At 64.2% G+C, this 56,983-nt stretch carries 51 protein-coding genes, 1 tRNA gene and 1 riboswitch (2 of these 53 running past the window's edge); of the genes, 29 read left to right on the forward strand and 23 right to left on the reverse strand.

Annotated features, from left to right (window positions below; genetic code table 11):
- Positions 1-579: the 5' portion of a glycosyltransferase family 4 protein gene (locus ACPTTC_RS03995; RefSeq protein ID WP_423391608.1), read on the reverse strand. 573 nt of this gene lie to the left of the window's left edge; 579 of the gene's 1,152 nt are visible here — the first part of the coding sequence; its start codon is at positions 577-579; its stop codon lies beyond the left edge, outside the window.
- Positions 580-740: 161 nt separating this feature from the next.
- On the opposite strand from ACPTTC_RS03995, the gene ACPTTC_RS04000 reads away from it, so the two are divergent.
- From ACPTTC_RS04000 to rfbC, 5 genes are all read left to right on the forward strand, one after another.
- On the forward strand, positions 741-1,913 hold the full coding sequence (locus ACPTTC_RS04000; protein WP_423391609.1) for a polysaccharide biosynthesis/export family protein: 1,173 nt from the start codon (positions 741-743) through the stop codon (positions 1,911-1,913).
- A 212-nt stretch (positions 1,914-2,125) separates the two neighbouring features.
- The gene (gene rfbB, locus ACPTTC_RS04005; protein WP_423391610.1) at positions 2,126-3,184 is read left to right on the forward strand and encodes a dTDP-glucose 4,6-dehydratase; all 1,059 of its coding nucleotides are present in this window, start codon (positions 2,126-2,128) and stop codon (positions 3,182-3,184) included.
- A gap of 2 nt (positions 3,185-3,186) precedes the next feature.
- A complete protein-coding gene (rfbD, locus tag ACPTTC_RS04010; RefSeq protein WP_423391611.1) occupies positions 3,187-4,077 on the forward strand; it encodes a dTDP-4-dehydrorhamnose reductase in 891 nt (296 codons plus the stop codon).
- 18 nt (positions 4,078-4,095) lie between these two features.
- Positions 4,096-4,977, forward strand: coding sequence for a glucose-1-phosphate thymidylyltransferase RfbA (rfbA, locus tag ACPTTC_RS04015; RefSeq protein ID WP_423391612.1), 882 nt, complete (start codon positions 4,096-4,098; stop codon positions 4,975-4,977).
- Entirely contained in the window at positions 4,974-5,516 is a 543-nt protein-coding gene (rfbC, locus tag ACPTTC_RS04020; protein WP_423391613.1) for a dTDP-4-dehydrorhamnose 3,5-epimerase, read from the forward strand. The genes rfbA and rfbC overlap by 4 nt, the downstream gene beginning before the upstream one ends.
- A gap of 55 nt (positions 5,517-5,571) precedes the next feature.
- Here the strand turns inward: rfbC and ACPTTC_RS04025 are convergent, their stop codons facing one another.
- The 7 genes from ACPTTC_RS04025 to ACPTTC_RS04055 form a co-directional block, all read right to left on the reverse strand.
- Positions 5,572-7,095: a glycosyltransferase family 4 protein gene (locus ACPTTC_RS04025; protein WP_423391614.1), complete on the reverse strand. Its 1,524-nt coding sequence runs from the start codon at positions 7,093-7,095 to the stop codon at positions 5,572-5,574.
- Complete coding sequence (locus ACPTTC_RS04030) at positions 7,092-9,347, reverse strand: glycosyltransferase family 2 protein (RefSeq protein ID WP_423391615.1); 2,256 nt, start codon at positions 9,345-9,347, stop codon at positions 7,092-7,094. Before ACPTTC_RS04030 ends, ACPTTC_RS04025 begins: the two co-directional genes overlap by 4 nt.
- A complete protein-coding gene (locus tag ACPTTC_RS04035; protein WP_423391616.1) occupies positions 9,331-10,326 on the reverse strand; it encodes an NAD-dependent epimerase/dehydratase family protein in 996 nt (331 codons plus the stop codon). Before ACPTTC_RS04035 ends, ACPTTC_RS04030 begins: the two co-directional genes overlap by 17 nt.
- Entirely contained in the window at positions 10,313-13,624 is a 3,312-nt protein-coding gene (locus tag ACPTTC_RS04040) for a glycosyltransferase (RefSeq protein WP_423391617.1), read from the reverse strand. Before ACPTTC_RS04040 ends, ACPTTC_RS04035 begins: the two co-directional genes overlap by 14 nt.
- Positions 13,625-15,159: 1,535 nt before the next feature.
- Entirely contained in the window at positions 15,160-15,813 is a 654-nt protein-coding gene (locus tag ACPTTC_RS04045; protein WP_423391618.1) for an ABC transporter ATP-binding protein, read from the reverse strand.
- The gene (locus tag ACPTTC_RS04050; RefSeq protein WP_423391619.1) at positions 15,810-16,601 is read right to left on the reverse strand and encodes an ABC transporter permease; all 792 of its coding nucleotides are present in this window, start codon (positions 16,599-16,601) and stop codon (positions 15,810-15,812) included. The genes ACPTTC_RS04045 and ACPTTC_RS04050 overlap by 4 nt, the downstream gene beginning before the upstream one ends.
- A 7-nt stretch (positions 16,602-16,608) precedes the next feature.
- A complete protein-coding gene (locus ACPTTC_RS04055; protein ID WP_423391620.1) occupies positions 16,609-17,763 on the reverse strand; it encodes a hypothetical protein in 1,155 nt (384 codons plus the stop codon).
- 478 nt (positions 17,764-18,241) lie between these two features.
- Between ACPTTC_RS04055 and ACPTTC_RS04060 the strand changes: the two genes are divergently transcribed.
- The 7 genes from ACPTTC_RS04060 to ACPTTC_RS04090 all read left to right on the forward strand — a co-directional run bounded on the left by ACPTTC_RS04060 (position 18,242) and on the right by ACPTTC_RS04090 (position 32,370).
- Positions 18,242-19,447 (forward strand): capsule biosynthesis protein, encoded by a 1,206-nt coding sequence (locus tag ACPTTC_RS04060; protein ID WP_423391621.1) that lies wholly within the window; start codon positions 18,242-18,244, stop codon positions 19,445-19,447.
- Between the two features lie 4 nt (positions 19,448-19,451).
- Positions 19,452-20,231 (forward strand): SDR family NAD(P)-dependent oxidoreductase, encoded by a 780-nt coding sequence (locus ACPTTC_RS04065; protein ID WP_423393311.1) that lies wholly within the window; start codon positions 19,452-19,454, stop codon positions 20,229-20,231.
- Complete coding sequence (locus tag ACPTTC_RS04070) at positions 20,228-21,757, forward strand: LTA synthase family protein (protein WP_423391622.1); 1,530 nt, start codon at positions 20,228-20,230, stop codon at positions 21,755-21,757. The genes ACPTTC_RS04065 and ACPTTC_RS04070 overlap by 4 nt, the downstream gene beginning before the upstream one ends.
- A 3-nt stretch (positions 21,758-21,760) precedes the next feature.
- Positions 21,761-29,392: an SDR family NAD(P)-dependent oxidoreductase gene (locus ACPTTC_RS04075; protein WP_423391623.1), complete on the forward strand. Its 7,632-nt coding sequence runs from the start codon at positions 21,761-21,763 to the stop codon at positions 29,390-29,392.
- The gene (locus tag ACPTTC_RS04080; protein WP_423391624.1) at positions 29,389-30,306 is read left to right on the forward strand and encodes a UDP-3-O-acyl N-acetylglycosamine deacetylase; all 918 of its coding nucleotides are present in this window, start codon (positions 29,389-29,391) and stop codon (positions 30,304-30,306) included. The genes ACPTTC_RS04075 and ACPTTC_RS04080 overlap by 4 nt, the downstream gene beginning before the upstream one ends.
- 64 nt (positions 30,307-30,370) lie before the next feature.
- Positions 30,371-31,699, forward strand: a complete 1,329-nt coding sequence (locus ACPTTC_RS04085) for an aminotransferase class I/II-fold pyridoxal phosphate-dependent enzyme (RefSeq protein ID WP_423391625.1) — start codon at positions 30,371-30,373, stop codon at positions 31,697-31,699.
- Complete coding sequence (locus tag ACPTTC_RS04090; protein ID WP_423391626.1) at positions 31,696-32,370, forward strand: GNAT family N-acetyltransferase; 675 nt, start codon at positions 31,696-31,698, stop codon at positions 32,368-32,370. Before ACPTTC_RS04085 ends, ACPTTC_RS04090 begins: the two co-directional genes overlap by 4 nt.
- 24 nt (positions 32,371-32,394) lie before the next feature.
- Here the strand turns inward: ACPTTC_RS04090 and ACPTTC_RS04095 are convergent, their stop codons facing one another.
- Together ACPTTC_RS04095 and ACPTTC_RS04100 are read right to left on the reverse strand one after the other, a co-directional pair.
- Complete coding sequence (locus ACPTTC_RS04095; RefSeq protein ID WP_423393312.1) at positions 32,395-33,228, reverse strand: class II glutamine amidotransferase; 834 nt, start codon at positions 33,226-33,228, stop codon at positions 32,395-32,397.
- A gap of 210 nt (positions 33,229-33,438) precedes the next feature.
- Positions 33,439-33,768: a carboxymuconolactone decarboxylase family protein gene (locus tag ACPTTC_RS04100; RefSeq protein WP_043189451.1), complete on the reverse strand. Its 330-nt coding sequence runs from the start codon at positions 33,766-33,768 to the stop codon at positions 33,439-33,441.
- Between the two features lie 129 nt (positions 33,769-33,897).
- Here ACPTTC_RS04100 and ACPTTC_RS04105 point away from each other — a divergent pair, with 129 nt between their 5' ends.
- From ACPTTC_RS04105 to ACPTTC_RS04145, 9 genes are all read left to right on the forward strand, one after another.
- Positions 33,898-34,845 (forward strand): cupin domain-containing protein, encoded by a 948-nt coding sequence (locus ACPTTC_RS04105; RefSeq protein WP_423391627.1) that lies wholly within the window; start codon positions 33,898-33,900, stop codon positions 34,843-34,845.
- Positions 34,846-34,948: 103 nt separating this feature from the next.
- Positions 34,949-35,392, forward strand: a complete 444-nt coding sequence (yiaA, locus tag ACPTTC_RS04110) for an inner membrane protein YiaA (RefSeq protein WP_226195448.1) — start codon at positions 34,949-34,951, stop codon at positions 35,390-35,392.
- A gap of 145 nt (positions 35,393-35,537) precedes the next feature.
- Positions 35,538-36,602 carry a glycosyltransferase gene (locus ACPTTC_RS04115; RefSeq protein ID WP_423391628.1) on the forward strand — a complete coding sequence of 355 codons (1,065 nt, stop codon included), beginning with the start codon at positions 35,538-35,540 and terminating at the stop codon, positions 36,600-36,602.
- Between the two features lie 66 nt (positions 36,603-36,668).
- Positions 36,669-37,685, forward strand: a complete 1,017-nt coding sequence (locus tag ACPTTC_RS04120) for a hypothetical protein (protein ID WP_423391629.1) — start codon at positions 36,669-36,671, stop codon at positions 37,683-37,685.
- Positions 37,682-38,431: a hypothetical protein gene (locus ACPTTC_RS04125; RefSeq protein ID WP_423391630.1), complete on the forward strand. Its 750-nt coding sequence runs from the start codon at positions 37,682-37,684 to the stop codon at positions 38,429-38,431. Before ACPTTC_RS04120 ends, ACPTTC_RS04125 begins: the two co-directional genes overlap by 4 nt.
- A complete protein-coding gene (locus ACPTTC_RS04130) occupies positions 38,428-39,585 on the forward strand; it encodes a hypothetical protein (protein ID WP_423391631.1) in 1,158 nt (385 codons plus the stop codon). The genes ACPTTC_RS04125 and ACPTTC_RS04130 overlap by 4 nt, the downstream gene beginning before the upstream one ends.
- Positions 39,582-40,199 carry a phosphatase PAP2 family protein gene (locus ACPTTC_RS04135; protein WP_423391632.1) on the forward strand — a complete coding sequence of 206 codons (618 nt, stop codon included), beginning with the start codon at positions 39,582-39,584 and terminating at the stop codon, positions 40,197-40,199. Before ACPTTC_RS04130 ends, ACPTTC_RS04135 begins: the two co-directional genes overlap by 4 nt.
- Positions 40,196-41,143, forward strand: coding sequence for a fatty acid desaturase family protein (locus ACPTTC_RS04140; RefSeq protein WP_423391633.1), 948 nt, complete (start codon positions 40,196-40,198; stop codon positions 41,141-41,143). Before ACPTTC_RS04135 ends, ACPTTC_RS04140 begins: the two co-directional genes overlap by 4 nt.
- Positions 41,144-41,212: 69 nt before the next feature.
- Positions 41,213-41,620, forward strand: a complete 408-nt coding sequence (locus tag ACPTTC_RS04145; protein WP_423391634.1) for a DUF3592 domain-containing protein — start codon at positions 41,213-41,215, stop codon at positions 41,618-41,620.
- A gap of 101 nt (positions 41,621-41,721) precedes the next feature.
- On the opposite strand, the gene ACPTTC_RS04150 is transcribed toward ACPTTC_RS04145, so the two are convergent.
- The 9 genes from ACPTTC_RS04150 to ACPTTC_RS04190 all read right to left on the reverse strand — a co-directional run bounded on the left by ACPTTC_RS04150 (position 41,722) and on the right by ACPTTC_RS04190 (position 48,268).
- Positions 41,722-41,798, reverse strand: a tRNA-Lys gene (locus ACPTTC_RS04150).
- A 108-nt stretch (positions 41,799-41,906) separates the two neighbouring features.
- A complete protein-coding gene (ybgF, locus tag ACPTTC_RS04155; protein ID WP_175966692.1) occupies positions 41,907-42,656 on the reverse strand; it encodes a tol-pal system protein YbgF in 750 nt (249 codons plus the stop codon).
- Between the two features lie 19 nt (positions 42,657-42,675).
- The gene (gene pal, locus ACPTTC_RS04160; RefSeq protein WP_006484980.1) at positions 42,676-43,188 is read right to left on the reverse strand and encodes a peptidoglycan-associated lipoprotein Pal; all 513 of its coding nucleotides are present in this window, start codon (positions 43,186-43,188) and stop codon (positions 42,676-42,678) included.
- Between the two features lie 17 nt (positions 43,189-43,205).
- Positions 43,206-44,501 (reverse strand): Tol-Pal system beta propeller repeat protein TolB, encoded by a 1,296-nt coding sequence (gene tolB / locus ACPTTC_RS04165; RefSeq protein WP_423391635.1) that lies wholly within the window; start codon positions 44,499-44,501, stop codon positions 43,206-43,208.
- A gap of 109 nt (positions 44,502-44,610) precedes the next feature.
- Positions 44,611-45,663, reverse strand: a complete 1,053-nt coding sequence (tolA, locus tag ACPTTC_RS04170; RefSeq protein WP_423391636.1) for a cell envelope integrity protein TolA — start codon at positions 45,661-45,663, stop codon at positions 44,611-44,613.
- The gene (gene tolR / locus ACPTTC_RS04175; protein WP_006484943.1) at positions 45,660-46,109 is read right to left on the reverse strand and encodes a protein TolR; all 450 of its coding nucleotides are present in this window, start codon (positions 46,107-46,109) and stop codon (positions 45,660-45,662) included. Before tolR ends, tolA begins: the two co-directional genes overlap by 4 nt.
- Positions 46,110-46,119: 10 nt before the next feature.
- Complete coding sequence (tolQ, locus tag ACPTTC_RS04180; RefSeq protein WP_021157170.1) at positions 46,120-46,797, reverse strand: protein TolQ; 678 nt, start codon at positions 46,795-46,797, stop codon at positions 46,120-46,122.
- A 130-nt stretch (positions 46,798-46,927) separates the two neighbouring features.
- Entirely contained in the window at positions 46,928-47,413 is a 486-nt protein-coding gene (gene ybgC / locus ACPTTC_RS04185) for a tol-pal system-associated acyl-CoA thioesterase (RefSeq protein ID WP_423391637.1), read from the reverse strand.
- 108 nt (positions 47,414-47,521) lie between these two features.
- Positions 47,522-48,268 carry an SDR family oxidoreductase gene (locus ACPTTC_RS04190; protein ID WP_423391638.1) on the reverse strand — a complete coding sequence of 249 codons (747 nt, stop codon included), beginning with the start codon at positions 48,266-48,268 and terminating at the stop codon, positions 47,522-47,524.
- Positions 48,269-48,449: 181 nt separating this feature from the next.
- A riboswitch (ZMP/ZTP riboswitch) is annotated at positions 48,450-48,550 on the forward strand.
- Positions 48,551-48,687: 137 nt separating this feature from the next.
- Between ACPTTC_RS04190 and glyA the strand changes: the two genes are divergently transcribed.
- From glyA to ACPTTC_RS04225, 7 genes are all read left to right on the forward strand, one after another.
- Positions 48,688-49,935 (forward strand): serine hydroxymethyltransferase, encoded by a 1,248-nt coding sequence (gene glyA / locus ACPTTC_RS04195; RefSeq protein ID WP_069255884.1) that lies wholly within the window; start codon positions 48,688-48,690, stop codon positions 49,933-49,935.
- 6 nt (positions 49,936-49,941) lie between these two features.
- Positions 49,942-50,421, forward strand: coding sequence for a transcriptional regulator NrdR (gene nrdR, locus ACPTTC_RS04200; RefSeq protein WP_006476792.1), 480 nt, complete (start codon positions 49,942-49,944; stop codon positions 50,419-50,421).
- 153 nt (positions 50,422-50,574) lie between these two features.
- Positions 50,575-51,138: a GspH/FimT family pseudopilin gene (locus ACPTTC_RS04205; protein ID WP_423391639.1), complete on the forward strand. Its 564-nt coding sequence runs from the start codon at positions 50,575-50,577 to the stop codon at positions 51,136-51,138.
- Positions 51,135-51,545, forward strand: a complete 411-nt coding sequence (locus ACPTTC_RS04210) for a type IV pilus modification PilV family protein (RefSeq protein ID WP_423391640.1) — start codon at positions 51,135-51,137, stop codon at positions 51,543-51,545. The genes ACPTTC_RS04205 and ACPTTC_RS04210 overlap by 4 nt, the downstream gene beginning before the upstream one ends.
- Positions 51,529-52,368, forward strand: coding sequence for a PilW family protein (locus tag ACPTTC_RS04215; protein ID WP_423391641.1), 840 nt, complete (start codon positions 51,529-51,531; stop codon positions 52,366-52,368). Before ACPTTC_RS04210 ends, ACPTTC_RS04215 begins: the two co-directional genes overlap by 17 nt.
- A 203-nt stretch (positions 52,369-52,571) precedes the next feature.
- Positions 52,572-53,033, forward strand: a complete 462-nt coding sequence (locus tag ACPTTC_RS04220; protein ID WP_423393313.1) for a hypothetical protein — start codon at positions 52,572-52,574, stop codon at positions 53,031-53,033.
- Positions 53,030-53,476 carry a type IV pilin protein gene (locus tag ACPTTC_RS04225; RefSeq protein WP_423391642.1) on the forward strand — a complete coding sequence of 149 codons (447 nt, stop codon included), beginning with the start codon at positions 53,030-53,032 and terminating at the stop codon, positions 53,474-53,476. Before ACPTTC_RS04220 ends, ACPTTC_RS04225 begins: the two co-directional genes overlap by 4 nt.
- Before the next feature lie 57 nt (positions 53,477-53,533).
- Here the strand turns inward: ACPTTC_RS04225 and ACPTTC_RS04230 are convergent, their stop codons facing one another.
- From ACPTTC_RS04230 to ACPTTC_RS04240, 3 genes are all read right to left on the reverse strand, one after another.
- Complete coding sequence (locus tag ACPTTC_RS04230) at positions 53,534-53,977, reverse strand: DUF3318 domain-containing protein (protein ID WP_046545015.1); 444 nt, start codon at positions 53,975-53,977, stop codon at positions 53,534-53,536.
- A 43-nt stretch (positions 53,978-54,020) separates the two neighbouring features.
- Positions 54,021-54,410, reverse strand: coding sequence for a phage holin family protein (locus ACPTTC_RS04235; RefSeq protein WP_175966712.1), 390 nt, complete (start codon positions 54,408-54,410; stop codon positions 54,021-54,023).
- Positions 54,411-54,533: 123 nt separating this feature from the next.
- On the reverse strand, positions 54,534-54,836 hold the full coding sequence (locus ACPTTC_RS04240; protein ID WP_006494044.1) for a DUF883 family protein: 303 nt from the start codon (positions 54,834-54,836) through the stop codon (positions 54,534-54,536).
- 318 nt (positions 54,837-55,154) lie between these two features.
- On the opposite strand from ACPTTC_RS04240, the gene ACPTTC_RS04245 reads away from it, so the two are divergent.
- Positions 55,155-55,793, forward strand: coding sequence for a peroxiredoxin (locus tag ACPTTC_RS04245; protein ID WP_034182833.1), 639 nt, complete (start codon positions 55,155-55,157; stop codon positions 55,791-55,793).
- 145 nt (positions 55,794-55,938) lie between these two features.
- Here the strand turns inward: ACPTTC_RS04245 and ACPTTC_RS04250 are convergent, their stop codons facing one another.
- On the reverse strand, positions 55,939-56,983 hold the 3' portion of the coding sequence (locus tag ACPTTC_RS04250) for an acyl-CoA dehydrogenase (protein ID WP_046545018.1). The gene runs 143 nt beyond the window's last position; only the last 1,045 of its 1,188 coding nucleotides appear in the window; its start codon lies beyond the right edge, outside the window; the stop codon is at positions 55,939-55,941.

Here is a 56,983-nt window from a genome sequence, read left to right on the forward strand (position 1 = left end):
CAGGGTGGCAGGCGCAAGATGCGCGACGACGGTGGGCGGCAAAGGCAAGCCGGCAAGATGCGCTTCGTCGACGAGTGCATCGAGCGTGCCTTGGGAGTTGGCGATCAGGCCGTTTGCATGTCGCAGTGCCGTTCGGATGCGTCCGCGATGCGCGTCGTCGATTCCGGGGCGGCAGTATTCCGCATGGGTCAACGGAATGAGGTCATGCACCATGAAGACCGTACGTGCATTGCGCCTCGTCATGGCGCGATAGTAGCGCGGAAACTCCATGCCGTTATGACTGGTATGCAGAAGCGTAGCACTATGCAACTTGGACGAGGATAGCGGTCTGAGCAGGGTCTGGGCGATGATCCTGCGCAACAGCCCCCTGTCGCGTTTTGTCGACAGAAGCAGTGAGAAGATACGTTGGGAATTCCGTTCCGACATCATTGCAGAGAAGCCCCGCTCGCTCAGAATTGCGCGTGCTTGCTCTCCATATCGCTCAATGTAGGCCAATCCGACTCGATCGACGCCGGTGGGAATCAGGCCATCGTGAAAACGTTTGGCAAGACGCGTGACGTCCAGAAGAATTTGTGTCACTGGGGTGAAATAGAGTTGCGCTACACGGGAGCTGGTCGTCGCTGCCGGACGTTTGTTTGCCGAGGGTAGAAGACTCGTGCAATATATATGGGTGAATTATTCTATGGCATCTCGCACTGTGCGACAATTTGCGCCAGTCTATTCTTAAAAATCTGCACTTCATGTCGCATTTGCTAAGCCGTGTCATAACGCCGGTGCTGCTGCTCGGCGCGCTCGCCGGTTGCTCTATCGTCCCGACGTCCGGGCCCAGTACCGCACAGGTCAATCGTGCAGCGAACTCATCCGCCGCAGGCGAGAACGCGACCGGGATCCAGATTGTCGACATAACCGACGATGTGGCCCGCAAACTCTATGCAGAACGAGGACGTTCGGATTTTGCAACGACGCTGGGCGTCGCGGCGGATTTTCAGCAACAACTCGGGGTCGGCGATACGATCGAGGTGTCGATCTGGGAAGCGCCGCCGGCGATGCTTTTCGGGGCGGCACAGGGTGATGGCAGGAGCGGGCCCAGTAACGCTCGTGTGACGGTGCTCCCGGAGCAGACGATCGACGGCAGTGGCTTCATTAACGTGCCGTTCGTCGGCAATGTCAAGGCGACAGGCCGAACGCCGACGCAATTGGCGCACGATATTACGAATCATCTGAAGAATATCGCCCATGATCCGCAAGTGCTGGTCCGGCTGTCGCGTAATGCCACTTCTTACGTCACCGTCGTCGGTGATGTCGTGAACAGTAATCGTATGCAACTATCCGCGCGTGGCGAGCGGTTGCTGGATGCGCTGGCGAGTGCGGGCGGCGTGCGTCAGCCGATCGACAAGATCACGCTGCAGGTGACCCGCGGCGACAGAGTTGTGGCGCTTCCGCTCGAAACCGTGATTCGTGATCCGAGGCAAAATGTCCCGCTGCGCGCTGGCGACGTCGTCACCGCGCTGTTCCAGCCGTACAGCTTCCTGGCACTGGGGGCGACCGGCAAGAATCAGGAAATCAATTTCGAAGCGCAGGGTATATCGCTCGCGCAAGCGCTCGCGCGCGCCGGCGGTCTCGAGGATGCGCGTTCCGATGCGCGGGGCGTGTTCATATTCCGTATGGAAGGCGCGAATTCGCTCAATTGGCCAAATCAACCGGCTCGCGTGACGGCAGACGGCAAGGTGCCAGTTATTTATCGGCTCGATCTCCACGATCCCAATTCGTTCTTCATTGCGCGTAATTTTATGATGGACAACAAGGATCTGCTGTATGTGTCGAATGCACCAATTACCGATATTCAGAAGGTGTTGAACCTCGTATTTTCGGTCGCATACCCTGTAGTGACGGGCATCCAGGTCACACGATAAGTTGACAATGTTTCAAAGGCCACGCGCACCCGATTTGGAATGATCGGGTGCATTCGTGGAACGGCTGAGCGCCCGGGGGCGCTGCACCTGAGTTGGGTGCGCGATGAATAAGCGGCTGTGTCAATATAAAACGCGATAAATCGAAACATGGTCGCGGCATCTTTGTCGATCATGTTTTGATTTTCTGCTCGATTATTTAACTGGGGGAATCTATGCTGCTCGTTACTGGTGGAGCCGGGTTTATCGGTGCCAATTTTGTGCTGGATTGGTTGGCGGGAAGCGACGAGCACGTACTCAATGTCGATAAGCTGACGTATGCCGGCAACCTCGATACGCTGAAATCGCTGGACGGTGATAGCCGTCATATGTTCGTGCGCGGTGATATCGGTGATCGCGAGCTTATCGGCGCGTTGCTTGAGCGATACAAACCGCGCGCTGTCGTCAATTTCGCAGCCGAATCCCATGTGGACCGATCGATCACGGGTCCTGGGGAGTTCATTCAGACGAATGTGGTGGGTACGTTTAATTTGCTTGAGTCGGTGCGTGTTTTCTGGAGCGCATTGCCGGACGATGAACGCAAGGCATTCCGGTTCCTCCATGTATCCACTGACGAGGTCTTCGGCACGCTTGCTGCGAACGATCCACCTTTCGCGGAAACGAATCCATATGAGCCGAACAGCCCCTATTCGGCCAGCAAGGCCGCGTCCGATCATCTGGTCCGTGCGTGGCATCACACGTACGGCTTACCCGTTGTGACCACGAACTGTTCGAACAACTACGGCCCGTTCCACTTTCCCGAAAAGCTGATTCCACTCGTCATTCTCAATGCGCTGGCGGGCAAGCCGCTGCCTATCTATGGTGACGGGCAGCAGATTCGCGACTGGCTCTATGTGAAGGATCATTGCTCGGCGATTCGAGCGGTACTGAAATCGGGCGCACTCGGAGAGACCTACAACGTAGGCGGTTGGAATGAAAAGGCCAATCTCGATGTAGTACGCACGATCTGTTCGATTCTCGATGAATTGAAGCCACGTACCGATGGTGAATCGTACACAACGCAAATCAATTTCGTCCAGGACCGGCCGGGTCACGATCGCCGATATGCAATCGACGCACGCAAGCTCGAACGCGAACTGGACTGGAGGCCGGCCGAAACATTCGAGACGGGCATCCGCAAGACGGTTGCGTGGTATCTGGACAATCAGGATTGGGTGAAGAACGTCACGAGCGGGCAATATCGTGCGTGGGTCGAAAAGCAATACGGAGCTTGAGGATGCGGCGAATCCTGATTACCGGCGCAAACGGCCAGGTCGGTTTCGAGTTGCGTCGCTCGCTGGCGCCGCTTGGCGCCGTTACCGCGCTCACGCGCCAGGACATGGATATCTGCAATGCTGATAGCATCCTGGCCGTTCTGGAGCGCGAGCGGCCCGATGTGATCGTTAATCCGGCAGCCTATACCGCTGTCGACAAGGCAGAGAGCGAGCCGGACGTCGCACGTGCAATCAACGGCACGGCGCCGGGCATTATGGCCGAGTGGGCTGCCGCGCATGGCGCGATGCTTGTCCACTACTCGACCGACTACGTGTTCTCGGGTTCGGGGACCGCACCCTACCGGGAATCCGATCCCGCCGACCCTCAGTGCGTCTATGGCATGACCAAGTGGGAAGGGGAGCAGGCGGTACGCCATTCCGGATGCCGGCATCTGATCTTGCGGACCAGCTGGGTCGTTGGCGCGCATGGTGCCAATTTCCTGAAAACCATCCTGCGTCTCGCCAGTGAGCGCGAACAGCTCAGGATCATAGCGGATCAGGTGGGGGCGCCGACTTCCGCGTCCCTGATCGCCGATGTGACGGCGCATCTCGTGACGCGTCAGGGCCAACGCCCCGAGCTGTTCGACTATGGGACCTACCATCTGGCCGCAGGCGGCGAAACTACGTGGTACGAATATGCGTGCCACGTGGTTGACGCGGCAGAACGTCGGGGCCTCGCCCTGAAATTGAAGTCGAAGGACATTCAACCCATCGCGACGCATGAATATCCTTTACCAGCCAAGCGTCCTGCAAATTCACGGCTGGATTGTAGCAAGTTGACCGGTGCGTTCGGGCTACATCTGCCTGATTGGCGCCATGGCGTCGATCACGTCTTTTCCGAAGTACACGACTAAGGCAGGAGTAACGACAACATGAAACGAAAAGGCATTATTCTCGCCGGCGGGTCCGGTACCCGGCTTTATCCCGCGACGCAGGCCATCAGCAAACAACTCCTGCCGATTTTCGACAAGCCGATGATCTACTACCCGCTGAGCACCTTGCTACTCGCGGGAATCCGGGACATCCTGATCATTTCGACGCCGCAGGATACGCCGCGCTTCGAGCAACTGCTCGGCGACGGATCGCAGTGGGGCATCAACCTGGAATACAAGGTGCAACCGAGTCCCGACGGGCTCGCGCAAGCGTTCATGCTCGGCGAGTCGTTCATCGGTCGCGATCCGTCAGCGCTGATCCTTGGCGACAACATCTTCTACGGTCATGATTTTGCACCGTTGTTGCAAAAGGCCGCCTCCAAGGTATCCGGGGCCAGTGTGTTCGCCTATCGCGTACATGATCCGGAACGTTACGGGGTCGTGGAGTTCGACGACACCGGCAAGGCCATCAGTATCGAGGAAAAGCCGGCGCAGCCGAAATCACATTTTGCGGTGACAGGCCTCTATTTCTATGACGAGCACGTCGTTGACTTCGCGAAGTCGATCAAGCCGTCGCCGCGTGGTGAACTCGAGATCACCGACCTCAACGCACTCTATCTTAAGGAGGGCACGCTCGACGTGCAGACGATGGGGCGGGGTTATGCGTGGCTCGACACCGGCACGCACGAATCGATGCTCAGCGCATCGCAATTCATCGCTACGATGGAGCATCGCCAGGGCCTGAAGATTGCATGCATCGAGGAAGTGGCGTATCGACTCGGCTATATCGATGCCGAGCAACTGCTTCGCCTGGCGCAGCCGCTGAGCAAGAACGGTTATGGCCAGTATCTCAAGGACATTCTGACGGAAGCGGCGCGATGAACGTTATTGAGACTGCTATCCCCGACGTCAAGATCTTCGAACCGAAGGTATTTGGCGATGCGCGAGGTTTTTTCTTCGAGAGCTTCAATCAGAAGGTTTTCGAAGAGGCCGTTGGGCGATCGGTTTCGTTCGTCCAGGATAATCACTCGAAGTCGGCGAAGCACGTCGTGCGCGGACTGCACTACCAGATTCAACACGCGCAGGGCAAGCTCGTGCGTGTCGTGTCGGGCGAAGTGCTCGACGTTGCTGTCGACATCCGCCGTTCGTCCCCGACGTTTGGCCAGTGGGTTAGCGTCACGTTATCCGCCGAGAACAAGCGGCAGCTGTGGGTGCCGGAGGGATTCGCGCACGGCTTTGTCGTGACGTCGGAGTCGGCCGAATTTTTATACAAAACGACCGACTACTGGTATCCGGATGCCGAACGCGCAATCAAGTGGAACGATCCGGAGCTGGCGATCAAGTGGCCGGTGAAGGACGAGGCACTCGTATCAGCGAAGGATGCGGCCGCATCCACATTTGCTGAAGCCGAGTACTTCTGACGGAGATTGCCTGAATTGCAGGCGAGGAGCGGAGGATACGCTCCTCGTGCTGCGTTCACGCGCGAGAGGGGATTCGCGCGAAAAACTCGCCCCATTGCGGTAAGACATTGCCCGGCAGATATCGCTCCGAGATGTCCGCGCCTCGCTCGATAGCGTCCAGACGCTTGCCGCCTGCATCTGGGGAGTGAAGCATCTGTTCGAGGCAGTCGGTCAGGCTCGCTACACAATGCGGGTCGAAATATTCCGCGGCATCCGAATAGATTTCCCGGTGTACGGCGATATCCGATGCGGCGACGAAGCCTCCGCTGCGCATTGCTTCGACGCCTGAAAAGTCGAACCCCTCCGCGAGACTCGGGCAGACGGTCACGGCTGCATGGCGATAGAGCACTCGCAATTCATCGGCTGGAACCCTTTCCAGTGGATAGAGCACATTCTGCTCTATCCACGGTTGCATGTCCCGGATGATTGGATCTGCGTCCCATCCGATACCGCCCACGATCACGAGTTTCAGTTCCGGATCGACCGTTGCACGCAGTGCCGCGAACGCCGAGATCAGGATCGAATGATTCTTTCGCGGCTCAAGTGTCGATACCATCAGCAGATAGCGGAACGGCGAACCGGGTGCGAGCCTTGAGGGAGCGTTCGTGATATTGACGTTGCGCCTCGTCAGGACGATCGACTCGACGCGGTTCGCGGGTGAGTCTTCCGGAAAGTAGTGGTGCGAGACCATGTTCGGAATGGTCACGGTGCGCGCATCCAGCTCTGGAAAAACCGACAGCAGGTCCTGACGAGTGGACTCCGAGACACACGCAAAATACGCGCCCTGAGCGACGTTATCGGCCAGGGCTCGGAAGTGCGCCGCCTGATGTCGCATTTTGTTCGCGAATACGTGTGGCATGAAGATCGGCAGCGCGTCGTGATAGCGAACGACCAACGTGGTACCCGACGCGACCCGGCCGGGATACGGCGTCTGCGCGATAAAGATGTCGTGCCCGGTCGTGTCGAGCGTCGGATAAATGGTGCGTTTGAGCCATTTGGCAGACAGCATTCCCGCCGACTGCATGATATTCCACGGAATCGTACATACACGGAACGGACGCGACGTGACCCGTGCGAAGTCCTCTGCCGGCAAGGTCTTGCTGAACAGCGCTTGCCACACGTACTCCTCGAAGTGGCGCGGCTCGAAGCGAGTGAGCGGAATTTTGCTGCGCTCGCCAAGCAGTGCGGTCGACAGCATCAAACCGTACGCGACGCGCCGACGTTTCAGATACAGTTCGACTTCGTTCAAAAGCTTGCCGCTCGGCTTTGTATCGAGACTGACGATGGCTCGTGAGTAGCGATTGAACTGCTCGCTGACCGGAGATGTAGCGTTGTCCTCGCTATCTTCGAGCAACGAGGTGCCGGGCTCCAGAAATCGCAGCGATGTCTGCAGCAGTCCGGTAATTTCGATCGAGGGGCTGCTGGCCAGATTGCGAAACAGAAGCCGGGTTTCTTGCGGAATACCTGCGAAGCCGTCGAGGGCAGGGCGCATTTCCAGCAGGACTCGCCGGGGCGTGTCGGATGGGTTCGGATGACTCATGTCGGAATGACGGGCCGTTCGGCGTAGTGACGAGCAAGCGCGATGCGCGCGGTGGGGACGCGGGGCGGCCATGCGTAGCCGAAATCCTCCGCGTCGAGATTGAGGTTCGGATTGTAGGCCGGGTCGTTGAGCAGTTGTTCGCCCCACGCGCGTTGCATGTACGCGACTTCGCGCGCGCTGCGCTCCTTCTTCTCGGGCGCATCGTCGAAACCGCGGCTCGCGGATTCGTGATGGTAGAGCTCAGCATAAGGCGTCCAGACGTTGACATACCCTGCCTCGCGCAGCCGGAGACAGAAATCGACGTCGTTGCACGCGACCGCGAGGTCCACCTCGTTTAGGCCGCCAATTTCCTCGTACAGCGCTTTTCGGACGAACAAGCATGCGCCGGTCACCACCGAGTATGACTGGATCACGCTTGCCCGATCACGTACGCCGCGGTTTCCCCTGGGGAGGAAGCGATGGACATGACCGGCGATACCATGAATACCAAGTACCACGCCGGCGTGCTGGATCGTATCGTCGCCGTACCAAAGCCTCGCGCCGACTGCGCCGACCTCCGGACGCACCGCGTGGCTGACCAGTTCGGTCATCCAGTCTGAGTTGATGACCTCGATGTCGTTGTTGATGAGCCCGAGTACGGCTCCGCGCGCATGTCTGGCCGCAAGATTGTTGAGGCGCGAATAATTGAATTCACGCGGGTCGCCTATAACCCGGACTCGTGGCTCGGCAGCAATGTCGCGCAAATACCGCAAGGCATCGGGATCGTCCGAGCCGTTATCGATGATCAGGATCTCAAAGTCGGGGTATTGAGTCCGGCCGAGAATGGATTCCACGCAGACGCGCAGCAGTTCGACCTGGTTACGAGTCGGGATGAGCAGGCTGACCAGCGGCCGGGCAGACGGGAGCGGGTAGCGTACCCGGTATGCGGAGCCATCCGTATCGACGTGTGCTGCGATGTTCTTCCGCTCGAAGTGACTGTCGAGCGCGCGCTGTCCCGCGGCGAGGGCGTAGGGTTTGGCGCCGGTGTCGGAGGCCGTGCTGCCGCCGTGTACACGCCAGTGATAGAGAATGCGCGGGATGTGATGAATCGATGTTGACGGAAGGTGTTCGATACACCGCAACGCCAGATCGTAATCTTGGGCCCCATCGAACATCGGCCGAAATCCGCCGACCTCGACGACGAGCGCACGCGAATAGGCCGCGAGATGGCAGATCATGTTGTGCGAATAGAACAGGTCCCTGTTCCAATCGCTTTTGAAGTATGGATCCGAGCGTACGCCGATCTCGTCGATTTTGTCTTCGTCCGAATAAATCAGACGAGCATGCGGCAGTTGCCCGATCGCGTCTGCGATCCAGAAGAGCGCGTGCTCGGCAAGCAGGTCATCCTGGTCGAGCAATGCGATCCACGCGCCGGTTGCGAGTTCCAGCGCTGAATTCGACGCTGCCGAAATGCCGCCGTTGGTGGGGCGATATACGACCTTGATTCGTGCGTCATTCGCGCGGAATTCGTCGAGCAGCGCTGTGACGTCCGGATCGGCTGATCCGTCGTCGGCAATGCAGAGTTCCCAGTGAGGATAGGACTGCGTGCGAACCGACTCGAGGGCTTGGCGAAGCCACGCGCAATTCGGGCGGTACACCGGTACGACGACAGAAATGAGCGGCGGGTTCACCCATTGCGCGATCGCGCCGCGGATGGCCGTTTGATCCTCATTATTTGGCGTGTCGAACTCGCGTACCCAATGTGCATACAGTGCGTGTTCACTACGTTGATCGAATGCTGCGCAGTAATGCTGCCAGAGCTCGTGTGTCGCGATTGCGCGGGGCGCGCGCCGAGTCATCACGCGATACGCGGGGTCGGTTGACAGCAACCGCTTGTGCATGCGCGACTTTGCGAAGCCGTGCGATACCCGGATGAGTGCAAACTGGATGATCGAGAATCCGGCTGCTGGCGGGTCGAATTGAAATTGTATCCGCCCGCTTCGCTCGACGAAAATCAACCGCTTGCACAATCGACCGGAGTAAACGAAGAGCGGAAAGGTGGTCTGCTCCCGGTTCGCAACGGCGTGGATCGTGCATCTGCAGCGCACTGCACTTGATGCGACCTCTAGCTCGACCATGTACCAGCCGGGACTAACGGGGCGTGTGAGTGTCGCGATTACGCCGTCCCTGTCAGGCGAGATGCCGATGTCGAGATGTTTCGCCGTCCACCGCCATCGTCCAATCCACCCGGCCCAGTTACGCAGTTGCTGCATACGGGGGCGAACCTTCGACCACATCCAGTGCGCCGCACAACCAGCGGTACGTTGTCACCAGCGCGGACTGCCAATCGGTGCGAGGCGTCCATCCCAGGTAGTCCCGTGCGCGACGGATGTCGAGGACGTTCATCGGAACATCCGCAGCGCGGCCGGGGCTGTATTCCACGCTCGGCAAATCACGATGAATACCGGCGATCGACTGAATGACGTCGTTGACGGATTTTCCTACGCCGCTGCCGATGTTGAAGATGCGCGGCGCGTGCGGCGCGTCCAACATCGTCGATGCGATGATCGCCTCGACGACGTCCTGGATGTACACATAGTCGCGTACGACACTTCCATCCCCCCAGATTCCGATCGGAGCATGGCTCAGTGCCTTGCCGAAGAGATTGGCGATCAATCCCTGTTCATGCGGCATCTGATATTCGCCGAAAGGGTTGGCGATACGCAGCGCGACGTAATCAAGCTGGTGCAAATGGCGGAACAGGTGCAGGTAGCCCTCGACGGCGTGCTTGACGATGCCGTACGAGCAGATCGGACGAGGAATGGCGTCTTCAATGATCGGTACGACGGGTTGGGGGCCGTACACCGTTCCACCGGACGACGCATATATCACCTTCTTGACGCCGTGTGTGCGGCATAGCTCGAGAAGGCGCAGTGTGCCGATCAGATTCTCTTCAACGTCGCGGGCTTTTGCTTCGTTGGAGGGCGCGGGCAGCAGCGTGTTGACGAGATGAAAGACGAAATCGCTGCCTCGGATCGCATCGTCGAGCCCGCTTCCCGTCGCGAGATCGGCACGGTGCCAAGTGACCTTGTTAGCCAGTTCCACTCGAGCAGTCGTGGACCGTCCGGCTCCGATCACCGTAGCACCGGCGCGGTGCAGCGCGAGACACAGATTCGTGCCAATGAAGCCATTGGCACCAAGCACGGTGCAGCGTGCGCCGGCGAGCGATTTCCCGTCGTCAAACTGTTGCATGGTTTTCCCTCGCGTGGGCGTCGGATGCTACGCCACACGCAGTGAAAAAGGAATTTGTAAACGCTTGGACCGAAAATTGATTGTCGAACACTTTCTTGCCGCCAATCGCGATCGCCGGCAGATCATTGGCGCGATCGACGGCCTCGCGCAGCATCTCGGCGATCGCTTGCGGTTCGGGCGACCGCGACACAAAGCCGGAGACGCCGTGTTCGATGTACGAGGACGTGCCAGTCGTATTCGTGCACAAGAGTACCTTGGCAACACCGAGCGCGTCGATTGATACGAGCGGGAGCGTATCGTCCCGGGACGCGATCAGGATCGCATCCGCCGCGGACAATTCCTCGACGTAGCGGTCGTACGGAATCTCTGTCCGGATCGTGATTTCCGGCAGCGTGCGTGCATTGGTCTCGACTGCGCGGAAGAAATGCTCGTCGAGTACCCGCCCGTAAAGATTGAGGCGAAGCTTCGAGCGGTATTCCGGCGGCAGCAGGTCGAATGCCGCAACGGCCAGGTCCTGGCCCTTGCGCGGCTCATACGAGCCCATCAGCGACACGTTCAGCGGCAAGCGCCCCTTTGCGGGGGGCAAGGGCTTGTCGCTGTGAGGCTGTACACCATACTTGATCACTTCGGCGTCGGCACGCAGACGCTTGACGAGCACGGCAGCATGGTCGCTGCCGGCCCACACGCCTTTCGCCACCGAGAATGCCTCCGTGATGTCGGGCTGAATATTCAGTAGATGCTCGAGTAGCGAGATTTCGTGGATGTACCAGTATGTGTCGACGACCGAACTCAATTGCTTGATTGCCGGCCACGTGACAACGGTATTGGCGATCACGAGATCGAAATTGCGAGCGAATCGTTCAACGGAAGGATGCTGGCGCAGCAGGAGCTCGTCGATGATAACCGGCACACCGAGATCGTTGAGCTGCTGACGGAAGACGCCATCCGTCGGTGACGCGACGACGACGAAATGGCCGGCCTCGCGCAGTACCCGAGCCATCTCGAACACAACACGCGGCGCACCGCTACCTGTAAGGTCGTGCGAAACCAGCAGGATGTCCTTACCCCCTTCCGGCGCCTGAGGAACGTCGGCATGGAGTTGCCATGCATCCGGGGAGTCATGGAACAGGATGTCGCGCATCGCCGGCGGGAAATAAGGATCGTACGATGTCTCCTTGCCCCAGCGGCGCAGCAAGAAGATGTCGGACTTGTCCTTTTTGCGTGGAACGTTGTGGACAACTTCTGCTTTCTCCGTTTCGGCGATCGACATGTGGCCGATATGGATGAGCGTTGCATGCGGCGTGTAGAGGCAGGAGTATCCTTTTTCGCGTACTCGGAAGCAGAGATCGACGTCGGAGTGCGAAATCGGTGCATTGATTGCGTCGTAACCGTCGATCTGGTCGAACACGCTCTTGCGCATCGCGAGGCATGCGCCGCAGATCAGCGATACCTCACGCAGCCACATGGCCATGCTGAAATGCGTGTCGGTTTCATGCGGCAGGCAATGGAATGCCGTGCCGACCAGACCGCGCACACCGGTTACCATGCCGGCGTGCTGGATCAGATAGTTCTCGTACAGGAGCTTGGGGCCGACAACGCCGACGTTCGGGTCGACAGCGAAGCCCTCGAGGATCATTTCGATCCAGTCCTTCGACACGACTCGCACATCGTCGTTGTAGAAGATGACGATCTCGCCGGTCGCCAGTGCAGCCCCTTCGTTGCACTTCAACGAGAAATTGAATGGCTTGTCGAACGGAACAAACCGGACACATTCCGGTACCCTGGACTTGTTCAGTTTCTTGATCAGCTTCGAGTTCGTGACGACCAGAATTTCATAGTTGCGATACAACGAGTTGTCGACAATCGATGCAATCGAATCCTGGATATTGTTGAGATTGTCCGATGGAATGACGATCGAGACCTTTTCGGTCATCGACGAGACAGCGATCCGCAAGTGGTTGGCGGCACGCTCTGGGCAGGCTTCTCCCTGCAGATTGCGGCGGGCTGCCGCATCTTGAAGTGCGGCGATGTTGGTTGCACGCGCGTGCGGCTTGTCGCCCTGCGCGGCAGAGCCCGCAATCATTCGCCAGCCGTACAGCACGCGGTCGATGTGATGAATGCGCTCGGTCATCTCGGCGATGCGCAGCGCGAGATCGTAATCCTGGGAGAAATCGTACTCGGACCGGAACCTGCCAGCCTTTTCGACCAGAGACTTCCGATAGATCGACAGATGGCCGGTGTACATGCAGTTGTACAGCATGGCCGGGCTCCAGTCCGGCTTCGTGAACAGCTGGATCGGATTGCCGGCATCGTCGATCTTGCACTCGTCGGAGTAGATCATGTCCAGCGCAGGGTTCTCGTGCAGTGCCGACACGACGTGATGCAATGCATCGAACGTGAGCATGTCGTCGTTGTCGAGCAAGGCGACGAATTCTCCGGACGCCATCGCGAGCGCGATGTTGGTTGCGCCAGCAATGCCACGGTTCGTTTCCTCGATCGAGACCTTGACGCGTGAGTCGCGGGCGGCGGCGTCATTCAGGAATCGCGCGAGATCCGGAAGGTTGGAACCGTCGTCGACGATGCATAGCTCCCAGTTCGTGTAGCTCTGGTATTGCGCCGACTCGATCGCCTTCGCCAGGTACTCGAGCGGTACCTTGTAGACCGGCATCAGGATCGAGATACGGATATCCGTCTTGATGGCCGACGGTTCGGACGCCTGGGCGATGAAGCGCGAACGCAGGGCTACCAGCGCGGCATCATAGCGGCGGGCAATCGGATCGTGAACGGCTGCGGCTTGATAGGCTGATTCCACCGTCGCAACGGGCGCAGGCGCAGGCAGCGCGGTCGAAGCGTCGCCAGCCCTGAGCGATTCCACCAGCGCGGTCAATCGATCCAGCTTGCGATCGAACTCGGCCATCTGCAACTGAATGGCATCACTGAACGCGTTCAGCTTGTTTTCGATCGCTCGAACGGTATGCTCTTGCTCCAGCGCTTCAGGTGCCCATGAACGCCGGAACCACAAGCGTGGCGACAACAGCTTGCGGCGCTTGTGAGCCTGAAGCAGTTTGTCGAGGCCGGGGAGTACGACGCGCGCCGCCTTGCCCTCGGTGCTCAGACACAATTGCGCGATCACCTCGGTCTTGCTGATGCCTGTGCGGAGGCGATTCAAATAGTAGTGCATGCCCTCAGCATCCGGCGCACGCCGCAAAAGCGTTTGATAAGCGACGGTGACGAATCGTTCGTCATGGTAACCGAACAACTCTGAAAGACTGGCTGCAGGGTTATGCATTTGAATCATGGAAACAAGTTCCCCGAGGTGTTTGACCGCCGTGGCGGTGTGAGTAGGTTAGGAATACGCTGAAATCTGTCGAGGACGGACGCGCGCGAACGCGACTGCCCCTGATGGCTCGATAATGGTCCGCTAGCATGTCACCGCGTCACGCGATACGCATTGTATTCTCAATGCTGTGGACGACTCTCGGGACGAGATTGGTGCCGAGTTCACGTCTTGTCCGTTCGTGCGAAGTGCACGCCCGATGTCTGGATCCGATGGTCTGACGAATTCCCGGTTTCGTTATAAATTATCTACTACGGTGACGGACTCATCCGAAATAGCCCCATTTGCCGTCGCCGCAACGATACGATTGTAAAATCAGATGATGATGCCTGACAAAACAGAAGATATTTTCACATCCTGCATGAATTTTCCAGTGTGTTGAGATTGCCGGTCGCGGACGCTCGAATTTTTTAGATGAGGAACTGCCTCTGATGCCTTTCTTATGCGCTCCCGTGGCTCGAAAAAGCGTGGTGGTGGTGATCATCGCCGGGGAAAGGCGTCGAGTTGCTGGATATGAGCGACTCACGACCATCATCACATTCGTGGCGTACCGCGAATGTGATGTACGCTGCGCGGGAGTGGGGCGATCGTCAACCCTACGTCGGTGTTGCAAATCTGTCACAGCGATGCTCTGGTGCGCGTTCGTCGCGATATTCGACATAGGTCGGGAATGCTATTCGGCTGGTTGATCGGCCGGGTCGCAGTATTTGCTCCGATGAGGGGATTGCGCAAACGTTGCACCGTGCCGGGGCGCGATGCGGGGTCGGTGAGAATTGGACTCGCGGATGACGCACAAATGCGCACGACATCTCATGTGATCAAGTTCAGATAATGTCAGAGCCAGATGAAAATCCCGTTTCTCGGTCATTTTTTCAACTTGACATGTGCCATCAGTTCAGATTTCCGGATGTCGTTGCTGGTCCCATTCGTGGGTTGTCGTGACGTAGTGACTATGTTGCCGGTCACGTGTTACCGATTACCGGATTCGGCGGTGAGCATCGGACAACTGCGCAAGCAATGCGTTGACATTTGGTGCAGGGGGATTATCCCTCGAACCACGCACGAATCAATATATTGCAGGTGGCTTTCCTCATGATCCGAGCGGCGAGTTGACGAACTTGAGCGAATGCATCCGAGCCAAGCGAGCATCCGTCGAAACGCGGCTCATGCGCGCATTGGGCGGTACGGCGCGTGTAATCGAGCCTCGGCACGCACTCATGGTTGTCAATGTAGATGGGGTGTTTAAGAAATTCCGTCGACGACCTAGGGTGGGGCAAGCCGCGATCAAAAATTGACCCCAGCTATTGTGATCGGGAAGTCATTGATGGGACGTCGAGCGTTGACTCATCGGAAGCCGGGCACGGACGGGGGCGCAAGGCAGCGACCTGGGTCGATGCCTTGGCCGCAAACCGAAGGAAGGCGGCCGGTATCGAACATTGTCAACGGTTGCTGCCGATGCGTCGCATTGTGCGGATGCTGGTTTGAAGCGACAGCGATTAGCTCGACAACAGATGGTAGTGATGCAGTGCTTCGTCGACGGAGTCGAAGTCGTGCAGTTTGCCGTTGTCGAGTACGGTGGCACGGCTGCAGTGCTCGCGAATGTATTGAGGGCTGTGTGAGACGATGATCATGGCGCGATCTTGTCGCTTCTCGAATAGCTCGACGTGGCATTTTTGATGGAAGCGGCTGTCGCCGACCGCCACGATTTCGTCGATCAGGAAGCAGTCGAACTCGACGCCAAGCGATATGGCAAAGGCCAGCCGGGCTCGCATTCCGGAAGAATAGGTCTTGACCGGTTCCTTCAGGTAGATGCCCAGTTCGGAGAACTCTTCGACAAAATCGATGGCCGGCTGAATCGGCGCGCCGTAGACGCGGCAGATGAAGCGGACGTTGTCGAGTCCGCTCAGGCTGCCCTGAAATGCGCCGCCGAAGGCGAGTGGCCATGAAATGCTGATGCCGCGGTGGATGCTGCCGCTTGTCGGCAATTCGGCGCCACTGATCAGGCGGATCAAGGTCGACTTGCCTGCGCCATTGCGGCCCAGGATGCCCACCTTCTCGCCCTTTGCAACACGCAAATTGACGCCGCCGAGCACATTCCGATTGCCCGAGCGCGTGTGGTACGTCTTTACGATGTCGTTGAGAATGATCATTCGGGTTCCACGCGCCGGCCGGTTTCCCGAACGAGCGCGAGCCCGATCAGCAACAGCACGGCGTTGAACGTTGCGAAATACCAGGGGTCCTCGTGCGTATGCACGGCGGCACCGAAAAATCCGTGCCGGATCATTTCGGTGCCATGCACCATCGGCACCCAAAGCACGAGATGTCGGTAGCTCGGCGGTACCCAGTCCACCATGAATGCTGCGCCGGACAACGGAAACATCAGATAGGTCACGATATGCCAGACCCGCTCGATCGTCTCCGATCTTTCGGAGAGGGCCCCCACGGTGAGGCTGAGCGCGAACGCAAACCAGCACAGCAGGAACCACCCGATCAGAATTGTCAGGATATCGACGGGAAAGCTCATCAGCCCGACGGCCGAGAATGCGATCGTGAGGACGATCAGCGACGACGTCGCGCCGATGATTTCTAGAATGATGCGAGTCGCGATCACATCGAAGGCGCGCACGTTCCGGTGGTAGAGCAACGCCAGGTTGACGTCGATGGCCTTGACCGATCGGTTGCTGCAATTGCGCCACAGTATCAGGGACGAATAGCCTGTCACTGCAAACGCGGTGATCGGCAGCGTGCTTCCGTGCGTCGCCTTGAGTAGCGTCCAGAGTGTCGTGATGCCCAGAGTGAACAGCATCGGCTCCAGGAACAGCCACATGAAGCCGATATTGTGGCGGCCATACCGTGTGATGACCTCGCGCATGATGAGCGCACCCATCACACGCATCTGGATCTTGAATGACCGAGCGAAGGACGATTGTGGTTGCATCGCGGACTCAGTCCTTGTGCTCTTTCACGCCGGCGATGAAGATGGTGAGGATCCCCCACGCAACGATGCCCATTAGAAATGTCGCTGCGATGGATTGCAGTCGCTTTGGTTCAATTGCGACGTCAGGCTTGCCCGGCTGGACAATGCGTTCGAGATACAACTGCTGGCGCTGGGCTTCGGCGCGAGCATTCTCGAGAGACGTCATGGCCGATGCGAGTTCCTTGTTTGCGAATTCCGCGTCCAGTTGGAGTCGTACGTAGCTTGCCGCCTTGTCGGACAGCGAACCGCTTCGGCCAGTGACCGAGCCGGTCATCATCTCGATCTGCTTTTGCAGCGTCGCGATGCGTGTCTTGAGTGGCGCGACCTGGGGGTTCGCAGGCGCGGCAGACTGCAGTTGGACGAGCAGATTCTGAGCGTCGAACTGATCCTTTTGCAGGCTGGCGATCTGCTGCAACTGAAGCGCGGATTGTTTGTCCGGGTCGAAGACTGCCTTCGAGTTTCGGTAGGCCGCCAGCGCGGCAGCGGCGTCCTTGGCCTTGGTTGCGGCCAGGTTTACCTGATCTTGCGAGAATTTGATTGCGTCCCGTGCTGCGCGCGCGTTGATCTGATTGACGAGGCGTTCGCTGTACTGCAGTAGGCGTTCGTTGATGTTTTGCGCGTCTTGCGAAGTAAACGACCGGACCTTGAGCGTCGTGATCGACGCGGAAGAATCGAAATCGACCGTAACAACGTGATTGCCGTAGTACTTCCACAGGGCTTCGAAGCTGTCGTCAAGGCTGTGGTGGAAGCGGCTGACAAAGTCGCCGCGGTCGCCATAGGCCTTCTCGATGTACTTGCCCTGATTGAGTTCCTGCAACGCATCGCGCGAGCGAATGTAGTCGATCACCGGATAGGTGTTGGCGTCTGCGCTGGAGAGGCCCGAACCCTGCAGGAGTGCGCCGACAACGCTGGTTTGCGTGACGCGCTGCGGACTCCGCACCACGAAGCGCGATTCCGACACATAAACGTCGGATGCGATCAAGCCAAAATATAGCGTCGCGATCGCTGTCGGCAAAACCACCGTAATAGCGAGCAACGGATTGATTTTCTTGATGCGCGCGAACAGACCTTTTTGGGGGCTGCGCAGAGGCATAGTGGCGGAGCTGCTTGATACGTGTTCCAAGTCGATTTCCTGGCTAGTGGCTCGTTCCAGTTTGAGGATTCGATACCGGACTTGATCAACGAACGGAAATATCGCCACATTCTGACGCACGTCGCATGATCGATGGGTGCATATCGAATGATTGTGACGGCTTGATGTCGCGGACGCGTTTGCCCAAAGGCAAGGCGGGGCGAGGCTTACGAAATGTCCGGGGATTCGCTCGCCGAGCACCGTGCGGTGCACCAAGGGCACGTAATTATAATGACCTCGCCTCGACTGCGCTACCTAGTCGGTGACGGTTTCCGAGTTGTTATTTTGGGGTGGGGTAGTATTCGTCCGGTCGGCAATGTTGTATATTCCATGCACCTTGCGCGTGTCTATTTTTGCCAACGGAAAATAAAGTTCCTGCCGGCCGCCCCATGATTTGAATTGAGGACTCTGCCGCGGCAGGCTGTCGCTTGGTCGACTTACATCCACTTACTTCCCGTTGCTTTACCGCATGCGACGTTCCTTTTTGCTTTTGCAAGGTACGGCTTCGCCGTTTTTCGGGCGCCTTGCGGTTGCCTTGACCGAGCGCGGGCATGCTGTCCGCCGAGTGAATTTTTGCGGCGGAGATGCCTTGTATGGGGGTGTTTGCGATGCCTGGAATTTTACGTCGTCGTCGGAGCTGTTACCGGACTGGTACTCGAAAATCCTGGCCGGTGGAGAATTTACCGATGTGTTGATGTTCGGGGATTGTCGGCCCATCCACCGGCCGGTGCATGCCGTCGCGAAGCAGGCCGGCGTTGTCGTGCGTGTGTTCGAAGAGGGCTACGTCCGTCCGAACTGGCTCACGTTCGAGCAACATGGTGTCAACGGCCGTTCGCTGCTGCCTCGTGATCCGGCGTGGTATCTGGAGCGTCGGGCTGACATCCCTGCCAGTGCGCCTGGGCGAGAGACCGGCTATAACTTGCGTGAGCGGGCGTTCCACGATATCCGCTACCGTCTTGCGAATGCGCTGTATGCGTTCCGCTTTCCGCACTATCGAAGCCATCGGCCCCAAAACGGATTCGTAGAGTACGCGGGACTTGCCTCGCGTGCGTTGAAATCGCGGTGGCAACACCGACATGCGGACGAGGTGACCCGGGAGCTGCTGGAGTCGAGGCTGCCATATTATCTGTTTCCGCTCCAGCTCAACTCGGATACGCAGATCGTCGTCCACTCCGAGTTCGATGGGGTTCGGCACGCGATCGAGCAGGTCATGCGGTCGTTTGCTTCACACGCGCCGATCGGGAGCTGCCTTGTGATCAAGAATCATCCGCTTGACACGGGGTTGATCGACTATCGCCGCTATGCGCAATCGCTTGCCCGGGAACTCGATATCGGAAACAGGTTGCGCTTCATCGACGCCGGCCATTTGCCGACCCTGCTCGATCACGCGCTGGGCGTCGTCCTGGTCAATAGCACGGTGGGTCTGTCGGCTTTGCATCACCGACGTCCGCTCATCGCATTGGGCGACGCAATTTATGACATCCCGGGGCTCACGTGGCAGCAAGGTCTGCACTCGTTCTGGACCGAGGCGGAACCGCCTGATATGGCACTCTATCAAGCCTTTCTTGACTACGTGATTCACCATACACAGATCAACGGTGACTTCTATACGCGTAGAGGTATCGCCATGGCCGTTTCTGAAACGGTACGTCGACTGGAGGCTTCGCGTGTCTAGTGCGATGACGCAGCGAGTCGTGATCACCGGTGCAAGCGCAGGTTTGGGCCGGGCGCTCGCATACGCCTATGCGCAGCCGGGTTGCGTGCTGGGGCTTGTCGCCCGCAATGCGGCGGAACTTGAAGTGACTGCCGAGGCGTGTCGAGCGCGTGGGGCAGAGGTGTTGACTGGCGTGGCTGACGTTCGTGATGCCGCCGCAATTGGCGCCTGGTTGGTCGAGTTTGATAATCGCTATCCTATCGACCTGTTGATCGCGAATGCGGGGATCGCGAGCACGCTCGCGTCAGCGGGCGACTGGGAAAGGCTGGATCGCACGTGCGCCGTTGTCGACACAAATTTCTACGGCTCAATGCACACGGTGCTGCCGGTACTCGATCGGATGCGTTTGCGCAAGCAGGGGCGCGTCGCGATGGTCAGTTCCTTGGCGTCGCTCCGCGGGATGGCGATTTCGCCCGCATACTGCGCGAGCAAGGCTGCAATCAAGGCATATGGAGATTCGGTGCGGCCACTCCTGGCCCGAGACGGCGTCGGGATGACCGTCATTCTTCCCGGTTTCGTGAGTACTGCGATGAGCGATGTGTTTCCTGGCGACAGGCCATTCATGTGGAGTGCGGCCCGTGCTGCGGCCCACATTCGTCACAAGCTCGACGCCGGGCGCGCTGAAATTGCTTTCCCAAGACTGCTGTCGGTGGGGATGCGCTTGTTGACGATACTCCCGGTCCAAGTGGCCGATGCAATTCTAGATCGCCTGTCTTATCTGCCACGCGAGGAGCGTGTCAATTGAACGGTGGAATCGCGTTGACGCTTGTTGTTGCAGCAGGACTATCGTTCGTGCCGGACAGGATCGCGATGCCGCGAGCAGGTTGGCGTCGTCCGGTAGCAGCGTTGATGCTCCATATTCTTGCGGTATCGTTCGTTTTCGGAATCGTACTGGCCGTCACGTCACGCCCGATCATCTCGGCATGCACTTCGGTTGCGCTCGTCGGTCTTGTCGCTGCAGTTAGCAATGCAAAGTACGAATCGTTGCGTGAACCCTTCGTGTTTACCGATCTCAGTCTTTTCAGTCAGCTGTTTTCGCATCCGCGACTGTATCTGCCGTTTTTGAGCCTGGGCAAGGTCGCCGCCATCGCAGGCGGGATTGTGATCGTGATGGGTGGTTTCATTGCCGAGCGGCCGACTGCATCAGGTTCCAGTTTCGCGGCATGGTGGCTGGTCGCGGCATCGCTGTTCGCCGGACAACTGCTTGCTGCGCGCTTGACGCTGACACTCGAGCCGGCCGCCGATCAGTCCGGGAACGGTTTTTTTGCCGTCTTTGTTGCATATCTGCTGAACGGTTTGCGTCCATCGACACTGGCGCTTTTCAGGCGTTCGCTCGTGACCGGACCCTATGCGACCGGGGGGCCGCGCCGGCACCCGGACGTGATCTTGATCCAGAGCGAATCGTACTTCGACATGCGTCGTATCAGCGGTGCGCTCGAGTCGTCGGCATACGCCCGCCTGGACCGTGCACGCGGCGAATCGGTGTATCACGGAAAGTTGTCTGTGCCGGCCTGGGGGGCAAACACGATGCGCACGGAGTTTGCCGTATTGACAGGGCTGCCGCAGGCAGCGCTAGGATATGCGCGTTTCTATCCTTACGCTTTCGTGCGCAATGCTTGCGCATCTCTTGCGCGCTGGTTTTCGCGTGGAAATTACGAAACCATCGCCATTCACCCGTACTACGCGGATTTCTTCGGTCGGAAGCGCGTATTTCCAATGCTCGGATTCGAACGGTTCCTCGATATCGAACATTTTGCGATGGCGCGCCGTTGCGGCCCGTATATTTCGGATGAGGCTGTCGCGGATACGATCGTTGCCGCGCTTGATGCGTCGCGTGACCGTCCACAGTTTATCTTCGCGATGACGATGGAAAACCACGGCCCCCTGCATCTCGAGCAGGTTTTGCCCGGAGAATCGTCTTCAAGGCATACTCTTGGCGAAGACGCCTCCTGGCGCGACCTGACTGCATATCTGCGGCACATTGAAAATGCAGACGCAATGATCGGGCGCTTGCTCGATTATTTGCGCACCAGCGATCGTGAAACAGTCGTTTGCTTCTACGGCGACCACGTCCCCGCACTGCCTCATGTCTTCGAGAAGCTGGGCGTTATTCCGCAACACAGCGACTACTTCATTTGGCGGAATTACGGCGCAAATGCTCCCGAATGCCGGAATCTGGCGGCCGAGGAACTCGGTTCGGTACTTTTGCGTGTGGTACAAGATCACGGAAATTGCACGAAACAGCCGTGCGCGTCCGAGAAAGCGACATAAAAGATGAACAGTAAGATTGCAATAATTGGGGTGGCTTGTCGGTTTCCCGGGGGCGCAAACAATCTCGGCGACTTCTGGCAACTGCTCCGCGACGAACGCGACGCAGTCACCGAAATCCCCGCCGACCGCTTCGGCACCGATTTCTACCAGCACCCGTCCAAGCGCGAACCGGGCAAGAGCTACACGTTCTCGGCCGGCGTGCTCGACAACGTCGCCGGCTTCGATGCCGCCTTCTTCGGCATTTCCCCGCGCGAAGCGGCGCAGATGGACCCCCAGCAGCGCCTGCTGCTCGAACTCGCATGGGAAGCCTTCGAGGACGCCGGCGTGCGCCCGGCCGACATGCGAGGCAGCAACTGCGGCGTCTACGTCGGCGTCGCCAGCACCGACTACGGCAACCGCAACATGGACGATCTGAACGTGATCGATCCGTATTCGGCGACCGGCAACACCCTGAGCATCGCGTCGAACCGCGTGTCCTACCTGTTCGACCTGCGCGGCCCGAGCATGTCCGTCGACACGGCCTGCTCGTCGTCGCTCGTCGCGCTCCACCAGGCCGTCAAGGCGCTGCAGTCCGGCGAAGCCGACGTGGCGCTCGCCGGCGGCGTCAACCTGCTGCTGCACCCGTTCGGCTTCGTCAGTTTCTCCAAGGCGTCGATGCTGTCGCCGCGTGGCCGTTGTCGCGCGTTCGACGCGACCGGCGACGGCTACGTCCGCTCCGAAGGCGGCGCATTCGTGCTGCTCAAGCCCCTCGATCGCGCGCTCGCCGACGGCGACACGATCCATGCGGTGATCGCCGGCTCCGGCGTGAACTCGGTCGGCCATTCGCCGGGCGGCATCAGCGTGCCGGGCGCGGCCGCGCAAGCATCGCTGCTGCGCAGCGTATACGCGCGCGCGGGCATCGACCCGCAGTCGCTTGCTTATCTCGAAGCGCACGGCACGGGCACCGCGGTCGGCGATCCGATCGAAGCGCGCGCGCTGATCGACGTCGTGTCGGGCGAGCGCCCGGCGGATCGTCCGCTGCTCGTCGGTTCGGTCAAGACCAACATCGGTCATCTCGAGACGGCATCCGGCATGGCCGGGCTGCTGAAGGCCGTGCTGTGCCTGAAGCATCGCGCGGTACCGCGCTCGCTGCACTTCGTTACGCCCAATCCCGGGATCGATTTCGACGGCGGGCGTCTGCGCGTCGTCGATCGCTACATGCCGCTCGACGCGGGCGACGCGCCGCTGACGGTTGGCGTCAACTCGTTCGGCTTCGGTGGAACGAACGCACACGTCGTGCTGACGGAGGCACCGGGTGCAAACGAGGCGTCGACGGCCGCGCCCGAACCGACGCACGCGCAATTGTCTCCGCTCGTCCTGACCGCGCGCAGCGCGAACGCGCTCGGCGCGCTCGCGGGCCGCTATCTGGCGATGCTCGACAACGGCGGCGACTGGCAGGCACTGGCCGCCGCGGCCGCACGTCGGCGCCAGTGGCTGGAACATCGCGCAATTGTTGCCCCGGCCGACCAAGCCGAAGGCCGCGCCGCGCTCGCGGCGCTGGCCCAACCGGCGTCGGAAGGGCTGCCGGCGTGCGTGGCGACCGGCCAGGCTCCGGCCGACGCGGTGCGCACCGCGCTCGTCTTCTCGGGCAACGGTTGCCAGTGGGTCGGGATGGGCAACGAACTCTATTCGGAGAACGCCGTCTTCCGCGCGGCGCTCGACGAAGTCGACGCGCTGTGGTGCGCCGATGGCAGCCCGTCGCTCGTCGACGTGATGCGCGGCGGCCCGAGCGCGGAATGGCTGGCCGGTGCGGGCGCCGAATGGCTGGCCGCGACGGAGAACGCGCAGCCGCTGCTGTTCGCGATCCAGGTCGGCATGATCCGCGTGATCGACGCGCGCGGGATGCGTTACGACGCGGCGATCGGCCATAGCGTCGGCGAGATCGCCGCGGCGTGGGTGACCGGCGCGCTGTCGCTCGCCGACGCGGTGCGCGTGATCAAGATCCGCAGCCGCGCGCAGGCGATGACGCGCGGCAGCGGCCGGATGGCGGCCGTCGGCATCGGCGATGCAGCGGCGCGCGAACTGATCGCGCGCCACGGGCTGGCGCGGCGCGTCGAGGTCGCGGGCATCAACAGCCCCGATGCGGTGACGCTCGCGGGCGAGCTGCAGGGATTGCAGGCGCTGGAAGCCGCGTTGCGCGGCAGCGGCAAGTTCTTCCAGATGCTGGATCTCGACTACGCGTTCCACAGCAGCCACATGGACCGCATCGAACCGGTCGTGCTGGCCGAACTGGCGAGCCTGCGGCCGCAGCCGGGCAACGGCACGTTCGTGTCGACCGTGACCGGCGGCGCGCTGGCCGGCACCGAACTCGATGCCCGCTACTGGTGGCGCAACATTCGCGAGCCGGTGCGCTTCGGCGACGGTATCGCGCATCTGATCGAGCAGGGTGTCCGGCTGTTCGTCGAGGTCTCGCCGCATTCGATCCTGCGCACGTACGTGAAGCAGGCATTCGCGGCGGCCGGCGCGACCGGCGTGGTGCTGCCGACGCTCAAGCGCGATCACGGCAGCGCGGCAATGCTGCGGCAAGCGATCCTCGCGGCGATCGCGCACGGCGCGAGCGTCGATCCCGGCCGCTTCGCGCCGGGCGAATCGCGTGCTGCATTGCCGTCCTATCCGTGGCAGCGCGAGCGCTTCTGGCTGACGCCGACCGTCGAAGGCTACGGTCTCGTCAATCGCCGTCGTGAGCATCCGCTGCTCGGCTATCGCCTGCACGAGCACGCATTCGCGTGGGAAAACCAGCTCGATCCGGCGAAGCTGCCGATGCTGGCCGATCACGTCGTCGACGGCGGCGTGGCGTTCCCGGGGGCCGGGTACGTGGAAATGGCGCTCGCCGCGGCACGCACCTTCTTCGATACGCCGGATGCGGCGCTCGAAAACGTCGAGATCCGCACGCCGGTGGTATTCCAGCCGCAGCAGGCGAAGCTGTTCCGGCTCGTGATCGAGCCGCGCACCGCGACCTTCACGATCGAGACGCGCGACCGGATGTCCGGCGGCGCCTGGACGCTGAACGTGACGGGGCGGATGCTGGAAAGCGGCAACGCGCTCGGCGATGCGAGCGTCGTGCCGTCCGGCGCGCTCGATTGCCTGCTCGCGTTGCCTGCAGCCGACGGCGACACGCTGTACGCAAACACGGCAGCGATCGGCCTCAGCTACGGGCCGGCGTTCCGCTGGGTCCGCACCGTGCGGATTGCCGCGGATGACGGCGCGGCGCTGGCCGACATCGCCGCGCCGGCCGCATGCGGCGACGCGCGGGCGTTGTCCGCTTATCTGCTGCATCCGGCGCTGATGGACAGCGGGTTTCATCCGCTGTTCGCACTGCTTGCGGCGCACGCGCGCGAAGGCGAGCATCCGGCTTACGTGCCGGTGCAGATCGGTCGGGTCGACTATCTGCGCGGCGACACGGTCGAGCGGGTGCTCGTGCGGATCGACCGGCACAGCCCGCATTCGATCGTCGCGCATTTCGAATTCCTCGACGCGCGCGGCGCGATCGTCGCGCGGCTCGGCGCATGCCGGTTCCGCCGCGTCGATCTCGTCGGCCGTCGGCAGAACCTGCCCGCGCGCTTCGTCTACCGCCTTGAAGAAGTGCCGCTGCCGGGCGACGTCGACGCGGCCGGTTTGCCGGCCCCCGATGCGCTGCTCGCGCAGGCCGTCGCGCGGCTCGAAACGACCGGGCACGACGGCCGCCGGACGCAGCATCTGACCGAAATCCTGCCGCTGCTCGATGTGCTGGCGAGCCTCTACGCGCTCCGCGCGTTCGATGCGCTCGGCGCATTCGCCGGCACGTGGCAGCCGGCGGCCGGGCGTGCGGCGTTGGCCACGCGTCTCGCCGACATGCTGGTCGAGGATGGGCTCGCGCATCGCGATGGCGCGCTGCTCGTGCGCGACGACGCGGCGTGCGCGGCGTTGCCGCCGCTCGACGAGCTGTGGCGCGGGCTGCTGGCCGAATCGCCGGGGCACGTGGCCGAGCTGACGCTGCTCGCGCATTGCGGCGCGGCATTGCCGGACGTGCTGGACGGCGCGAAGGACGGTGCACGTCTGCTGTCGCCGACCGGGCACAGCCTGGTCGAGCAACTCCTGGCCGCATCGCCGACGTGGCAGCACGTACATGCGTTGCTGAGCGCAAGCGTCGAGCAGGCGGTCGACGGATGGCAGTCGGCACGCCGGTTGCGCGTGCTCGAACTGGGCGCGACGGACGGCGACGTGCTGCAGACGCTCGGCATGCATCTCGCGACCGCGCACTGCGATCACACGATCGCCGCGCCAGCCGGCCAACTGGCCGGGTTCGACGCGGATGCGGAAGCGGCGGTGCGCACGGTTGCGCTGCAGTCGGGCGAGCGGCTGTCGCTGGCGGCCGACGAAGCCGGTCCGTACGACCTGATCGTCGCGAACCGCGCGTTGAGCGGCCGTCACGATGTGGCCGATGCGTTGAATGCGATGCGGTCATGGCTGGCGCCGGGCGGGTTGCTGCTGCTGGCCGAGTCGCGTCGCGGCCGTTTCTCCGACATCGTATTCGGCGCGCAGGCTGCGTCGACGGAAGCCGACGCGCCGGTGCCGCTGGCGCCGGCGGATCTCGATGCGGCGCTCGCACGCGCGGGCTACGTCGATGTCGTGCGGCACGTCGAGCAATCGCTCGATCTGGACGGCACGCCGACGTTCGTCATCGCGCGCAACCCCGCAAGCGCCGTGGTTGCGCAACGCGGCGACGATCCGAGCGATCTCGATACGCTGGCACGCAGCGAGCAATGGCTCGTGGTGCACGCACCGGATGCCGCCGGCAGTTTCGGCGGGCGGCTGGCCGATGCGCTGGCGCGCGCGGGCTATCCGGCCGATATCGTCGATACCACGCACGCGGCCGATGCGATTGCGTCGTTGCCGGCCGGGCAGCCGGCGCATGTCGTGTTCTGCGCGCCGGAGACGCCGCTCGCGGAATCGGCGACGGGGGATGGCTTGATGGCCGCGCAGCGTAACGGCGTGATCGCCCTTGCGGCACTCGTTCGCACGCTCGGTGCGCAGCCGAACGCGGCTACGCGGCTGACCGTCGTCACGCGTGGCGGCGCGCCATTCGCAGGGGCCGCGAATGCGCATCCGGAACAGGCGACGCTGTGGGGCCTCGGTCGCGTGCTGGCGAACGAGCATCCCGAACTCGCGTGCCGTCTGATCGACGTCGATCGAGCGGCGGACCGGATCCCCGACGCGCTGATCCGCGAGCTGACCGGCGCAGCGCTCGAGGAAGAAGTCGTCCTGGGTGCACACGGGCGGCAGGTGCCGCGCATGCTGACCGCCGCGCAGGCCGCGGCCCGCAACGATGGCGCGATCGCGCGTGCGGCCGTGCTCGCGTTCGATGCGCCGGGCTCATTGCGCAATCTCGAATGGTTTGCGTTGCCGGAAAGCCCGCTGGGCGACGACGAGGTGGAGATCGAGCCCGTTGCCACGGGCCTCAATTTCCGCGACGTGATGTATGCGATGGGGCTGTTGTCCGACGAGGCGGTCGAGACCGGCTTCGCGGGCGCGACGATCGGCATGGAACTGTCCGGCCGCGTCGTCCGGGTGGGCAAGGCCGTGACGGAATTCGCGCCGGGCGATGCGATGCTCGGCTTCGCGCCGGCTTCGTTCGCGACGCGCGTCAGGACGCGTGCGCAGGCGATCGCACGGAAACCCGAGCGGCTGTCGTTCGAGGAAGCGGCGACCGTGCCGACCACGTTCTTCACCGCGTACTACGCACTCGTCGAACTCGCGCGCCTGCGTCGCGGCGAGCGTGTGCTCGTGCACGGCGGCGCGGGTGGCGTCGGGATCGCCGCGATCCAGCTCGCGCGCCATTTCGGCGCGGAAGTGTTCGCGACGGCCGGCAGCGACGAGAAGCGCGAGTTCGTGCGCCTGCTCGGCGCGGACCACGTGCTCGATTCGCGCAGTCTCGCGTTCGCGGACGAGATTCGCGCGCTGACGGGCGGCCAGGGCGTCGACATCGTGCTGAATTCGCTCGCCGGCGAAGCGATGGTGCGCAGCATCGATACGCTGCGGCCGTTCGGTCGTTTCCTCGAGCTCGGCAAGCGCGACTTCTACGAAAACAGCCATATCGGGCTGCGGCCGTTCCGCAACAACATCAGCTATTTCGGTATCGACGCCGACCAGTTGATGGGGGCGCTGCCCGAGCTGACCGCGCGCCTGTTCGGCGAAGTGATGGCGCTGTTCGCGGCCGGCGTGCTGCATCCGCTCCCGTACCGCGCGTTTCCGGCCGAACGGGCGGAAGATGCGTTCCGCTACATGCAGCAGGCGCGGCAGATCGGCAAGGTGCTCGTGACCTATCCGTCCGGCACGCCGGCGCCGACGCGCGGCGTCACGCGCGCGGGCTCGCTCGCGCTCGATCCGCATGGCACGTACCTGGTGGTCGGCGGCACGGGCGGGCTCGGTTTCGCGAGTGCGCGCTGGATGGTCGAGCGCGGCGCACGCCGGCTGACGCTGGCGAGTCGTTCCGGCGAGCTCGCTGCAGCCGCACGCGAGGAAGTCGAGCGCTGGCGCAAGACGCTCGGCGTCACGGTCGATGTCGTGTCGTGCGATGTGACCGACGCAGCGGCGGTCGATGCGATGATCGACGCGATCGGCCGGCGCGACAGCCCGCTCAAGGGCGTGCTGCATTCGGCGATGTCGATCGACGACGGCCTCGTGCGCAATCTCGACGATGCGCGCATGGCCGCGGTGCTCGCACCGAAGGTGGCCGGCGCGTGGAACCTGCATCGCGCGACGCGTGCGTTGCCGCTCGACCTGTTCGTGGTCTATTCGTCGGCGACGACCTATCTCGGCAATCCGGGGCAGTCGAACTACGTCGCGGCCAACAGCTTCCTCGAGGCGCTCGTCGAACATCGCCGCGCGGCGGGCTTGCCGGGCACGTTCATGGCCTGGGGGCCGCTCGAGGACGTCGGCTTCCTCGCGCGCCACGCGGATACGCGCGAGGCGTTGCAATCGCGGATTGGCGGTGCATCGATCACGTCCGACGAGGCGATGGTCGCGCTCGAGCGCGCGCTGGTGGCGGGCGCGGCGGGCGAAGCGGTGGTCCGGCTCGACTGGCATGCCGTGGCGCGTGGGATGCCCGCCGCGAAGGCGCGCCGGTATTCGCTGCTGCAATCGCATGCGAAGGGCGGCGATGCGCGCGACGGCGGCACGCAGCTGCGGGAAGAAGTGCTGGCGTTGCCGCGCGACGAAGCGATCGCGCTGGTTGCCCGGACGCTGCAGGGGCAGATCGCGCGAATCCTGCACATGACGCCGGATCGCATCGCGCTCGACAAGTCGGTGCTCGACATGGGCATGGATTCGCTGATGGGGATGGAGCTCGGCCTCGCGGTCGAGGAAGCATTCGAGGTCAAGCTGTCGGTGATGGCGATTGCCGAGGGCGCGTCGGTGACGACGCTGGCCGGACGTATCGTCGATTCGATCGGCGCGTCGACCGATGCGGACCCCGGTTCCGCGACGGATGCGGCGCAGGACGCCGTCGCGGCGCTCGCTGCGAAGCATGCGATCGACGGCGAAGCGCGCGCGATGCTCGATACGCGGCAGGCGCCCGTGGCGGGCCAGGCGTCATCGACGCTGGAGGTCGCGCGATGAGCGCGCCGGCCGGCTGGGCATCGCGTCAGGGCACGCTGGCACGTCCGCTGGCGATCGACGGTCACGGGCTGCACACGGGGCGCCGGGTGGGCGTGCGGATCCTGCCCGCGCGTCCGGAAGAGGGCGTGACGGGCATCGCGTTCCGTCGCGTCGAGCACGGGCGCACGCTCGCGACGCTGCCGGTCGATCCCGCGCTGCGCCGCGCGCAGCCGCTGTGCACGATGCTGCGCAATGCCGACGGCGTCGGCGTTCGCACGATCGAGCATCTGCTCGCGTCGCTGCTCGCGTGCGAGATCGATCACGCGGTCGTCGAGCTCGACGCCGAGGAAGTGCCGATTCTCGATGGCAGCGCCGCGCCCTGGGTGGATGCCATCCGCGCGTGCGGCCGGGTCGCGCTCGACGCGCCGAAACGCTTCATCCGCGTGCTGCGGCCCGTCGTCGTCACGGACGGCGAGGGTGGCCAGCGGCGCGAAATGCGGATCGAACCGGCGTCGCGTTACGAGCTGAGCGTGCGCAACGACCTGCGCGGCTTCGGCGACATGCACTGGGACGGCGCGCTGACGCCGGCCGCATTTGCGGCCGAGATCGCGCCGTCGCGCTCGTACGGGCGCGTGAAGTGGGCGGTGCCGGCGATCGTCGCCGGCTATCTGCGCGGGGTGCCGATCCTGCGCGGCGCGCGGCCGTCGTGCACCGCGTCGATCGTCGGCAATCGCGTGCTGGGCGGGATGCGGCTGCCGGAGGAGTTCGTCCGGCACCGCGTACTCGACCTGATCGGCGATCTCGCGCTGGCCGGCGCGCCGCTGCTGGCGCGCGTGAGCGCGTTGCGGCCGAGCCACGAGATGAATTTCCGGCTGGTCGATGCGTTGCTGGCCACGCCCGATGCGTGGCAGTGGGCCGAGTTTTCCGAGGCCTGAAACCACGCTTTTTCATATTGCGCGGCGTAACATAGCGTCTTTTCGAGATACAGCGAAGGACGCAATGGCACTGGGAGAACACCTTCGCCAGCAACTGGCGGCGAAAGCGCTGAAACGGCAACTGGAGCGCGCGACCGATGCTGCCGCGGCACCGGGCGTGCCCGGCACGCCGGCCGCGCAGACCGCCTCGGCGCGCAGCCGCTTCGAATCGATGCCGCAGTATCAGCAGGTGCGGATCATGCGCGAGATGGGCGAGAAGCTGCGCGTCGACTCGCCGTTCTTCCGCGTGCATGACGGCATCGCCGGTGCGACGACGCAGATCGGCGGCCGCGAGTACCTGAACTTCGCGAACTACAACTACCTCGGCCTTGCCGGCGATCCGGCCGTGTCTTCGCGCGCGAAAGCCGCGATCGACCGCTACGGCACGTCGGCCTCCGCGAGCCGGATGGTAGCGGGCGAGCGCCCGGTGCAGCGCGACCTCGAGCGCGCGCTGGCCGCGTTCTACGAGACCGACGACTGTGTCGCGTTCGTGAGCGGCCATGCGACGAACGTGACCGTGATCGGCGCGCTGTTCGGCCCCGGCGATCTGGTCGTCCACGATTCGCTCGCGCATAACAGCATCGTGCAGGGCGCGCAGCTGAGCGGCGCGAAGCGGCTGAGCTTCGCGCACAACGACTGGCAGGCGCTCGACGAACTGCTCGCGCGCGTGCGCCGCGAATACCGTCACGTGCTGATCGCGATCGAAGGGCTGTACAGCATGGACGGCGATTTCCCCGACCTGCAGCGCTTCGTCGACGTGAAGACGCGCCACGGCGCATTCCTGCTGGTCGACGAGGCGCATTCGCTCGGCGTGCTCGGCGCGACCGGCAAGGGCATCCGCGAGCACTGCGGCGTCGCGCCCGACCAGGTCGACATGTGGATGGGCACGATGAGCAAGACGCTGGCGGGCTGCGGCGGCTTCATCGCCGGCTGCCAGCCGCTGGTCGACATGCTGCGCCACCTGGCGCCGGGCTTCCTGTACAGCGTCGGGCTCGCGCCGACGCTCGCCGAAGCGTCGCTGGCCGCGCTCGAGCGCCTGCAGGCCGAGCCTGAGCGCGTCGCCCGGCTGCAGGCGCGCGGGCGGCAGTTCCTGACCGAGGCGCGCGCGGCCGGGCTGAACACGGGCACGAGCGCCGGGTTCGCGGTCGTGCCCGTGATCACGGGCAGCTCGCTGAAGGCCGCGCAATGGGCCAATGCGATGTTCGACGAAGGGATCAACGTGCAGCCGATCTTCTATCCGGCCGTCGAGGAAAAGGCCGCGCGCCTGCGCTTCTTCATCTGCTCGACGCACGAGCCGGAGCAGATCAGCCGGACGGTCGCCGTGTTGTCGCGTCTCGCGGGGCGCAGCGCATGACGCCGGCCGGCGCGTTCGCGCAAGCGGTGCCGCGCGCCGGTGAGCGCGTGCGGTTTCGTGCGGCCGATGCGGGCGACGCGGCGGCGTGCGCGCCGCTCATGTTTGCGTCCGGCGTGGCCGAATTCGGGTTCTTTCTCGGCGAAAGCGACACGCGCTGCATCGCCTTCCTGCGGCAGGCGTTCCGGTCGCGTCACGGGCGCTTCTCGTGGCGCCGGCATCGTGTCGCGGTCGCCGACGACGGCACCGTGCTCGCCGTGATGGCGATTCACGACGGACAGCAGACGATGTTCGACGACGTGCATGTCGTGTGGGCGCTGGCGCGCTTCTTCGGCGTGCGGCGCACGATTGGCCAATTGTTGCGCGGGCTGATCCTCGAAACGGAAATTCCGGCGCCGAAACGTTCGCAGATCCTCGTCGCGCATTGCGCAACCGACGAGCGGCAGCGCGGCACGGGCATCTTCAGCGCACTGTTTCGCGACGCGCTGGACACCGGTGCATTGCCCGCCGACGGCAGTCGCGACGTCGTGCTCGACGTGCTGACCCGCAACGTGCGGGCTCGCGCGCTGTACGAGCGGCTCGGGTTCACCGCGCTGTCGCGGCCACGCGCCCGTTCGCGCCGGCTGCCCGCCGAACTCGATTCGATCCGGATGCGGCTTTCTCGCCGCGCCTGACGGCGCGAATGACGGCCCGCTGCGCTACTTGTGCCGCGGGCTGAACGGCCGCTGCTGCACATCGGCGCCCTGCGCGACGATCGCCGTGCTCTCGGGCACTTCCTCCCACGCACCCCGCAGGTCGACGAGCGGCTCGGACACGATCATGAACGCGTCGTCGCCGACTTCGGCGATGCGCGGGTTGTGCGGATACAGTTCGTGCAGGTGCTTGAACGACGTGCTGTGGAACAGCGAACGCGATTGCCGTTCGCTCGAATATCGCACCGCGATGATCCGTTCGCCGTCGGTCGCGCAGATCGTCATGTTGAGCGGGGCGGCCACGCGATGCCGCGCGGCGGTTTCCTCGACCACGCCGGCCATCCGCTCGAGCGCGGGCAGCGGCGTCTGCTCGAGGCCGTAGGTCAGCGCAAGGCGGAACATCAGTTCGGAGTCGGTCGAGCCTTCGAGCGTCGGGAACAGCGCGGGATCGACCGTCATCGTCAGGTCGCGGCGCAGCTTGTGGAAGTCGCGGATCAGCCCGTTGTGCGCAAACAGCCAGCGGCCGTGGCGGAACGGGTGGCAGTTGGTTTCCTGCACGGGGGTATCGGTGGCCGAGCGGATGTGCGCGATGAACATCGGCGAGCGGATCGCGCGTGCGGCTTCGCGCAGGTTGCGGTCGTTCCACGCGGGATGCACGGAGCGGTAGCGGAACGGGAGTTCGTCGGGACGCCCGTACCAGCCGATGCCGAAGCCGTCGCCGTTGGTGGTCGTCGCCCCCAGCTCCGAATGCAGGCTCTGGTCGATCAGCGAATGCTTCGCGCGGAACAGTACGGTTTCGAGATGAATCGGATTACCCGTATAGGCGAGCCAGCGGCACATGGAGCGCTCCTTCACGATGGATCGTTCGCGCATGGTAGCCGACTTCGCGGCGCGTCCGTGCTTGTGGGCAGCCCCGCAGGTCATTCGGGCAGGCACGCTGGCCAATCGTCATACGTCGCTTGCCTGCCCGGCTGCGCGATGCGCAACCGGGCGGCCATGCAGCCGTGCGCCGCCGTACGCCATACGGCGGCAGCGCCGCGGCCGTCGGGCTCAGTCGCCGAGCGCGTCCATCACACGCGCCGAATAGACGAGCGCCGCACCCGCGTTCAGCGCAATCGCGACGCCGAGCGCTTCCGCCACTTCCTCCTTGGTCGCGCCATGCTTGGCCGCTTCCGCGGTGTGCACGGCGATACAGCCGTCGCAGCGCGTCGTGACGGCGACCGCGAGCGCGATCAGTTCGCGCGTCTTCGCGTCGAGATGGCCTGTCTTGGCACCGGCGCCTGACAGCGCCTTGTAGCCGGCCAGCGTATCGGGCGACAGCTTCGCGATCTCGCCGATGCGCGTCGAGAGTTCCTTCCGGTATTCGTTCCAGTTCAGCATGATGCGTCCTTTCGAGAAGAGGTGGGGAGGGCGGCGGGCGCCGCGATCTCGGGCGATGCAGGGCTATTCTGATCGTTCGCGCTGAGGGTTTCGATACGCTAGAGTGTCAATTTTTAGCGCGATCGTCTCATGGATGCGTTGAGTCAACTACTGTCGCTGGGCCGCAGCCATGTCGAGCTCGACGTGCGCTGCCTGCTCGACGGGCCGTTCGCGATGCCGCACGACCCGCTGCCGTCCGGCGAGGCGGCGTTTCACCTGGTGCTGGCCGGGACCTGCCGGCTGCGTACCGCGGACGGGCGCACGCTGCAGCTCGCCGACGGCGATTTCGTGCTGCTGCCCGCAGGCGGTGCGCACGACCTGCTCGACGCGGGGGCCGGCCGGTCGCGGCCGGGTGCGCCGCTGCGCGAACCGGGCGCCGCCGTCGGCGCGGTGCTGCCGGTCAAGTCGAATTTCGATCCGGCCAACCCCGGCGGCGCGAGCGTGGACCTGCTGTGCGGACGGTTCGTCTATGCGCGCGGCGCGGGCGAGCTGCTGATGCGCACGCTGCCGCAGGTGCTGCATGTCGGGTTGCGCGAGGCATCGGGGTTCGCGCCGCTGCAACTGCTGACGAGCGTGCTGCGCACCGAGGCGTCGAACGGGCAGCCGGGCGCCGGCGCGATCGTGAACGCACTCGGCCAGGCGCTGCTCGCTTACGCATTGCGCGCTTACGGTCGGGGCGCGCGCGTGCCGTCCGGCTGGCTCGCGCTTGCGGCCGACGCGCGGCTCGGCCCGTCGGTCCAGGCCGTGCTGCAGGCGCCGGAGAAACCGTGGACGGTCGAGTCGCTCGGCGACGCAGCCGCGATGTCGCGAGCGACGTACGCGCGGCATTTCCGCGAGCGGGCCGGGATGAGCGTCGGCGCGTTCGTCGCGCAGATCCGGATGATGCATGCATGCGCGCTGCTGCAGGACACGCAGCGCGGGCAGGCGGAGATCGGGCAGGCGGTCGGTTACCAGTCCGAGGCCGCCTTCGGCAAGGCGTTTCGCGCGGTGCTCGGCACGACGCCGGGGCGCTGGCGGCGGGCCCAGCGCGAATTGTAAGACTGCAAGCTCGGCTGTCTTGCCGCGTGCCGAAGCTGGTACCATGCGCGAAACGCAGTTCAACGAAAACGATTTCGAACAAGAAGAAAGAGAGGGCAAAGCAATGAACCAGACTACCATCCAGCAGCCGTCGTTCGCGTTCGTGGCCGCGTCGTGGGCCGCGCTGCTCGCCGGTTTCGCGGCATTCCTGATCGGTCTCTGGAACGCGGGCATGCAGCTCAACGAGAAGGGCTACTACTTCACCGTGCTGGTGTTCGGTCTCTATGCGGCAATCTCGCTGCAGAAAAGCGTCCGCGACCGTGCGGAAGGCATTCCCGTCACCGGCATCTACTACGGCCTCAGCTGGATCGCGCTGCTGCTGTCGATCGCGCTGCTGGTCGTCGGCCTCTTCAACGCGACGCTGCAGTTGAGCGAGAAGGGCTTCTACGCAATGTCGTTCGTGCTCGCGCTGTTCGGTTCGGTGGCCGTGCAGAAGAACACGCGTGACCTGCAGAACGCGAAGCCGCGCTATACCGACGCCGAATCGGCGCCGTCCGCCCAGGAGTGACGGCCCGCGAAGCGGGCGCCTTCCACTTCCAGGCTGCCCGTCTTGCGATGACGGTCGCGGGCGACCCGCATGCGCCGATGCGCCGCGGGCTCCTCGCCCATTCGTTTCATCCATGCCGGTGCGCATGAGGATGGAGATATTCCGGATGCCAGATTTCACAGAAACCACGCGGCACACCCGTGCGGCTGCCCGCGCCGTGGCGGCGCAGACTGCGCTCGTGCTGGAGACGAACAACCTGCGCGGCGGCGCGGGGCTCGCGCAGGCCGTCGACAGCCTGAAGCGCCTCGTATCGGCGCTGTCGAAGCAGACCGTACCGCCCGCGGCACTCGCTCAATGGATCATCACGCACGACGGACTGCCGGCCGATGTGTGCGCGGAGATCGCCGCGCTGGCCGGCCGCCCGATCGACTTCGTCGAGATCGGCGCAAGCACCGGCTACTACGATGCGAAGAACGACGGGTTCGACCGCGTCGACGCGGCCCGCTGCGACATCGTCGTGTTCGGCGATGCCGATTGCCGGCCGGCCGACGACTGGCTCGAGCACCTGCTCGCACCGTTCGCGCGTGAAGCCGGCGAGGCGCCCGTCGCGGTGGCGGGGCGCACCAGCTATGCGCCGAACGTGCTCGGCATCGCGCTGACGTCGATCGATTTCATGTATTTCCCGAGCCCGCTGCGCGACGGTGCGACGCGCAACTTCTACGCGAACAACGTCGCGTTCCGGCGCGAGGTATTCGCGCGATTTCGCTACGAGCCGCTCGACGGCGTCTATCGCGCGCATTGCCAGGTGATGGGGCTGCGGATGCAGGCGGCCGGCGTGGCCGTCGAGTTCGCGCCGGCGGCCCACACCGAGCATCGGCTGCCGGACACGCATCGCGAATCGCTGAAGCTGCGCTGGATGCGCGGCGAGGATAGCGTCGGTCTGACACCGTATCTCGTGAACGCGTACCTGCCGCGCGGCTGGCAGTGGCTCGGCCGCAGCGGCCCGCTCGGCCCGTTCTGCGTGATGGCCATGCGGCTCGGCTACAGCCTGCGCGCGCTGAATCGCCAGCAGTTGCCGCAGCTTGGCGCCGTCCGCTATCTCGCGGCTGTCGGCGTCACGATCGCGGCGTCCGCCGTCGATACGCTCGGTGCGCTCGCGCGCGGTTTCGGTCTCGCGGGACGCGCATCGGCCCGGCGCGATCTCGAAGCGCTGTCCTATCACCGTCATTGAAACGGCGCCGCACGTCGCGGCGCAGTCACGACACTCCGACACCCTGCATCTATCCCGACAACGACCATGCCTTCTCTCGCCGCCCGTGTTGCCTGCCTCGCCCTGTTTGCCGCCAGCGCCGGCGCCCATGCCGCGCCGGTCGATCATGCGGGGCGCGGAATCTACCACTTTGCGTCGCAAAGCGGCTGCCCGTTCGCGAACTCGGCCGCGACGGACTGCAATCGCGTCGCGCTCGATGCGCCAGACGTTCACGCGAGCATCGATACCGACACGCACGCGATCGTCTTCTCGAGCGATGCGACGCGCCGCACGAAGGACGTGCTCGGCGACGTGCTGCTGCAGGGCACGGGCGTCGACGGCGACGGCCGGCGCGTGCCGTTGAGTGTGCATGTGCTGCTGCGTCGTGACGGCGCGAAATGGGACCGCGACGTGTACGTCCATGCGCCCGTGCACGGCACGTTCACCGATGTCCGGATCGATCCGTATCGCGTGCGCGTGAAGGAGGGCGACGGCGAGCGCGACGTGCTCACGCCGGACGAAACGCTGGCGCTGTTCGCGCATCCGTCGCTTGCATCGCGGCTCGCGCGGCATCTCGTGAAGGTGAGTGCGACCGATCCGAAGCAGCCGTCCGCGGACGACATCACGATCGCGCTTGGCGTGGGCGGCCTGACGAAGTCGGTCGCGCGTGCGAGCTTTACGTCGAACGCGCCGCACGATGCCGACGTCGATCGCGCACTCGCATCCGGCACGTGGACGATTCGTTTCGATGCGCTGAGCAATCACATTCCGGTGTGGGTCGCTCAGCGGGAGTTGTTCCTGTTCGGCCTCGACGGTAGCGCGCTCGTGAAGGACATGCGTGCACGCGGCTTCCGGAAGAACGACCGGATCGAATTCGGCGCGCGTGACGGCAACGGCTATCTGCGCGTCAACGGCCGCGAGGAAGCCTTTGCGGGTGCGACCGCCTCCGCGCACGCGTTCATGCAGGAAAGCTTTATCGGCCTGATCCTCGGATGGCGTCGCGATCCGGCCGCCGTTGCGGCGCCCGTGGCGAAATCCGCGTCCATTCGGGGCGTGCCGGCATGACCGCGGCTGGCGAACTGCCGGCGTCGCCGCAGGCGGCGCACGATGCACGCTTCGACTGTCTCGATGCGCCCGTGCCGCGCGGTGCGGCGCGGGTGCGCGCGTACCTCGTCGATCGCATCAAGCGGGCGGCGATCCGGCAGCTGCATCGCAGCACACATGGCGAACGCTGGGTGCTGCGAATGTACCTGATCGGCGAGGAAGCGACCGAATGCGCGTTGCACGAGGACTGGACCGGACAGCCGCCGGACTGGCTTGCGCCTCGGATCGAGCAGCATCTCGCGGACGAGCGTCGCCACGCGGCCGCGTTCGCCGATGCGCTGCGCGAGCGTGGCGTCGCGCCGTCGGCTGCACCGCATGAGCCCGACTGGCTGAGCCGGCGCAAGATCATGCGATGGCGCCGGCTCGCGCAGCGCCATGCGCCCCGTTTCTCGCAAGGCGTGCTCGTGCCGGCCTATGCGACGGGTCTGTGCGCGGAACAGATGGCGATGCGCGTGCTCGCTCGCCATTGCGAGACGATCGGCGCCGCGCATCCGCTGTATCCGTTGCTCTCGCGCGTGCTCGCCGACGAGACGCGGCATGTCAGGCTTTGCTCGGATACGCTGCGCCGCCTCGTTGCGCCGTCCGAGGCCGCGCATCTCGCCGCGTTGCTGGATGAGATCCGCGCGATCGAAGCCGGTTTCGGCGTGACGGGTGCGCTGGCGATGGTGGCGGCCGGCTGGCTCCAGTCGCTTCGTCCGCGCGCATGATGCCGCGGATCGTCTATCTCGCGACGGCCGACGCACGCGGCCACCTGATGCGCGCGCAACTGCTCGTGCATGCGTTGCGTGCGGCGGGCGCGCGGGTCGACGTGCTGACGACGTCCGACGCAGGGCAGGCGTTCCTGGCTGCGTTCGACATCGATGCGGCCGTGCTGTCCCGTCACTACGCGGTGCAGTTCGACGAACGGCAGAACATGCTGCGCGACGCGACCGATCGCAATGTCGCGCACTATGTGTTCAGGCCGACGCGCATGCTGCGCGACATCGTGCGGCTGCGAGCGATGGTCCGCGATGCCGATCTCGTGATCAACGACTCGTTTCATCCGGCGCTGCTGTTCATGGGCGCGATGCCGGGCTGGCGGCGCCGCATCGTCCATGTTTATGGCGGAAGCCTGCGCCGTGCGTTGACCGCGAATTTCGATGCGCGGCTGCCGCGCGCACTGGCGCGTGCTTTTGCACGGATCGTCGACTGGCAGATCGATTCGGCGCGGTGCTGCATCGAGCACGATTTCGCATACGATGCCGCCGATGAAGTCCGGCGATCGTGCACGCATTACCGGCTGCCGACGCCGGTGCCGATCGTCGCCGGGCGGCCGGCGTCGGAACCGGCTGCAGCGGCGATTTATCTGAACCCGCACTTTCGCGATGTCGCGCTCGCCGATGCGTTGTCGGCCGGCATGCGCGACGCAGGAATCGCCACCCACCGTGTGGGCGAAGGCTATGCCGGGCATGACGGCTGGACCGGTGTCGACGCCGACTGGGTGACGCACGCCGCTCATGCACCGCTGATCGTGTCGGCGCCCGGCATGGCTGCGCTGTCGATCGCACGCGTGTATCACCGCCCGATCCTGCTCGTGCAGTCCGATCAGCCCGAGCAGGCGAGCAACGCCGAGCGCGCCGCGCGGTTGCAACTCGTGCATCGGGTCGTCACGTGGCGCGGCGACGCGGCCGCGTTCCGGCGGGAAGTCGGGCAGGCTGCAGCCGAACTGATGCGCAATCCCGGCACGCAGGCAGGGACGGTCGCCGGTCGCGAGCATGCGCGTGCACGTGTGGACGCATGGACGTCGCGCCTCCTGGCGCTGCATCCGCGTGCACAGGTGACCGATGCGCAGACTCGATGCGAGGCGCCGGCGCCACGATGAATTCGCTGTCGTTTCGTGACGATCGCCGGCCCGATATCCGGCAGATGCTGGCCGCGGCGTTCGGCATGGCCGCCGGCCTCGCGATCTTCTTTTTGCTGGAGCGCAGCGTCACGCCGCGCTATGTGTTCGCCACGGCGATCGATGCGCGGATTCCGTTCATCGCGTGGTCGTGGTTCGTCTATGTCGGCTTCTTTCCGTTCGTGATTGCGCTTGCCGCCTATGCGCGGCCGCCCGCGTTCGCCGCGTTCAAGGAGGCCGTGCTGATCGCGTTCGTGCTCGGTGTCGCGTGCTTCCTGATGTTTCCGGAAGCCGTGCCGCGGCCCGACGTCGCGGAGATCGGCAACGCGTTCGTGCGCCACCGTCTCGCGCGCATGTGGCAGCTCGATCTCGCGGCCAACGGCTTTCCGAGCCTGCATGTCGCGGTGACGTGCCTTGCCTGCCGGATGCTGGCGGACCGCCGGCGGCTCGTGACAGTGGCGGTCGGCCTGCTGATCTGCACGTCGACGCTGACGCTCAAGCAGCATACGCTGGCCGATGTGCTGGGCGGCGTGGCGCTCGCGATGGCCAGTGCGCTGTGGGTCGAGCGGCGTGCGCTGCGCAGGAGGTTCGCATGACGGATGCCCATGTTCACCACGCCGGGCCGAATGTCGAGCTTGCGCGGTTCGTGCCCGATCCCGCGCTGTTTCGCGTGAGCGCGTTGCGAGTCGGCGCGGCGCTGGCGGGCGACTGGCTGATGATTGCCGCTGCGTTCGCGGCTGCGATCGCGTTTGCGCATCCGCTCGCGTACGCGTTGGCCGCGATCGTGATCGCGCGCAGCCAGCTTGCGCTCGCGGTCATGATGCACGAAGGCGCGCACGGGTTGCTGGCGCGGAATCGGCACGTCAATGACGCGCTGGGCCAACTGTTCGCGGCCGGCCCGTTGTGGCTGTCGCTGCGTACGTATCGTGCAGGCCATCTGAAGCACCACCGCGCACCGATGGAGCAGGACGATCCCGTCGCGCTGCTGTTCGGCGTGCACGACTATCCGGTAACGCGCGGGCGGCTGATCGGCCGCCTGCTCGCGTACGCGTGCGGGATCGGCTACGTGACGAGTGTCGTGAAGCTCGCCCGCGGCGCGTTTGCCCACGCGTTGCCGAAGGTCGGGAAATCGCGCGCGTATGCCGCGTGGGAAGTCGTATCGATGCTGGCCGGCAACGGTGTGCTGTTCGGCGCGCTCGCATGGGCCGGACATCCGTTGCTGTACGTGACGCTGTGGATCCTGCCGTCCGTCACGCTGTTGCCGCTCGCCGGGCAGGTGCGCGCGATCTTCGAGCATGCGGGGCTGCCGGCCGGTGCCGACCAGAGCCGCAACGCGCGCACCATCGCCCGGCGTTCATGGCAGACGTTCCTGTTCGGCCCGCACGCGATTCATTTTCATATCGAACATCACCTGTTCACGCGGATGCCGTTCCATAACCTGCGGGTCGTGCATCGGCAACTCGCCGAACAACAGTTGCTGCCGGTCGGCAATCTGTACGCGGGATATGGGGCGGTGCTGCGCGACGTCAGTGTGCGCTGACGCACGGGCCGTGCATTGCCGGCCCCGTCCGGTGTGGGAGTCATGAGCGGATCGAAATCCGGAAACAGGATGGCCGACGAGACCGGGAGGTGCAATTACGTGGCGCCGGCCATCGGCGTGATCCTGGCGGTGTGGAGCGCGGCATCGATCGACGAACGGTTCGCTTTCATCGAGGCGTCTGTTGCCGTGCAGGGAACGGTCGTCCGGTTGACTCACGGCGAGCATCACCCACTGATCGAGTTCGTGACGAAGGCTGGCGAGCGCGTATCGTTTCCGGGGAGCTTCGTGACGGTGGAGGTCGGTGACACGGTGCCGGTTCGCTATGATCCGGCCAGGCCGCTGGCCAGCGCAAGAGTCGACACGTTCACGAACCTATGGCTCGAGTCGATCATCTCGATCGCTTTCACGATCGCGTTTCTTTACGCCGGCTTGAAGGGAGAGACGCTTCTACCGAAGCCGGGGGGAGGGCGCGACTGAGTGTGTGCGGGCATCATCGCGATGCCGCGCGTCGACGCAGAAGCGCCAGACGCAAAAAAGCCTCCACTTGGGAGGCTTTAATTTGCACTATCAAAGATAGTTGGTAGGGTGGGAGGGACTCGAACCCTCGACTCTCTGATTAAAAGTCAGATACTCTAACCAACTGAGTTACCACCCCACGTTCTTGAAACCGGTTGGTTCGTTGCTTCAACAACGTTGCAAGCGACCCAAAGAGCAAAAGATTATAGCGACGGGTTGCCAGGCTGTCAACAACCCGCCGCGATAATTATTTGATCGTCTCGAGCTTGCCCTGCGCGGTCTGCGCAGCGTTCGACCCGGCATACTGCGAAACGACCTGCTCGAACGTCTTCTTCGCGGCCGCCTTCTGGCCTTGCTCGAGCTGGTTCGTGCCGATCGCCACGAGGGCGTCGGCCGCGCGCGGGTGCTGCGGGAACTTGCTGACGATCCCTTGCCACGTAGCGGTCGAGCCGCGGTAGTCGCGCAGCGCGTATTGCGCATTGCCGTACCAGTACTGCGCGGTCGGCTGGTAGGGGCTCTGCGGATACTTCGCGATGAACGCGCGGAACGACGCGGCCGCCGCCTTGAAGTTGCCGTTGCGGAACTGCTGCTGCGCCGCATTGAGCGCATCCGTTTCACCCGGCTGCACGGTGCCTTCGACACCATCGATCGTCGCCTGCTGCGGCTCGAACTTCTTGAGCCGCGTGTCGAGATCCTGGTAGTACTCCTTCTGCTGCCGCTCGAGCGTCGTCAGCCGGTTCGTCAGATCCTCGTTCTCGCCGCGCAGCGTCGCGACCTGCTGGTTCAGCTGGTCGAGACGGCCGGATTGATCGAGGATCGTCCGCTGCGCCGCCGACAACTGGTTCGCCAGGTTGTCGGTTTTGCTGCGCAGATCGAGCACGGCGCGGCGCGCTTCGTTGTCGTCGAACACGCCGGCGTGCGCCGGCGCGGCCGACCACGCCGCGCCGGCGACGCAGAATGCTGCGGCAACGCGCAGCAGGGATACACGGTGCGTCATACGGCGATTCTTCCGTTACTTACTGTTGGTAGACGAGGTCGGCGCGACGGTTCTGCGCCCACGATGCTTCGTCGTGACCCGTTGCCTGCGGCTTTTCCTTGCCGAGGCTCACGGCTTCCATTTGCGAATCGTTCACGCCGAGCAGTGCCATCGCACGACGGACGGCTTCCGCACGCTTCTGGCCCAGCGCGAGGTTGTACTCGCTCGTGCCGCGTTCGTCGGTGTTGCCCTGGATCAGCACGTGGCGTTGCGGGTGGCTCTTCAGGTACTGAGCGTGCTGCTGCATCAGCGGCTGGTACTCGTCCTTCACCGAATAGCTGTCGAAGTCGAAGTAGATGCTGCGCTTCGCGAGCGGGCTGTTCGGGTCGTTCAGCGGATCGACGTTCACTTGCGCGACGTTGTCGGCGCTCGGTTGCGTGCTGACTGCACCCGCGTTGTTTGCCTTGTCGTCGAGCTTCACGCCCGACTTGCACGCTGCGAGCGCGCTGATCATCATCACGGCCAGGGCCAGACGAGCTTTATTCGACATCATGTTTACTCTCCTTGTGGTCATTGCATGAAGGGCCCCCACGACGGCTCACGAACGGAGCCGCCCTGGACGGACAGGATTTGCGGCGGCGCGCTGCCGTCGGAGGGCACTGCTGCCAGAACATTGCGACCACCCGACTGGGTAGCGTACAGAAGGTACTGGCCGTTTGCCGCGAAGCTCGGCGATTCGTCGCGATTCGTATTCGTGATGGCGTTCGCCGCGCCGGTCTGCAGATCCTGAACGTACAGCTTGAAGCCCCCGCCCGTGCGGGAGATGTAAGCGAGCAGCTTGCCGTCCGGGCTGATGCGCGGACTCGTGTTGTAGCTGCCCGTGAAGGTCACGCGCTGCGCGGCACCGGCGCTTTCGCCCTGTGCGGGCATCCGGTAGATTTGCGGCGCGCCGCCGCGATCGCTCGTGAAGTAGATCCAGCGGCCATCCGGCGAGTAGAACGGCTCGGTGTCGATCGAGCTGCTCTGCGTGAGGCGGCGCAGGCCGCCGCCCGTCGAGTTGACCGTATAGATTTGCGTATTGCCCGTCAGCGACAGCGCGACGGCCAGCGTGTTGCTGTCCGGCGACCAGGCCGGTGCGCTGTTGTTGCCCTTCTGGTCGGAGACGATGTAGCGGCGGCCGGTCGGCAGGTCGTGGATGTAGACGATCGGCTTCTTGCGCTCGAACGACACGTACGCGACCTTCGTGCCGCTCGGCGACCACGACGGCGAGATGATCGGCTCGGTGCTCGACAGCGCGATGCGCGGGTTCTGGCCGTCCGAATCCGAGATCTGCAACTGGTAGCGGTTACCGGTCTTGATCACGTACGACAGGCGCGTGGCGAACACGCCGCGCACGCCGAGCAGCTTCTGGTAGATGTAGTCGGCGATCTTGTGGCCGGCCGTGCGCAGCGTGGTGTCGGTGGCCGTCAGCGACAGGCCGCCGAGGCTTTGCTGTTTCACGGTGTCGTACAGGATGAAGTTGACCTTGTACTGGCCGTTCGCCTCGCGGTTCACGCTGCCGGCGACGAACGCATTGGCGCCCTTGGCCTTCCATGCGCCGAGATCGACCGAGGCGGTCTCCGGCACCGGCGTGCTGCCCGCGTCGATGTTGGTGAATTTGCCGCTGCGGGCGAGGTCGGCACGGACGATCGACGTGACCTGCTGCGGCAGGTTCGCCTCGTTCGCGAAATTCGCGGTGGCGATGGGGAACTGGGTCGACCCGACACCGGTGATCAGCACGTTGACCTGGGCGTTAGCGGCGCTGCCCGCCGTAATCAGACACGAGGCCACGAGTGCCCTGAAACCTAGCTTTGTCATCAAACTCATGCTTCTTGCTTCCCGTATGGCTTGGATCGCTGCGCAACGGCAGAGACAGTAAAAATACCCGATTCGTTCCCGTCCGACAGCGATGCCCGGAGTGTAAGCGCATTTCCTTTCACTCCGCCGCCTTGAAGGTAATCGTAATGTCCGACGGGGTACGACCGTTAGAATCGGGCGGCAACGGGATCGATGCGTGGATCGCATTGACCACGGCTTGATCCCACCCCGAATTCCCGCTGGAGCGGGAAACCGATGCGCTCAATACGTCACCGGACGGCGTGCACCGAATCTTGACGACGGTGGTCAGGCCTGCTCGCTCGCCACCCCAAACGATGTTCGGTTTGACGCGGCGGCGCACCTTGTCGGCATAGCCGGGCGTTGCGGCATTGCCGCCTGAGCCCGTGCCCGTGCCGCTTTTCGCGAGGCCTTCGCCGCCGCCTTCACCGGCGCCGGACAGGCCCTGCATCTGTGCCAGGCGGGCGCTGCGCTCGCGGTCGAGCTTCGCGTTCGCCGCCGCATTGGCCTTCGCGCGCGCCGTGGCTTCGGCCTTCGCCTTGGCCTGGGCTTCCGCCTTTGCCTTCGCGGCCGCGTCGGCCTTCGCCTTCGCCGCCTGCTGCGCTTCGAGCTGCGCCTGCTTCTGCTGCTGGAGTTTCTGCTGTTCGAGCTTCTGCTGCTCGGCGAGCTGCTGTTGCTTGAGCTTGTCGGCCTGCTTCTGCTTGTCGCGTTCCGCGGCCTTCTGCGCGGCGAGCGCGGCTGCCTGCGCTGCGAGCTGCGCGCGTCGGGCTTCCTCTTCCTGCTGGGCCTTCAGTTGCTGCGCGCGGCGCTGCTGTTCGAGCAGCGCTTCACGCGCGGCGGCTTCCTGCTGCCGCTTCTTCTGCTGCAGCGCGATGTCGGCCTGCTCGTCGCGCACCGGGGGAGCGGGCGGCGCGACCTTCACGGGCGGTGCCGGTGTGACAACGGGCCGCGGCGCGGGGACATCGGGCACCTCGGTCCACAGCTCGGCTTCGGCGCCCGCCGGGGTGCTGTTCTGCCACTGCACGCCGTGATAGAGGAACAGCGCGAGCAGCACGTGCATCAGCGCGGCGAGCGCGAATGCGCGCCAGGTGCCCCGCTCGCGGGGAGGTCGAGGCGGGTAGGCGGAGCTGCGCGTGGATTGCTGCCGGTTCATTGCGATTTGACGAGGAGGCCGACGCGCTTGACGCCGCGCGCCTTCAGATCGGACATCACGGTCATGACTGCATCGTACTGCACGGTCTTGTCGGCCGCGATCACGACCGGCTGGTCGGGATGGTCGGCCTGCCGGGCCGAAATGAAGCTGTCGAGCTCGGCCTTCGTCATCGTGTCTTCCTGGGTCGCGCCCGAGTCGCCCTTGTACTTGACGCTCATCGTGCGATCGGCCTTGATGTTGACGACGACGGGCGGCGTCTGCTCCTGCGGCGCGGCGTTGCCGACGGTCGGCAGGTTGATGATCGACGGGGCGACGAGCGGTGCGGTGACCATGAAGATCACGAGCAGCACCAGCATCACGTCGATGTACGGCACGACGTTGATGTCGGCCATTGCGCGGCGCGAGCGGCCGCCGCGCATGCTGGATCGGATGGGACTTCCTGCCATGGCGCGCTCCTTACTGGGCCTGACGCTGCAGGATGTTCGAGAACTCTTCGATGAAGGTCTCGAAACGGATCGCGAGGCGGTCGATGTCGTGCGCGTAGCGGTTGTACGCGACCACCGCCGGAATCGCGGCGAACAGGCCGATCGCGGTGGCGACGAGCGCCTCGGCGATGCCCGGGGCGACGTTCGCGAGCGTGGCCTGCTGCACGTTCGCGAGGCCGCGGAACGAGTTCATGATCCCCCAGACCGTGCCGAACAGACCGATGTACGGGCTGACCGAGCCGACCGATGCGAGGAACGCGAGGTTCGCCTCAAGTACATCCATTTCACGCTGGAACGACGCGCGCATCGCACGGCGTGCACCGTCGAGCACGAGGCCCGGATCGCTGATGCGCTTTTCCTTCGCCTTCAGGAACTCGCGCATGCCCGATTCGAAGATCCGCTCGAGCGCGCCGATCGTGTGGCGGTTGTTGGCGGCGCTCTGGTACAGCGCCTGCAGGTCGCCGCCCGACCAGAAATCCTTCTCGAAGCGTTCGGTCTGCGCGCGTGCGCGGCGGATCGCAAACCACTTGCGGAAGATGAAGGTCCACGACATCAGCGACAGCAGCAGCAGCAGCCCCATCACGGCCTGGGCCAGCACGCTCGCGTTGAGGACGAGGGAAATGATCGACAGGTCTTGAGAAGTGTTCATAGAGGTTTGAGTAACGTCCCTTCGGGGCGTCCGGTATGCGTGCGGCGCGGCGCGCCGGCCATGCCTGACGCCGAACCTTGCTTAGTATCGAATCAGAAAGGCAAGTTCATGGGCTTTGTCTAAACGGGGCTCAGGCGAGCTTCGTTGACAATACAGTCTGCCCGGTTTCGATGACGGGCCCGCGCTGCAGCGCGTCGAGCACGACCGGCGGGATGGCCGCGGGCCGGATGCCGGTACGGTCGACGCAGCCGAGACGGATGTGTCCGGCCACGAGCAGCGTGTTCCCGCACCAGGCTTCCTGTGTGAATTCCACCGATGCGCGGCCGATGCGTCCGGGCTGGCTCGTGATCGCCAGTGTGTCGTCGAGTCGCGCCGGTGCGCGGTAGTCGAGCGACGTGCTGCGGACGACGAAGATCGCGTCGGCATTGTCGGCGAGCTGACGCTGGTCGATGCCGCATGCGCGCAGCCACTCGGTGCGGGCGCGTTCGAAGAACTTCAGGTAGTTGGCATAGAAGACGATGCCGCCTGCGTCGGTATCCTCGTAGTACACGCGCACCGGCCAGATGAAGCCGGAGGGCGCTTCCGGCGAGCGGGTAGGCTGGGTCATGGCGCGCATTCTACCGGAAGGCGGAAGCCGGATTCGTAACGGTTTCGTAACGGAATGTAGTACGGCGTAGCATGCCGCGGGCCGGCCGGAGGCGGGCCCGCGGCTGCATGCGACGGCTCAGCCACGATGAATCGCGAGGCCGGCCGGTGCCTGGGCGACCGGCATCATCTCGATCGTGTTGATATTCACGTGCGCCGGGCGCGTCGCGATCCAGTAGATCGTGTCGGCGATGTCCTCGGCCGTGAGCGGCTGGACGTTCTGGTAGACGTTCGCCGCCTTCGCGTCGTCGCCGCGGAAGCGGACGTTCGAGAATTCTGTGCCGCCGCACAGGCCCGGCTCGATGTCGGTCACGCGCAACGGCGTACCGATCAGGTCGGCGCGCAGGTTCAGGCTGAATTGTCGGACAAAAGCCTTGGTCGCGCCGTATACGTTTCCGCCCGGATACGGATAGGTGCCGGCGACCGAGCCGAGATTGAAGATATGGCCGCGGCCCCGCGCGATCATGCCGGGCAGTAGCGCGTGCGTGACCGTGACGAGGCCCGTGCAGTTCGTGTCGATCATCGTGTGCCATTCGTCGAGGCTGGCCTTTTGGGCCGGCTCGACACCGAGCGCGAGGCCGGCGTTGTTGACGAGCACGTCGAGTGCTGCGAATTCGGCTGGAAGGGCGGCCGGCACGGCCTCGACGGCCGCGCGGTCGCGGACGTCGAGCTCGAGCGGCAGAAGGGAATCGCCGAGTTCGGCGGCGAGCGCATCGAGACGATCCTTGCGGCGCGCGGTCGCGACGACGCGGTGGCCTCCGTTGACGAAGGCACGGGCGATGGCGGCGCCGAAGCCGGCGGACGCGCCTGTGACGAACACGATCATTGCTGCTCCTGGTCGATGACAAAATAGCGGGTAAGTATCCCGCAAGCCTACTGAGATTGCCGCACCGCGGCAAGGCGGCAAAGCGTTCCCGCACGGGCGCGCAGAGTCTGGCCCCAATGGCTTCCGGCGCACCGCCGGGCGGTTGCCTATTCATGACGCATCCAATACACTAACGCGCTCATCACCCCTGCGTGACTGGCGATAGAACCCTTCGGGTTCAAGGTGGAGCATCCCACCGTGAAGCGCGGGGCGCCGTTCTTGCCGTTCGCCTGGGCAGCCGTTGTGCGCCGTCGCGTGCATTGCCGGTGGCTGTCCTGCCTCGCGTCATACGGATTCCTCCGCCACGTCGAGCTGGTCCCGCCAGCAGCGCACCGTACTCGGCCGCTCCGGTCAACCTGTACACACTTAACGGAAACCGTATGTTTGACAGAGCCCAAAGCACCATTGCGAACGTCGATCCCGAAATCTTTGCCGCGATCGAGCAGGAAAACCGCCGCCAGGAAGATCACATCGAGCTGATCGCGTCGGAAAACTACACGAGCCCGGCGGTGATGGCCGCGCAGGGTTCGCAACTCACGAACAAGTACGCGGAAGGGTATCCGGGCAAGCGTTACTACGGCGGCTGCGAATACGTCGATGTGGTCGAGCAGCTGGCGATCGATCGTGTGAAGCAGCTGTTCGGCGCGGAAGCCGCGAACGTGCAGCCGAACTCGGGTTCGCAGGCGAACCAGGGCGTGTTCTTCGCGATGCTCAAGCCGGGCGACACGATCATGGGCATGAGCCTCGCGCACGGCGGCCACCTGACGCACGGCTCGCCGGTGAACATGTCGGGCAAGTGGTTCAACGTGGTGAGCTACGGCCTGAACGAAAACGAAGACATCGACTACGAAGCAGCCGAGAAGCTGGCGCAGGAACACAAGCCGAAGCTGATCGTCGCGGGCGCGTCGGCGTTCTCGCTGAAGATCGATTTCGAACGCCTGGCGAAGATCGCGAAGTCGGTCGGCGCATACCTGATGGTCGACATGGCGCACTACGCCGGCCTGATCGCGGCAGGCGTGTATCCGAACCCGGTGCCGCACGCCGACTTCGTGACGACGACCACGCACAAGAGCCTGCGTGGCCCGCGCGGCGGCGTGATCCTGATGAAGGCGGAGTACGAGAAGCCGATCAATTCGGCGATCTTCCCGGGGATCCAGGGCGGCCCGCTGATGCACGTGATCGCGGGGAAGGCGGTGGCGTTCAAGGAAGCGCTGTCGCCGGAGTTCAAGGCGTACCAGGAGAAGGTGGTCGAGAACGCACGGGTGCTGGCCGAAACGCTGGTGAAGCGGGGGCTGCGGATCGTGTCGGGCCGTACGGAAAGCCACGTGATGCTGGTGGACCTGCGTGCGAAGCACATCACGGGCAAGGCAGCGGAAGCGGCACTGGGCGCGGCGCACATCACGGTGAACAAGAACGCGATCCCGAACGATCCGGAAAAGCCGTTCGTGACGAGCGGTATTCGTCTGGGCTCGCCCGCGATGACGACGCGCGGCTTCGGTCCGGCGGAAGCGGAACAGGTGGGCAACCTGATCGCGGACGTGCTGGACAACCCGGAAGATGCAGCGACGATCGAGCGCGTGCGTGCGCAGGTTGCCGAGCTGACCAAGCGTTTCCCGGTCTATCGCTGATCGACGATGCGCTGCCCGTTCTGCCGGCATGACGACACGCAGGTCGTGGATTCCCGCGTGTCCGAAGATGGCGCCGCGATCCGGCGGCGCCGTCGCTGCTCGGCTTGCGACAAGCGCTTCACGACGTACGAGCGGGTCGAGTTGTCCCTGCCGTTCGTCGTGAAGAAGGATGGCAGCCGCACGGAATTCGACCGCCGCAAGATCGTCGCCAGCATGCAACTCGCGCTGCGCAAGCGGCCCGTTGCTGCCGACGCGATCGACGCGGCGGTCGCCCGCATCGAATATCAACTGCTCGCGACAGGCGAGCGCGAAGTGCGTAGCGAGAAGCTCGGCGAACTCGTGATGAACGAGTTGCGCGGCCTCGATACGATCGCTTATGTCCGTTTCGCATCGGTGTATCGCCGGTTCGAGGACGTTTCCGAATTTGCCGACGTGATCGAAGAGTTCCGTCGCGCCTCTCCCGCCAAGACTCCGCGTAAGCGCTGACGCGCTGCGTCCGTTCATCGTCTTCTCCGTTGGGTCAGTTCGCGCCGATTGTGTCGGTCGCGATCGCATGCCGCCAGTCGGCCATTCGGCAAATGGTGCGCGTCCGCACGCGTCGCTACAGTCGTCGCATCACCTTGGCGAAGGACGACTGCGATGGGACTGCACGCTCCCCCCCTGAAAAATCTGTTGCGACGCTCGAGCGGGTTCACGCTCGCCGAGCTGATGGTCGCCATCTCGCTGGCGGCCGGGCTGGCGCTCCATGCGGCGCCCGCATTCGACCAGTGGCGCATGCGTGAGCGTGTGGACGCACGCTCGCGTGCGTTGCTCGGTGCGCTGTCGTTTGCACGTACCGAGGCGGCGCGTCTTGGCGTGCGCGTTACGCTGTGCCGGGCCGGGAGCGGCAGCACCTGTCTGCGCGCCGGCGAGCGGTGCGGTTCGGCCGAATGGTCGTGCGACTGGATCGTCAGCGGGCAGGTCGACGGGCGGTCGCGCGTGCTGAGGCGCTATCCGCGCGATGCCGACGTGGCCGTCGCGGGTGCCGCGCACGATCTCGCGTTCGCGCCGCCGGCCGGTCAGGCAATCGGTGGTATCCGGCGCTTCGAATTGCGTCCGCGACGCGACTTGCCGGGCGGTGACGACGCGCATGTATCGCGTTGCGTGCGGATTGCGGCCGGCGGTCGGGCACGGGTTGTCGCCGGCCGCTGCGACGCGGCGTGAGCGCCATGCGCAACGCCATGCGCGGCACGTCGCTGATCGAAGCGATGCTGGCCATCGCGCTGCTCGCGACCGTGATGCTGGCCGTGGCGGGCAGCCAGCTTGCGATGGCGCGTGCGCAGCGCGCGACGATCTGGCGCGAACGCGCGCTGTGGATGGCCGATGCGCGTATCGAGCGCTTGCGCGTGGCCGCGCAGGCCGACGATGGCCTCGCGGCGCGGGCCGCGGCGACGCTGCCCGGCGGCGCGATGTTGCGCGGTGACGGGCCGGGTGGCGTCCGCTACGCGGTTGTCGGCTGGCGCGGCGGCAATGCGGCTACCGGGCCGCGATGCGACGCGGCGGGCAGGTCGGTGCAACCGCCATCGTGCGTCCGGATTCCGTATCGGGAGGCTGATGCCGATGCACGCTGATCGCCGCATGCGTGCGCATACGCTGCTTGAAGTGCTGATTGCGATGACCGTCGGTCTGCTCGTGCTTGCGGCGGCCGGTGCGCTGTACCACGCGCAGCGCGTCGCACAGCGGCGCGCGGACGACGGGTTCCGGATGCGCGACGCGGCCGGCACCGCACTGTTGCTGATTGGCCAGGAGATCCAGATGGCAGGATTCCGGCCGCTCGATGCGGAAGCGATGTCGTCGTTGCCGCCGGTGTTCGGCTGTTCGATGGCGCGCGTGAGGGGCGATGGCGCACAGGTCCGGTGCGAGCCCGTGCGCGCTGCGTCGGACGCGCTGCTGATCCGCTACGTCGGCGATGCCGTGTCGACGTGGCCCACCGTCAGCGGCCAGGTGTCGGATTGCCTCGGGCAGGGTGTCGGCGTGCCCGGCGAACGTGCGCCGGTGGAGAACCGCTTCGATGTGCACACCAGTCCGTCGACGGGCGAGCCTGAGCTGTATTGCGAAGGAAACGGCCGTCCGGGTACGCCGCAGCCGGCCGTGTCGGGAATCGATCAGTTGCGGTTGCGCTATCTTCGCCACGGCGGCACGCAGTTTGTCGATGCCGATGCACTGCGCGGTGACGACTGGCGCGATGTCGTGGCCGTGCATGTCTGCGTGCGGGCGCGCGGCGAACTGGCGGGCGAGCCGGTGCGGCATGTCGATTGCGACGGCCGCACTGCCGTTGCGCAAGACGGCCGTGCGCGTCTGACGCTCGATCGCATCGTCGCGCTGAGGAATGCCGTGCGCGCATTCGACGGTACATCGCGCGATGCGATCGATGAACGCGAGGTGCTGCGATGAGCGGAGCGGGGCAGTATGCGCGGGAGGGGTCGCGATGCGCCGCGACACGCAACAGGCATGAGCGAAGCGAAACAAGCGGTGACGTTCTTCGGCAGGCTGCAGGTGCGAAAGTCCTGATGGCGAGCCGGCAAGCGCCGCACATACGATCGCGGTCAGCCGTCCGCGCTCGGCGTCGCGCAGCGGGCCTTGCATTGCCCGCGGTGATCGCGGTTGGCGCGGCGGTAGCGGCACTGACAGGCACGTGGTTCGAAGCCGCACTGACGGAATCGCGCCGCACGCGCGCGTTGTCCGACCGGCTGGTCGCATTCCACGCGGCCGATGCCGCGCTTGCTGCGTGTACCGCGCGATTGCGCCGGGGCTCGGCGGTCTACGTGAGCGAAGGCGCGTCGCACGCGGAGCCCGACGCGTGGCGGCGTATGCCGGCGCTGGCGGCCGCCGAAGCGTTCGCACCGTTCGCCGGATGGCCGATGGCTGCGCAACCGCCTCGATGCCTGATCGAAGCGTGGCGCGGAGCAGGGCCGGCCGGCGGCCGCGCTTACGTCGTCACCGCGCGTGGCGTGGGTGCGCATGCATCGAGCGCCGTCTGGCTGCAGCATCAGGTCGCGATCCGCGACGGACACATCGTCGCGTTGCACTGGCGTCGCGTCGCGACGGCGCTTCGGTGAACGGTCGCACGTCGGTGTACCGCTCGGCGGGATTCACGTTGATCGAGCTGATGATCGTGCTCGCGATCGTCGCCGTGCTGGCCGCGTGGGGCATCCCGTCGTATCGCGAGCATGTCGTGCGCGTTCATCGCGCGTCGGCGGTCACCGCGTTGTACCGGGCGGCCCAATATCTCGAAACACTGGATGGTGTGCCGCCTTCGGCATTGCCGATGGCGCTCACGCAAGCGCCGCCGAATGGGCGCGCGATCTATCGAGTGGCGCTCAGGCGGCCGGACGGCGGCGATTCACCGGTGAGTTACGAACTGGAGGCAATCCCGTTCGACCCGGGCCCGATGCATGACGATGCGTGCGGTGCATTCACGCTGCGCTCGGACGGGACGAAAGGCAACGTGCGGAGTGATGGCGCCGACGGACAGGTCGCGGCGTGCTGGGGTGCGCGTTGAGTTCGGAGGGAAGGTGCGCACACGGCGCTTGGCCGTGTGCGCGCGGGATGCCGACGGTCAGTCGTCGTGCGTGTCGAGCCCGCGCTCGTCGCGGGATTGCTTCCAGATCCGGTAGACCTCCCATGCCGCGAAACCGAGGGTGCCCCACTTCAGCGCGGGCCCCGCGCTCGCGCGCAGCAGCGAGCGAACGGGTTTTGCGAGCACGAGCGATGCGAGCGAGCTCAGCATCGGATACTGGTTGACGAGCTGGCCGAGGCTCGCGTTCAGGTTCTTGGCAGACTGGCTGAACTTGTTGCTGGACAGGCCGGGGATGAACACCTTGAGCCAGCTGAAGCGCGTGACGGCCTGGCGCATTTCGCCGGCGGCTTCCGCGAGTTCGAGCCGCTCGACTTCGGATCGCAGGATCAGCAGTTCCTTGCGGAGCGCGCGATGCTGCGACGCGCTCCAGTTCGATCGCGACGAATGGGAGCGGGGTGAATTGCCCGTGACGTTCTGGCTCATGGCGCGTCGGCGAAGTAGGTGGGAGGGGTGAGCGCGACTGCGTTCACGGCTTGCCGCGGAACAGTTCGCGGTCTTTCTCGAGTTCGGCGAGCGTCGCCTCGAACACGGTCGGGGCGTCGCGCAGGCCGGCGCGGGCCTTCAGTGCGCACACGATCCCGCCTGCTGCATACAGCGCGGTGATCGCCGCGAGCGACTGCCAGCGATAGGTATCCCAGAACGCGATCGCGACGAGTACGGTCAGGCTGATGAGTGCCATCGTCGCAAGCATCATCGCGATGAGCCCGAGGAACAGCACGCCCATCAGGCGCTCCTTTTCCTCGGCAAGCTCGATGCCCACCAGTTCGAGGCGCGTTTGCAGAAGTCCGATCGCGGAGCCGACGAGGCGGCGCAGCGGTCCTTGGCCGGACGGCTGCGAGGTGGTGTCTGTCGTCATGGGTGAGGTGCGTACGCGTGCAGTGTGCAGCTAGGACAAAGCCGGCCGGCGGAAACCGCCGGCTGGCTTCGACGCCCGCAGGCCGCGCGACGCGGCCAACGGGACGAAACGGCGCAGAGCGCGTTACTTGCGGTTGATCAGCAGGCCGATCAGCACGCCGACGCCGGCGGCGACGCCGATCGACGTCCACGGATGCTCGTGCACGTAATCGTCGGTCGCGCGTGCGGCCTTCTTGCCTTTCTCGACCACCACGACCTGGACGTCGGCCGCCTTTTCCTTGGCCTGCTTCAGGCGCGACATGGCTTTCTCGCGCAGCTCGGCCGCACGGTCGCCCGTGCTGCTCGCAGCTTGCTTGAGCAGGTCTTCAGCGTCCGAGAGAACGGTTTTGATATCCGACATCAGTTTCTCCTTGTTGATTTCCGACATTGCAACTCCCTTCGTGCTGTCATGCTGCAGGTTCACATCGTAACGAAACGCCTGCCTGCTGGCGAGCCGGGAAGACACACGACGGCAGTGCAAGACCGCATGGTAAACGACTTGTAATCATCAACAGAGCGGCAAACGGGGTGAAAAGTTTCCCGCGTGGCCGTCCGTCCGGCACCGGCACCGGGCAAAAATGACAAAAAAGTATGAATATCAAACGGAATAATCGTTCGCATGCCCCATTGCTTCCCGTAAGCTGACACACTTTCCCGCGCCGACCCGGGCGCGGTTTCAACCAGCATCGTTCGAGGAGGGAACATCATGAGTCTGCGTCTTGGCGACATCGCACCGGATTTCGAGCAGGAATCGAGCCTGGGCCCGATCAAGTTTCACGAGTGGCTGGGCGACAGCTGGGGTGTCCTGTTCTCCCATCCGGCCGACTACACGCCGGTGTGCACGACCGAACTCGGGCTGACCTCGAAGCTGAAGGGCGAATTCGAGAAGCGCAACGTCAAAGTGATCGCGCTGTCGGTCGACGGTGTCGAATCGCACAAGGGCTGGATCAACGACATCAACGAAACGCAGTCGACGGTCGTCGGTTTCCCGATCATCGCCGATGCGGACCGCAAGGTTTCGCAGCTGTACGACATGATCCACCCGAACGCGAACGAAACGCTGACGGTGCGTTCGCTGTTCGTGATCGACCCGAACAAGAAGGTGCGGCTCACCATCACGTACCCGGCCAGCACGGGGCGCAACTTCGACGAAGTGCTCCGCGTGATCGACTCGCTGCAGCTGACCGACAACTACAAGGTCGCGACGCCCGGCAACTGGAAGGATGGCGACGACGTCGTGATCGTCCCGTCGCTGCAGGATCCGGAAGAACTGAAGAAGCGCTTCCCGAAGGGCTTCAACGCGGTGCGTCCGTATCTGCGTCTCACGCCGCAGCCGAACAAGTAAGCATCGGCTGCAGATGAACGCGATACCGGGCCGGCGGCCCGGCGCGCGGATCGGATGAAGAACGGCCCGCCCGGCAGTCATGCCGGGCGGGCCGTGTCTTTTGCGCGTGCGCGGCGCGGCTGCCGCGTACGCGGTATCCGGACGATCAGAAGAACGCCTGGATGCCCGTCTGCGCGCGGCCGAGGATCAGCGCGTGGATGTCGTGCGTGCCTTCGTACGTGTTGACCACTTCGAGGTTCACGAGGTGGCGCGCGACGCCGAATTCGTCGGAGATACCGTTGCCGCCGAGCATGTCGCGCGCGAGTCGTGCGATGTCGAGTGCCTTGCCGCACGAGTTGCGCTTCATGATCGACGTGATCTCGACGGCCGCCGTGCCTTCGTCCTTCATCCGGCCGAGGCGCAGCACGCCCTGCAGGCCGAGCGTGATTTCGGTCTGCATGTCCGCGAGCTTCTTCTGGATCAACTGGTTCGCGGCGAGCGGGCGGCCGAACTGCTGGCGGTCGAGCACGTACTGGCGCGCGGTGTGCCAGCAGGACTCGGCGGCGCCGAGTGCGCCCCATGCGATCCCGTAGCGGGCCGAGTTCAGGCACGTGAACGGGCCGCGCAGGCCGCTCACGTTCGGCATCAGGTTCTCTTCCGGTACGAACACCTCATCGAGGACGATCTCGCCGGTGATCGATGCGCGCAGCCCGACCTTGCCGTGGATCGCGGGCGCCGACAGGCCCTTCCAGCCTTTCTCTAGGATGAAGCCGCGGATCGCGTCCTTGCCGTTCTCTTCCAGCTTCGCCCACACGACGAACACGTCGGCGATCGGCGAGTTCGTGATCCACATCTTCGCGCCGGACAGCGAGTAGCCGCCGGGCACCTTCTTCGCGCGGGTGACCATGCTGCCCGGATCGGAGCCGTGGTTCGGCTCGGTCAGCCCGAAGCAGCCGATCCATTCGCCGGTGGCGAGCTTCGGCAGGTATTTCTGCTTCTGCGCGTCGGAGCCGAATTCGTGGATCGGGACCATCACGAGCGACGACTGCACGGACATCATCGACCGGTAGCCCGAGTCGACGCGCTCGACTTCGCGCGCGATCAGCCCGTAGCTCACGTAATTGAGGCCGGGGCCGCCGTATTCCTCGGGAATCGTCGGGCCGAGCAGGCCGACTTCGCCCATCTCGCGGAAGATTTCGGCGTCGGTGCGT

Source organism: Burkholderia mycopellens (assembly GCF_964265025.1).
In the GTDB taxonomy this organism is placed as follows: Bacteria; Pseudomonadota; Gammaproteobacteria; order Burkholderiales; family Burkholderiaceae; genus Burkholderia.

Coding starts and splice junctions, on each gene's coding strand:
- ACPTTC_RS04245 (WP_034182833.1), top strand. CDS start 55,155: ATGAGTCTGCGTCTTGGCGACATCGCACCGGATTTCGAGCAGGAATCG.
- glyA (WP_069255884.1), top strand. CDS start 48,688: ATGTTTGACAGAGCCCAAAGCACCATTGCGAACGTCGATCCCGAAATC.
- ACPTTC_RS04145 (WP_423391634.1), top strand. CDS start 41,213: ATGGCCGACGAGACCGGGAGGTGCAATTACGTGGCGCCGGCCATCGGC.
- ACPTTC_RS04205 (WP_423391639.1), top strand. CDS start 50,575: ATGGGACTGCACGCTCCCCCCCTGAAAAATCTGTTGCGACGCTCGAGC.
- ACPTTC_RS04215 (WP_423391641.1), top strand. CDS start 51,529: ATGCCGATGCACGCTGATCGCCGCATGCGTGCGCATACGCTGCTTGAA.
- tolA (WP_423391636.1), bottom strand. CDS start 45,663: ATGAACCGGCAGCAATCCACGCGCAGCTCCGCCTACCCGCCTCGACCT.
- ACPTTC_RS04080 (WP_423391624.1), top strand. CDS start 29,389: ATGAGCGCGCCGGCCGGCTGGGCATCGCGTCAGGGCACGCTGGCACGT.
- ACPTTC_RS04130 (WP_423391631.1), top strand. CDS start 38,428: ATGATGCCGCGGATCGTCTATCTCGCGACGGCCGACGCACGCGGCCAC.
- ACPTTC_RS04240 (WP_006494044.1), bottom strand. CDS start 54,836: ATGTCGGAAATCAACAAGGAGAAACTGATGTCGGATATCAAAACCGTT.
- rfbD (WP_423391611.1), top strand. CDS start 3,187: ATGCGGCGAATCCTGATTACCGGCGCAAACGGCCAGGTCGGTTTCGAG.
- ACPTTC_RS04085 (WP_423391625.1), top strand. CDS start 30,371: ATGGCACTGGGAGAACACCTTCGCCAGCAACTGGCGGCGAAAGCGCTG.
- ACPTTC_RS04040 (WP_423391617.1), bottom strand. CDS start 13,624: ATGATTCAAATGCATAACCCTGCAGCCAGTCTTTCAGAGTTGTTCGGT.
- rfbB (WP_423391610.1), top strand. CDS start 2,126: ATGCTGCTCGTTACTGGTGGAGCCGGGTTTATCGGTGCCAATTTTGTG.
- tolR (WP_006484943.1), bottom strand. CDS start 46,109: ATGGCAGGAAGTCCCATCCGATCCAGCATGCGCGGCGGCCGCTCGCGC.
- ACPTTC_RS04025 (WP_423391614.1), bottom strand. CDS start 7,095: ATGAGTCATCCGAACCCATCCGACACGCCCCGGCGAGTCCTGCTGGAA.
- ACPTTC_RS04075 (WP_423391623.1), top strand. CDS start 21,761: ATGAACAGTAAGATTGCAATAATTGGGGTGGCTTGTCGGTTTCCCGGG.
- ACPTTC_RS04135 (WP_423391632.1), top strand. CDS start 39,582: ATGAATTCGCTGTCGTTTCGTGACGATCGCCGGCCCGATATCCGGCAG.
- ACPTTC_RS04190 (WP_423391638.1), bottom strand. CDS start 48,268: ATGATCGTGTTCGTCACAGGCGCGTCCGCCGGCTTCGGCGCCGCCATC.
- ACPTTC_RS04050 (WP_423391619.1), bottom strand. CDS start 16,601: ATGCAACCACAATCGTCCTTCGCTCGGTCATTCAAGATCCAGATGCGT.
- ACPTTC_RS04230 (WP_046545015.1), bottom strand. CDS start 53,977: ATGAGCCAGAACGTCACGGGCAATTCACCCCGCTCCCATTCGTCGCGA.
- ACPTTC_RS04060 (WP_423391621.1), top strand. CDS start 18,242: ATGCGACGTTCCTTTTTGCTTTTGCAAGGTACGGCTTCGCCGTTTTTC.
- tolQ (WP_021157170.1), bottom strand. CDS start 46,797: ATGAACACTTCTCAAGACCTGTCGATCATTTCCCTCGTCCTCAACGCG.
- tolB (WP_423391635.1), bottom strand. CDS start 44,501: ATGAGTTTGATGACAAAGCTAGGTTTCAGGGCACTCGTGGCCTCGTGT.
- ACPTTC_RS04120 (WP_423391629.1), top strand. CDS start 36,669: ATGCCTTCTCTCGCCGCCCGTGTTGCCTGCCTCGCCCTGTTTGCCGCC.
- ACPTTC_RS04095 (WP_423393312.1), bottom strand. CDS start 33,228: ATGTGCCGCTGGCTCGCCTATACGGGTAATCCGATTCATCTCGAAACC.
- ybgF (WP_175966692.1), bottom strand. CDS start 42,656: ATGACGCACCGTGTATCCCTGCTGCGCGTTGCCGCAGCATTCTGCGTC.
- yiaA (WP_226195448.1), top strand. CDS start 34,949: ATGAACCAGACTACCATCCAGCAGCCGTCGTTCGCGTTCGTGGCCGCG.
- ACPTTC_RS04235 (WP_175966712.1), bottom strand. CDS start 54,410: ATGACGACAGACACCACCTCGCAGCCGTCCGGCCAAGGACCGCTGCGC.
- ACPTTC_RS04035 (WP_423391616.1), bottom strand. CDS start 10,326: ATGCAACAGTTTGACGACGGGAAATCGCTCGCCGGCGCACGCTGCACC.
- pal (WP_006484980.1), bottom strand. CDS start 43,188: ATGATGTCGAATAAAGCTCGTCTGGCCCTGGCCGTGATGATGATCAGC.
- rfbC (WP_423391613.1), top strand. CDS start 4,974: ATGAACGTTATTGAGACTGCTATCCCCGACGTCAAGATCTTCGAACCG.
- ACPTTC_RS04030 (WP_423391615.1), bottom strand. CDS start 9,347: ATGCAGCAACTGCGTAACTGGGCCGGGTGGATTGGACGATGGCGGTGG.
- ybgC (WP_423391637.1), bottom strand. CDS start 47,413: ATGCGCGCCATGACCCAGCCTACCCGCTCGCCGGAAGCGCCCTCCGGC.
- ACPTTC_RS04140 (WP_423391633.1), top strand. CDS start 40,196: ATGACGGATGCCCATGTTCACCACGCCGGGCCGAATGTCGAGCTTGCG.
- ACPTTC_RS04065 (WP_423393311.1), top strand. CDS start 19,452: ATGACGCAGCGAGTCGTGATCACCGGTGCAAGCGCAGGTTTGGGCCGG.
- ACPTTC_RS04115 (WP_423391628.1), top strand. CDS start 35,538: ATGCCAGATTTCACAGAAACCACGCGGCACACCCGTGCGGCTGCCCGC.
- ACPTTC_RS04100 (WP_043189451.1), bottom strand. CDS start 33,768: ATGCTGAACTGGAACGAATACCGGAAGGAACTCTCGACGCGCATCGGC.
- rfbA (WP_423391612.1), top strand. CDS start 4,096: ATGAAACGAAAAGGCATTATTCTCGCCGGCGGGTCCGGTACCCGGCTT.
- ACPTTC_RS04000 (WP_423391609.1), top strand. CDS start 741: ATGTCGCATTTGCTAAGCCGTGTCATAACGCCGGTGCTGCTGCTCGGC.
- nrdR (WP_006476792.1), top strand. CDS start 49,942: ATGCGCTGCCCGTTCTGCCGGCATGACGACACGCAGGTCGTGGATTCC.
- ACPTTC_RS04105 (WP_423391627.1), top strand. CDS start 33,898: ATGGATGCGTTGAGTCAACTACTGTCGCTGGGCCGCAGCCATGTCGAG.
- ACPTTC_RS04045 (WP_423391618.1), bottom strand. CDS start 15,813: ATGATCATTCTCAACGACATCGTAAAGACGTACCACACGCGCTCGGGC.
- ACPTTC_RS04090 (WP_423391626.1), top strand. CDS start 31,696: ATGACGCCGGCCGGCGCGTTCGCGCAAGCGGTGCCGCGCGCCGGTGAG.
- ACPTTC_RS04125 (WP_423391630.1), top strand. CDS start 37,682: ATGACCGCGGCTGGCGAACTGCCGGCGTCGCCGCAGGCGGCGCACGAT.